Consider the following 57,671-nt stretch of genomic DNA (forward strand, 5'->3'; position numbering starts at 1 on the left):
GGCACATCCATCTCACGAGAGACCTCGATCTGTTTCTTTCCTTCTTCTACCACTAACTTAATCAGATGACGCTTTAAATTATCATCAATTCGTTTTCTCATGTGGACACACTCCATTCAGTTTGTTTGTTCTTTTAATCCAAACACGCTCATTAGATTATGTCCACTTTTTATACTATCTTCAATTCATATCTTTTCAAACACCAACAATCAAGGTGAAGCCCATACAAACAGGAAAAAGCCCGGGTGTTTGGAAGGGGTATTTGGAGAAGTATGGAGAAGGAATTCACCATATTTCTTTGGAGCTGGACAATTTGGAAGAAAGGTTACCTGGCTTTCGAGAAAAAGGCTATGACATCATCCAACAACGCAAGTATTAGAATGGGCAATATGCATATTTGGACACCAAAGAAGAGTTTAAAGTAGTGTTAAAATTATTTGCAGGTCAATCTCATTAAATTCAAAGTCAGAGGGTTTTGGAACCATAATTTATCTCCATGAAGTCAAATTTAAAAAGACGACATTTCGATTAGGAACGAAATGCCGTCTTTTTCTTATTATTGATTATCCCTATCCATGCACTTTAAGTTGGGAAGGACTATAGGGTTTATTACAAAAATTGCAATATATACTTTCTATAAGCTGAAATAATATTTTATTCTCAATATCAACTCGCTGTCAGATATACAATGCGTTAATTATAGTGGAAGGCATAGGGGGAAGTCAGTAAGATGAACCTACGATCAAGATTCTTTTTTATTTAAATGACTGCATAAACCGATCTGCTAATAGACGATTCTTCACATAAAAAGTTATAAGAAAACTATATTACCATTTTATTTTTTCTTATTGACATTAAATTCAGAAAAGTGTAAAATTCAATTACAGGTAATACAAAAACATGTTTTGTATATAAAACATATAAAAAATCCTGTTTTGTCATTGTTGATTCAGATTTAATGAAAGCGATTACAATGGGGACGGAGTTTTATAGGAGAAATACAACAGAAAATTGGAGGAATGAAAATGAAGAGAATGATTGCGGGTTTTGTCTTTGTATTGATGATCGGACTATTGGCTGCATGTGGTTCCGCTGATCAACAAATTGGTAAAGCTTCGGCTGAAGGAGAAAAGGGGAATGGACCGGTTGAAATTAAATTAGGCGTCGGCTATGCAACAGAAGAAAACTTATGGCTAATTAAAGTGGCATCGGATCTGGCACCGAATTATGGAGAGAAATATACATTAGACCTTCAGCAATTTAGGGCGAATACGGATCGATTGAATGCTTATCGAGCTGGGCAAATTCAAGGGGGATCAGTTGGACAAGGGGCAGCGATTATGTCGGCAGCTCAAGGTATCAATTTGAAAATTGTTGCAAACATAGCTAAAGAAACACCTGGGGAAGGATTCAACTCGGCATTCATGGGGCTGAAAGATGCTGGTCTTGAATCAGCGGCCGACTTAAAAGGTAAAACAATTGGTATCCCTGATTTCAAATCACCTACTGATATGTGGGCACGTTCGGCTGTGAAAGCAGCAGGGTTAGATCCTGATAAAGATGTAAAGTATGCGGTGCTTCCAACTCCGGCAGTGGAAGAAGCGGTGAAAAGTGGGAAGATAGATGTCGGTTTATTTCCACAACCTTTCTATGAAATGGCACAAGAAGCCGGTGAATTAAAAACAGTGTTCACTTCCAAAGATGGTGTTCCGATAGACGAAGATTTCCTGAATCTCTTTTTACATCCCGACTTTATTGCAGAGCATGAAGAGGCGGTTCGTGCACTCGTGGAAGACTTACAATATATGACAAGGTACTATGTGGAGAACAAAAAAGAGGCTCGTCAAAAGTTGCTGGATGCTGAATTTGTTCTTTCTGAACCGGAAATTTATCTCAATCTAGTCGATTATAACCGTTCGATCGATAGTTCACTTACGAAAGAAAGCTGGGAGCTTGTCCAAGAAATTTTGCTGGAAGACGAATGGATTGAACAGAAAGTTGACTTAGATGAATTGATTGATGACTCATTCTTAGCCAAATAACTTGGCCAATCAGGGGTGGGGTGAATGACAAAAGTATTTAAATTTAGAGGGAGTCCGAAATAGACTCTCTACAAATTTGGTAAAGGGAAGCTACAATGCTGGCCGGTAGCCATTGTCACAAAGATGCGACAGTTTTAGGTTAACTATGTCACTTACTTAAGACACAAGTAGACCGAAGTGTAATTGTTTAGGATGGTCTGTATTTGAAAAAGTTCAATGTTGGATTTCTATCGGAGGTGGCGAAAATGAGTTTTGGATCCGTAATGACAAGAGTTGTTCCCGTAAATAAGGTAGAGCCAAAAGAGAGTGCGATTAAAATATCTAACTTGCGTAAGGTCTTTGAACGTAAAGGTGAAGAGATTGAAGCAATCAAAGGGATTGATTTAGATATAAAAGAAGGCGAGTTCGTAAGTGTTGTCGGCCCGAGTGGTTGTGGGAAGAGTACATTCCTTCATATTGTTGGCGGCTTTATTGAACGGACATCAGGGGTGGTAAGTGTCCGAGGAGAAGAAGTTGGCAAACCTGCTCCGGACAGGGGAATGATGTTCCAAGAGTCGACCCTATTCCCTTGGCGCAAAGTTTACGACAATGTGGCATGGGGGTTGGAAGCACAAAAGTTTCCCAAAGCTGATATCAAAGAGCGGGTGGAATACTTCTTAAAACTTGTCGGACTTTGGGAATTCAAAGACAATCTGCCTTCCGAGTTATCGGGAGGCATGAGGCAGAGAGTATCTCTTGCTAGAGTGCTTGCTTTTGACCCTAAAGTGCTGCTTATGGATGAACCATTCGGTGCACTTGATTCCCAAACTAGAGAGACGATGCAAGTGGAACTTCAAAGGATCTGGTCGGAATCGAAAAAAAGCGTGATATTCGTTACACATGATATTGAAGAAGCGGTTTATTTAAGTGATTACGTCGTTGTTTTGACGAAACGTCCCTCGGTAGTTAGGGAAATCTTGAAAATTGAATTACCAAGACCCCGTGATGTATCGATTCGAAAGTCTTATGATTTTATTGATTACCGGAATCATATTTGGGATCTTTTGCATGAGGAGGAAAATGTGAAAAGTATAGGAGGTCAATCCAATGCTGAGTAGCTTTAAGAAAAGTCGCTTTATAGTTATTTCTTTAGTGGAGCTTCTTCTTTTCTTATCGTTATGGCAACTACTGTCAATGACGGATTGGTTTCCTACCTATGTCTCCAGCCCGGCAGTTGTTCTTGGGATTATTAGTGAATTTTTTATGACAGGTGAAGTATTTCCACACATAGGAATCAGTTTATATCGATCGATTGTCGGGTTTTTGCTGGTTGTTTTATTCGGAACAGGGTTGGGGATCTTAGCAGGATTTTTCCAACCGATTGGAAGGTTTTTTGATCCGGTCGTATCTTTTTTCAATCCGATTCCTAAAATTGCTTTACTTCCTGTGTTTTTAGTTTGGTTCGGTGTGACAGATACGACAAGGATTCTGATTATTTTCACGAGTGCTTTTTTCCCTTGTTTTATTGCAACATTGGATGGTGTTCGAGGAATTAATAAACTTTATCTATGGTCAGCGGAAAATATGGGAGCTTCTAAGTTCAAAATGTTGTACCGTGTTGTACTTCCAGCGGCCCTCCCTAAAATATTTGACGGTTGGCGTGTTGCTCTTGCGTTAACTTTTGTCATGATGTTTTCATCGGAAATGATTGGTTCATCAACTGGTAAAGGCTTAGGATTTATGATTCTGAATGCTGATGCATATGGCCGTACGGATATTGTTCTTGCTGCAGTCATAGTTATCGCAGCGTTAGGTTTTCTTTTCGATCGATTGTTAATCGGTCTGAGGGGGAGGGTCTTATGGTGGCAAAATCGATAGTAGATCGATTGTTGTCACGAAATCTTGTAGCGCTATAGACACCAGGACATAGAGGGAGGACGCATATGAAAGCGATAAAAAAATTTATTGTGAAATATTTAGCGTTAATACTAATAGCCCTATTGTGGCAAGGGTTCGTGTTGGCAGAACTTTTTCCAAGACAGTTATTCCCTGGTCTTGGAGAAATTCTATTGGTATTTGTTGAGCTGCTTGCCACAAGCGATCTATGGACAAATATGGGAGTTACAATTTATCGGATCTTGGTAGGTTTCTTACTTGCAGCAATCGTTGGAATTCCAATTGGGATTCAAATGAGCCGATCATCATTTATTGATGACCTGATGCAACCAATTTTCACGGCAGGTTATCCTATACCAAGAGTGGCTTTATACCCTATATTTGTACTCCTATTCGGGTTAGGTTCTGGTTCTAAAATATTTACCATTTTTCTCGAGTGCATTTTCCCTATAGTAGTGAGTACATACTACGGTGCGAAAAGTGTAAATCATTTGTACGTTTGGTCTGGTCAGAATATGGGGGCGACCGATCGAAAGCTGTTTTGGAAAGTGTTTTTGCCAGGAACGATGCCATCAATTTTCACAGGTTTCCGAATTGCGCTCCCAATAGGGGTGGTTATTGCTGTACTGACAGAAATGATCAGTTCAAATAATGGAATTGGATATTTTCTCGTTTATTTATCGGCCACCTTATCCCAAAGCAAAGTGTTGGCAGTCGTAATTTTTATATCACTCTTTGGTTATGGGTTAGATCGCTTACTACTATATGTAAGAAATCGATATGTTTACTGGTAAGAGATAGGTATTTTAGATAATTAACTAAAATTAAATTCAATAAAGTGAACCGTATACAAGTTTAGGGTCTCCAATTGTGAAATTCCTTAATAAGATAGTATGGGAGGAACGAAAATGAATATCAAAAACAACAAACGATGGTTATATATAGCGACGCCTATTTTCTTTCTATGGTTTTTCGGACAAATTGACAAGTTAGGAATTTCCATTGTCCAGACTGATCCACAGTTTCTAAGTGATCTTGGAATGACAGGAGCCAATGCGAATGCGAAGATTGGCTTCTTAACCTTTATCTTCATGGTAGCGTATGCAATCTCCAACTTTTTCTGGGGATTCTTCATTGATAAGTTCGGAGCCCGCAAAACAGCAATCATTGGAGTTTCGATTTGGACAGTGACAATGCTGCTAGGCGGATTTGCCACCACTTATGAAATGTTCATGGTGACACGGATTGTCTTAGGAATCGGGGAAGGGATGATGATCCCGGTCTGTGGGAAATTCATCGCTACTTGGTTCAACAAAAACGAATTGGGCCGCGCGCAGTCTTCCTGGATTTCGGGTAACTATGCAGGACCTGCCATCGGTGCAGTTTTCATTTCATTGATCATTGCCACGCTCAGTTGGCATGCGACGTTCTTTATATTGGCTGGGTTGAATTTACTTCTTGTATTGCCGATGTTGATTTTCTTAACTAGAAATGAACCGGAAAGCCATCCGGGCGTCAGCAAAGAAGAATTGTCGTACATAAGACAAGATGATACTCCGGTTACTGAAGAAAAGAAGAAAAGTTACGTTCAAGATTCCCGTTACTGGATTGTTTGGTTCGGTATGGTGATCACTTCTTTCTTATTTTTCGGCATTAGTATTTGGCTGCCAACGTACTTGATGCAAGCCAGGAATTTTGATGTAGATGCTATGACTGGGATCACATCCTTATCTTGGTTGTTTGCACTTGGCTTCGTTCTGATCTGTGGTTATTTAGCAGATAAAACGAAGCGCCCTAGTTTAATAGCAACGATCTTGTTTGCTTCCTGTGCAATCTTGTTGACGGTTTCCACACAAGTCTCGGTCGCCATCATATCCGCTTTGGCATTAGGACTTGCAATGGGAACATTGGGAGGAATCTTTCATTTAAGTAACTTATTTATCGTACAATTTTCAACGCCAGAAACTGCTGGTCGTGCAGCGGGACTCATGGGTTTCACGAACATATTCGGTGGGTTTTCCAGTTATGTGATGGGGTGGATGCGTGATAATAATGGAGGAGACTTTGGTCCGTCGCTCATTATGTTGATTGCTATCACCGCTTTGGGGTTCATCGCTTATTTGTTTACGCTTAAAACAGAAAACAAAGAAGTTCAGGAGGCTAAGAAAAAGATTCAAAATCAATCAGAAATGCAGGTGATTTGACCATTGCTTGGCTATTTTTTATTCTTCTGATTTGGCTTTTATGAAGTGGTTTTGAAATGAGCGGTCAAACTAAGTAGGTAATGGTAGTATGCGAAAATATTAATCGCTACAACTATTCTTATAGAAATAATATACTTCCTTAACTTAAAAAATTACAATAAATCACCATTCTTAAGAGTGGTGATTTATTTACAAGATTTTAATTCATAGTAAAACTAATTTTTTGAAACTTCACGGGAAACCCTAATTATAGGTTGAAGACGATGTTTGTATGGTGTGCTTTTCCCTAATGTGAACCTTCTGGAAATAGTAAAATTTAATTAATAAATGGTTTTGCTAAGAATTTAAACATCTTTATGTATTGAGGACTTTATTAAGTCTGATCTGTGTAGTGACTCTAATTTCTACTTACACAATTTCTTATAATTAGACTAATCTGAATTAATTATTGACAAAGAATAAAACAATGTTAATATTTAGTTATAAAACAAAACTTAGTTTTGTAGATGAAACTAAGTTGGAGGAGGTTTCAACTATGGTGGATAAAAAGTTTTCAATTGAAGAATTCAAAAAAAAGTATGTAGCTAAATTGGAAGACAGGACTTTGGATTGGAATGTATTAAAATTTCAAGAGGAGATTAACCCGAAATACAGGAGAGCACAAATGAGGTATATAGGTCGTGGTGCAACAGCAAATAATGATTCCAATATTATTACTGGAGAGAATTTCACTCTCAGTACAATGGTATTACCCGCTGGTTGCATTGGTCCATTACATTTACATGATGATGTAGAAGAAGTATTCTTTGTCTTAAAGGGTAATGTCACTGCATTAATTCAAGAAGATAGTGAAGGTGAAGTACATGAAATTAAATTAAATGCTCGGGATTGTATTAGTAGTCCTCCTGGTATATATAGGGGCATTAGAAACGATGGGGAGGATGAGGCTCTTATGTTAGTAATGCTAGGTGCAATAAAGCCTAATTTACCCACCTATCCTATTGGAAGTGAGCTAGAAGAGCTTAGAAAGTCTAGAGCTAAAGAACGAGAAGCAATTATTAAATAAAAGTAATATAGTTTTATATGAGTTTCGCGTATTCCTTAACATGTGGACATAGTGGTTCTTGGTAGAATCACTATGTCTATTTTTAGTAATTATATTCAAAAGGTAGATGGATAACGTATTTTGATTTAAAATATAAAGTTGCAGTTATTATGGTAGGTACCACAGGTATTAGCATATAAAACAATATAAACATTTTCGATTAAGTTATTCATATCATCTTCTTCTGTGACATAGTACTTCTTCGCAATATTTTTTCTGTTCAGGGTATTTTGGTTTATTTGTAACATATCAACACTTAAAATTATTTCCATTCTCTTTCGAGTTTCATGGACTATATTTTGAATTCGTACATAACAATCGTCACTAATCCCAAGAACAAATTCTACTTGACCAGTTTGTTAACGGCAATTGGTTTAAGATTTAATTGCACAACTGTTCCAACTAAACTCGTCACATCAATGTACAGTTCATTTTTATACTGTTAATACTCTATTCAAATTAGTATGAGGATAGCCTACACGAAGTACAAACTGTATTTGCTGACGAAAACCACGCAACGACAAGAGCCGGTTGAATTGGACCGACAAGTTATATCGATTTTCAAGCTACTTCCAAGGATCGGAACTCTACCTATCTTTACAAAGCATGGCAGTACATGATGCGGTTCATATGTCACTGACATATAAACGTTTATAATTTACATGAAGAGCAATGGAGATAAAAAATTATTGTCGAGAAGAGTACGGTACACTAAAAAACATTGAAAATGCAAGCATGTATTATTTCGAATGGTACAAGTCCTGGAATGACTGACTATTATTTTGGTTGGGAGAGAAGGGAAGACTATTTAATGGGATATCGAGTAGAAAGAAATTATTTAGGTTAAAAAACATTCCCTAGAATGTATATTACCGTATACTAACAGCGCGTGCTATGGAGAACTTTACAATTACCGGGAAAAAGTCACATCCCCAATTAATTTATCCATTAGCAACTTTGAAAAAAATAGCCACGAAAGCAAATGCTGAAATTAGTTTATTAAATTAAAAAGATTGCTTATGCGAGTATTAAAGCCGCTAAAAAAATGGAACCAGGGATGTTAACAGACCAAAGCTTAGTTGATGCGAGTCAAGGAGGGGCAGGAACTTCTTTAAATATGAATATTAATGAGTTACTGGCAAACAGATTGAGTTGCATAAAGGATATTTTCGCTTAAATGAGAGGATATATATTTAAGGTCGATTGAATCCTTCGGAATGCAATCGGCTTTTTCTGTTTTAAAAATAATAGGAAAAGGAGTGGTTCAAATGGTTGGTAAATAATTAGAGCGTCTGGTTTCTAATGGAGAAAAGGGGGTACTAACAAGTCGTTCACCTGCCATTTGGATGAAGAGAGAGGAAGGAGGTTTCATGTCTTTAAATTTTGCGATGCTTATCTGTTAAATGGTAATGGAGAAGTTGAAGCGCTTGAAGCGTTAACCGATATCAAAGGCATATTCTTATCCATTGAAAACAGTGACGTGAAGGTCATTGGTAGTAGAAGTATTGGAATCTATAGGAGGCGTTTTAAATGGTACTGGCAGGGGCAGAGGACATACAATACTTGGGGTCAGGGAATTAAGTTAGGAAAGGAAATTGAACGTGTTAAATCGGCTCTAAAGCAATGAAAGTTGAATTAAAGTCCTTCGTTGATGTTAATGGATCTGTTTATACAGATGATGTTATTTGAGATTACGCTATCCCTGCTCCGTGGCAATTTGACGAAAAGAGGATGAAAGAGTTAGCGCTATACATGGTACTAGAAGGTGTAAATCCATGGGGAATATTGAATCACAAATGAGTTGTGGAAAACGAACTATCAGAACAGTAATTATCTAACGATGGAGTTGCCTAGCGCGGCTCTTTTCATTGTACTGACGTAAGGATCACGTACACTTTACATACAAGGCAGAACCTTCGATAGATGTTCTCTTCATCAGTAGGGATCTTAATCTTCCTAAACAGACACAAAAATAAAAGGAATAGGTCGTGATACGATGAAAAGTAAAATGATGGCTATGTTGCTGCTAATCACCGCTTTATTAGTCGGCTGCAGTAAGGAAAATGCCAATAACGAAGAACAAGCACCACAAGAATCAGTAGACATTAAAGAATTAGTGAACGACTACACAGTTAGAAATGCTGTAGCTGCGTCCGCTTCTATTACATCGTCTGAACTGATTGTCACGGATGATGATAAAAAAGTTACAACATACGATCTTCCAGAAGACGAATTTTTTGTATCGATCGCTCCTTTTGTAAACACCACACATCCTTGTGATATTCATAGTCTAACAGGTTGTCAAGGTGAACTCGTCGAGGAAGATTTCGATGTACATATAGAAGATTCTGAAGGTCATGTGATTCTCGATGAAGTTAAGAAAACTGAAGCCAATGGATTTATTGACCTATGGCTTCCGCGTAATGACACATTCACTGTCACGATCAAACAGGATACGAAAAAAACCGTATCTGAAATCACTACATTCGATGGGGATAACACGTGCATCACGACTATGCGTTTGGAGTGATTTCGAAAGTGTTCTATCCCGAACTTCACAGTAAAAAACACATGTAACGCAAACATTTTCGTTTTGTGGCGCATGTGTTTTTATATTCAAGTAAATTGAGGTGAGATTTACAAAACAGAAAGAGGATGGGAAACCAGTCCCTTTTAGTTTACTAAACAGTCATATTCCTACATGAATTAATTGCCCGTTTATTCAATGTGGAAAGCTTATATAGCTAAATCTGGAATTCTTACTGATGGCGCAAAACCTTGGGGACTATTACTGACATGTAAATATGGGTTATAGTCTAAACTGCTTTATTAATTCAACATACTATAAAGGGATTAGTTGAAAAGGGGGGATAAATTTGAGAAACGCAGGAGAATTCCACGGGGGGCATGAGCAACATCGGCATGACCATCGCCATGAGCACCATCATCACCATTATCATTACGGTTCCCAAGGTCATCATGTAGGCCAACAAACAGGGTACCATATGGGACGCCATCACATGGTTCAACCGGTAAATTATTACCCTGTAGGTCATCACATGGGACACCAAGGTCACATGGGAAACCATCAATATGGAGGTTTCAACCGTTTTTAAAATTAGATTCGCTTTCAATACGTATGTAAGACATTAAAATTCAGCTATCAAAACAAATGGAATTGTATGGTCATTCCGTATCTACACAGTCTGGCTTTTGCAGACATTGTTCTTTTGCCATTGAATGTTAACGAAAGTTCAGTAGTTATTAATATGTAGAAACAACACGCACCGGCGGGAATTTCTGTCGGTGTTTTTATATTTAAGTAAATTGAGGTGAGATTTACAAAACAAACAGAAGAAAGGAGATTCTATTAATTTACTCTTTTTCACGCTTAAATCTTTATACAACGTGTCCTGTTGGAACCTGGATGAAATAGTATCGTGAAAATGAAATTTATCATTTTGATCAACTGATAGGTAATCAATATACCTTTGTTCATGGACCAGAACTTTCGAGTGAAGCGGACAAGAAAGAACGACTGATGTATCATTTGAAAATGGAGAATGAAATATGGCTTCCGCGTAATGACACATTCACTGTAACGATCAAACAGGATATGAAAAAAACCGTATCTGAAATCACTACATTCGATGGGGATAACACGTGCATCACGACTATGCGTTTGGATTGATTTCAAAAGTGTTTTATTTTGAACTTTCTATTAAAAACCCCTGTGCCGCAGGGTTTGCGGCACAGGGGTTTTTATGTGTATTTATACTTGGTTAGCTCGATGTAATTGTGCAAATGTACCGTTTTGACGTAATAGATTTTCATACGTTCCTTGCTCTTCGATACCATCTTCTGTCATCACGATGACTTGATCAGCATTGCGAATCGTTGTGAGGCGATGCGCGATGATCAGTGTGGTGCGATTAACGGCTAGTTCTTCAAGTGATTGTTGAATGATACGTTCCGTTTCTGTATCCAGTGCGGAAGTTGCTTCATCTAGAATAAGAATCGGTGGATTTTTCAAGAACATTCGAGCGATTGCGAGGCGCTGCTTTTGTCCACCTGAGAGTTTTAATCCGCGTTCACCAATTTGCGTGTCATAGCCATTCGGCATACTATCGATCAAGTCGGTTAGATGGGCTTTTTCTGCAGCTTCAAATACTTCTTCGTCTGTTGCATCTAATTTACCGTACGCGATATTATCTCGAATCGTTCCTGTAAATAAGAAGACATCTTGTTGGACGATCCCAATTTGACTGCGTAATGATTTCTGCGTCATTTCCCGAATATCTACTCCATCAATTGAAATGGAACCTTCATTGACTTCATAGAAGCGAGGGATGAGTGAACAAATAGTCGTCTTCCCAGCACCTGACGGACCGACGAACGCAACGGTTTGTCCAGCGTGAATCGTTAAATCGATATTGCGTAACACAGGTCGCTCTACGTCGTAACCAAATGTCACATCGCGAAGTGTAATATCTCCACGTAACTGATCAACTACTATTGCGTTTTTTCTATCTTTAATTTCTGGATCTTGGTTAATTAACGCACGAAAACGACTAAAACCTGCCATCCCTTTTGGATATAGCTCAAGCAACGCGCTAATTTTATCGATAGGTTTAATCAAAATATTACTAAATAAAATAAAGCTGACGAGTTCACCATACGTTAATTTATCATTCACTGTGAACCAAGCACCGACAATTAAAATAACGAGTGTGACGAGGCGAGTGAGCATATACATCGAAGACGTAGCCCAAGCCATGACTTTATACGCTTTAAGTTTAGCCAAGCGGAACTGATCATTGTCTTGCTGGAAACGACGTAATTCAAAATCTTCATTCGTAAATGACTTCACTACGCGTGAGCCAGACACTGAATCCTCAACCCGTCCATTGACCTCCGCGATATTTTGATACATTTTATGCCATGCTGCATTCATCTTCTTGTTAGAGTAAGAGACAACTACTGCGAGGAGCGGAACCATCACGATGGCGATCAAAGCGAGCTCAGGGTTGATTGTATACATAATTCCAAATGCGCCTAGAATAGTCATGACCGCGATGAACGCATCTTCTGGTCCATGGTGAGCCAATTCACCAATATCGAATAAATCAGTCGTGATGCGCGTCATGATGTGGCCTGTTTTGGTATTGTCAAAAAACCGGAAAGATTGTTTCTGCACATGTTCGAACAATTCACGGCGCATATCGGTTTCGATATTAATCCCAAGCTTATGCCCTAAATAGCTAACAATATAATGAAGGAACGTACTCACCAAATAGACGAGCAATAGTAAAAAGCTAACCGTGATAATTCGGTTCCAGTCTCCTGACGGCAGGAGTCCGTCGATAAACCACTGAACAGCAAGGGGGAAAGCCAGTTCAAGAAGTGCTACAAAAATGGCGCTGAAAAAATCGATCATGAACAAGCGCTGATGTGGCTTGTAGTAGGAGAAAAATTGTGTAATCATGTAGTAATTCCTTTCCGTTGATGTACTAGTAGTATAAGAGAATGCTGAGAAAAAATCATCTAGTAATAAATTAAAAGCCAATGAAAGTAAAGGCGGAAGAAGAGCCACACCTGGTATCGTCCAACTAGTAGTATATTGGTAGGGTTTCTGTGAAAATGATAACCGTCAGATAAAGTTTGGTAAAGTATGCTTTTCATCTGCCAAAAGGGGTATCTTATATTCGGCATGGAGTAGAAGTGAAAAGGAAAGAGTTTCAATATATGTATAACTTCGTCTGTACTATTTTCTTGCTTGTACCATCCCTTGCATAGTTATGGATACTTTGTTAAAATGCACCGCACACCTACGAGATATGCATCGAGCTGCAACGCCAATCAATGTGTGTAATACTGTTCCAAATAGAGGCGCATGTAATGTATAAGTACAAGATTATTAGCAGAAAATTTGATAATAGGGCAACGAACAAGCTTTGGAAACATGTACGATGACCTGAATCAATATGTCACTAAAGTGAATGAAAATAGGTGGGGCGATATGGAAGACAGAAAAAAAGTGAATCAATCGATGCAAGTGATGAAGGAAGGAAAGTTTTTTGCTTTTCTTTTAGAATCTCTTAAAGGGATATCCCAAATCATTTATCTTGAAAATGTCATTACAGGATTTCTAATTTTATTAGCCATTACGGTTTCTTCATTTTCATTGGGAATCATTGCGCTATTATCCGCCATGATCGGTACACTGGTTGCGAAAGTAGGCGGTGCAGATAAAACATTGGTCAGTAAAGGTTTGATGAGCTACAATTCTGTGCTTTCTGGATTAGTACTACAAACATTTTTGACCGGACCAAACGTCTGGATTGTCGCATTGTTAGGAGCGGCGATCACTGCGATATTCACAGCGACGTTAATGTATTTCTTAGGCAACGTCGGCATCCCGATTCTGACGTTACCATTTATCCTACTCACTTGGTTTGTACTACTTTCAACTTATAAACTCGATAGTATCAAGTTAAATGAATCACTGTCTCCTCAAAGTGTAGCTAATTGGGAACTGCATGTAGAAGGCGAAATTAATCTATTCCAAGCAATTTTCAATGGAATCGGTCAAATCTTTTTTCTAACTGAAACCATACCTGGTCTTTTATTATTCCTAGCGGTATTTTGGGCTAGCAGGAAAATGGGCATATATGCGGTCATCGGAAACGTGGTCGCTTGTGTTACAGCTCTTGCTTTAGGCGGGGAACATACGTTGATCATGTTGGGATTATACAGTTATAACGCTATTTTAACCATTTTAGCTGTATCAGTTGTCTACAACAAAAAGGAAAATCGCTATGCACCTATTACAGGCGTGGTGGCGGCATGTATGACAGTTCCTTTAATGGCGAGTGTCAGCATTTGGTTATTACCGTTTGGACTTCCTGCATTAACGATGCCGTTTGTATTGAGCACTTGGTTAATATTAGGGGCTAGAAAAGTTCTACCGAATTTATAATGGCTCTAAAGTGAAAAATATAAACCGTCATACAGGACAAATATATACGGACATGAAATAATGATAAAATGTGGAAAATCTATAAACTTAAAAAGGAGATCCTAATGATTACAATGAATAAGAAAATGCTTGTACTTTTTATGGTACTTGTAGTGATGGTGGCAGGTTGTAATAAAAAAGAGAATGTAGAAAAATCAACTCCATCTAAAGAGAATCGCCTCATTTATGCTTCCGAAGAGGAGTTCGAAGGGCTAAACCCGATTCTCGAAGAAACGAACCTAGATGCATTGTTGTTTCGTGGAGTCATGCGATTTGATGAAAATAATAAAGTAGTTACGGATATTGCAGACTCGTTCGATGTATCAGAAGATAAACTTACGTATACGTTTACGTTAAAAGAAGGTATTACATTTCATGACGGGAAAGAACTTACGGCAGAAGATGTCGTGTTCACGATAGAAAGTATTATGGACGATCAAAACGCTTCATTTTTGAAGTCTGATTTCGAAGAAGTGGAATCTACCAAAACGCTGGATGATTATACCGTAGAAATTACATTAAAGCAGCCATTTACACCGTTACTCGACAAGTTAACTGTACCGATCCTTCCGAAACATGCGTTTGAAGGAGTCGATATGAGAACGGCTGACTTTAACAGCCATCCGATTGGTGCAGGGCCGTATATGTTTGATAATTGGGATCGCGGCAATTCGCTGACATTACAGGCGTACAGCGACTTTTTTGGAACGAAACCTTCGATTGAAAAAGTGATTTTTAAATTTATTCCTGATAGTAATGTTCGGGCACTGCAGTTAAAATCGGGCGAGGTAGATGTTGCACTTTTGGATCCTGTACAAGTAGAAAACTTGAAAAGAGAAGAGAATGTAACGATTTACGATATAGAATCGGCGGATTACCGCGGTATTTTATTCAATATGAATTTGGATCTTTGGAAAGATGTCAATGTACGTCGTGCATTTAGTTATGCTACCGATCGAGAGCAAATAGTAAAAGGGATTCTAAAAGGACATGGCTCTGTTGCCTACTCACCATTGCAAAATCATGAATTCCATAATGATCAAATTGAAAAGTACACCTATGACGTGGAAAAAGCGAATGCGCTGTTAGATGAGGCAGGTTGGAAAGAAAATGAGGATGGTATCCGTACTAAAGACGGAGAAAAATTAGCATTTACGATAACTGCTCCCGCAAGTGATACCGTTCGTGTCAATATGGCGAATTACGTTGCCGAAGGTTTTAAAGACATTGGGGCTGATGTAAAAGTAGCTGCACTCGACTGGAGCGCGATTACGATCGAAGACGCAGATGCGTTCATGGTGGGGTGGGGCAGTCCCTATGACGCGGATCATCAAACGCACATATTGTTCCATACGAATGAATTGAGTATCAATAGCTCCGGTTACAACTATGGTAGTTATTCGAATGAAAAAGTGGATGAACTCCTTGCAAAAGGACGCACCACGACGGATCCGGAAGAACGTAAAGCGATTTATATGCAGTTCCAAGAAGAACTTGCGAAGGATCCCGCATTTGACTTTATTGCCTACGTGAATGCGGTGTATGGTATTAATAAAAATGTGAGCGGTGTGAAAGAACGAACGCTAGGTCATCATGGATCTGGTTTCCTCTGGAACGTTGAGGAGTGGAAGTGGAATGATCGGTAAATGGATTGGGAAGCGAATGGTGATGGGGCTCATAGTCCTCCTCATCGTTAGCTTCCTCTCTTTTTTCATTATGCAAGCAGCACCTGGAGATCCTGCAATAGCCTTCTATGGAGGAAATGCGCAGACGTTAACTGCAGCCGAAAAAGAGCGCATTACCCGTGCGTATGCATTAGACCGTCCTGTTGCAGAACAATATGTTGCGTGGCTAGGAGAAACTGTTAAAGGGAATTTAGGAATTTCCTATAAAGAAGGCAGACCCGTGTTTGATATCATTAGGGAACGACTACCGAATACGTTGCTATTATTTGGCGTGACGATGTTTTGTATTGTCATGGGTTCCTTTTGGCTCGGTACAGTGGCCGGTATGAGAGCGAATTCTATTTGGGATAAAGGACTGTCCACATTTAGTATCGCGACGTCTTCCGTTCCTCCCTTTTGGCTAGGTATTTTGTTCATCTATATCTTTGCTGTGAGTCTAGGGATTCTTCCTTCTTCTGGTTCGGGCGATGTAGGTGGTAATGGCGGCATGGTAGATAAAATCCGTCATCTCATGATGCCCGCTAGCGTGATAATTGTAACGCATGTAGGGATTTATGCACGTTTTCTACAGGAAAGTATTAAGAGAGAAAATGGCCAGTACTATGTGAAGGTGGCACGCGCAAATGGTGTAATGGAGAGATCCATTCGAAAGGGAATCGTGCGTAACGCTTCTATTCCGTACTTGAATTACATCGCTATGACTATTCCGTCGTTCTTTGGCGGTTCTATTATTGTGGAATCATTGTTTGCGTGGTCCGGAATAGGGCAATTGACGGTCAAAGCAGTCGTGACAAAGGATTTCCCTTTATTAATGGGCAGCATTATGGTGACGGGCATCCTGGTCGTCATTACGCTATTTATTGTCGATCTCATTATGTACGCTATCGATCCGAAGCTACGTAAAGGAGGTATTCGGTAAATGAAGGTACGGAAAGCACTTTTGTTTTGGTATAGCCTTCTTGGATTGATTGTATTTTTGACAGTGTTTTCAACTATATTCTCCCCCTACAGTCCGAATGAAATGAACATGGATGAAATATATAGTGCCCCGAGTAGTGATCATTGGTTAGGAACAGACCATTTAGGCCGAGACGTTTTTTCACGTTTACTTGAAGGTGGAAAAGTGACTCTCGTTGTAGCAAGTGGTTCGGTTATTTTGTCGCTATTCATTGGAATTGTGTATGGTGGGATTAGTGGCTATTTTGGCGGCGTAATCGATACCGTCATGATGCGGCTATTGGAAGCACTGATTACCATTCCCGCACTTATTATTATTTTAGTGTTTCAGGTAATCGTTCAAGGCGGAATGTGGAGCATGGCACTGCTCATTGGATTGACGGGATGGCTTGTTACCGCAAGAATTGTGCGTTCAGAATTCATTCGTCTAAAAGAAGAAGAGTTTGTTAAAATGGCCAACATGTTAGGGACGCCTGTTTGGAACATACTATGGGGTCATTTGCTACGCAACAGCATACCCGCTATTTTTGTCGTAACGCTATTTAATTTTGCTGGCGCGATCTTTATGGAAGTGTCACTTAGTTTTCTCGGCATAGGTATCCCACCGACGATTCCTTCTTGGGGGAATATGTTATACTACGCGCAAAACGATATTTTAATTGGTGCTTGGTGGATTGGATTATTCCCAGGTATTATGATTTTCTTGACCATTCTCGCCATTAATTTTATCGGAGAGGCGTGGAAAAATCCGGAGCGGAGGCGGGTCAATGATTGAAGTACGAGACCTATCTATTCATATAAAAGGTAAGCACATTACGCATCATATTGATTTCACAATACCGCGTGGAAACATCACGTCGCTGATTGGAGAAAGTGGCAGTGGAAAGAGCATGACGGTATCCGCATTGCTTGGTATGTTGCCAGACGACGCGAAAGTTAGCGGATCTATCATGTACGAAGGTCGAAACTTATTGGATGCGTCTGATCAAGAGATGGAAAGCGTGAGGAAGCAGGCTATTTTCACGATATTCCAAGACGCATCAAACAGTTTTAATCCGTCTGTGAAAATAGGGCGTCAACTCTATGCATTTTCAGGGGAACGAGTAGGAGACTCATTACCTGTATTTAATGAAAAAATGCATGTGATTTTAGACAAATTGGGACTATCTTGGGAAGTGGTCGAGCAATATCCTTTTCAATTATCAGGCGGGATGTTGCAAAGGTGTATGATTGCGTGCGCATTCTATGTGGAACCCGCCTTACTCATCGCAGACGAGCCCACATCGGCACTCGATATGGTGCTTCAAAAAGAATTCATCCAATTGCTAATTCGTCTCAATGAAGAAAGAGGGACGACGATTTTTCTCATTACCCATGACCTGGATATCGTAGCTGAAGCTGCTCATGAAATGGTCGTTATGCAGCAAGGAAGCATTGTGGAAACGGGAAAGGCGGAAACGATTTTCTCGCACCCCGGTCATGCCTATACGAAGCGATTGTTGGAGAGTAGATTTTAGGAGTGGGTGGCAAATGTTAACAGTGTCAAATATTTCAAAAAGTTACTACAATGGAAGCCAGACGAAAAAAGCGTTGAACGGGATTGATCTGACTGTAGGCAAAGGGGAAGTTGTAGGTTTAGTAGGCGAGAGTGGTTGCGGAAAAAGTACACTCGCACGTGTCGTAATGCAACTGGAATCAGCTGACAGTGGTCTCATTACATTCAACGGTAAACCAGTCACACGAAAAAGCCGAAAATCATTTTATCAAGCGACCCAATTAATTTTTCAAAATGCGTCAGCTGCGCTTAATCCTTCCTGGACGGTGCGTAAAATATTACTCGAGCCTCTTCGCATGATGAAAGGAGATCGTGATGCACATATTCGGCACATGCTTGAAAGAGTAAAACTATCGGAAATACACTTACATAAATATCCTTCAGAATTGAGTGGCGGGGAACGGCAACGTGTCAACTTGCTTCGCTCGCTTTTAGTTGAACCCGATTTGCTTATTTGTGATGAAATCATTTCCAATTTGGATCGATTAATTCAAAGGGAAATCATTGATTTGCTTCTAGAACTGAATCGGGAAATGGGTATGTCGATTTTATTCATTGCGCATGATCTGCAGGCCGTCATGTATGCATGTGACCGAATATATGTAATGAAGGATGGACGAGTGGTGGACGAAAGTGTGAAAACAGATGGAGTATTTCATTTTTCACAGTCGTATGCAAGACAACTATTTGACTCTGTACTAGGGAATCGAATGAGGGAGTAGCGTATTGTCTACGTATTCCCATTCTGGTTTACAAGTATCTAGACTTTACATGATAACAAACCTCCTTACCTTTGCGTAAGGAGGTTTCGTCTTACAATTTGGAAGTGGAGTTATATACTGAAAATGATGAACCTATATATAGACCAAACTTTTGTATTAACTGATCAAGTTCTTGATTTAGACAGCTGTTTAGAGCTAGCTGTGCATTATAAAATATAGAAAGGGTGTATAGAATGAATGATTATTTAGTAAAAGCAGTGGCTTATCAAAATCAAATACGTGCGTACGCAGTGAATTCAACTGCAACAGTAGCGGAAGCACAGCGACGGCATGCGGCTAGGCCGACAGCTGCTGACGCCCTCGGACGTTCAATGACTGCCGGTGTAATTCTGGGCGCTATGTTAAAGGGCGAGGAAAAAGTATCGGTTAAAATTAATGGTGGCGGACCACTCGGTACCATTATTGTGGATTCCAACGCGAGAGGTGAAGTGCGAGGATATGTCTCGAATCCTCAAACGGAAATAAACGAGGTAGGAAAAGCGGTCGGAATGAATGGCTTGTTAACTGTCTCAAAAGATGTCGGGCTGATGCATCCTTTCGTAGGACAAATCCCTCTCATTTCCGGGGAAATTGGAGAAGACTATACATCGTATCTTTCTAAATCGGAACAAACAGCATCTGCTGTCCGAGTAGACGTGTTAGTAAATTCTGATTCTACTGTAAAAGCTGCGGGTGGTTTTATTATTCAACTCATGCCGGGCGCGGATGAAGACGTAATGAGTATGATTAAAGACCGAATGAAGATAATTGCACCGCTGTCGTCCATGATCTCAGAAGGAAGTACACCCGAACAAATACTTGAGCACGTTTTAGGATCGGAAAATGTCACAGTGTTGGAAAGTATGCCCGTTCAATTTCAGTGTCAATGTTCTGTGGACCGGATCTCCAATGCAATTATCAGCTTAGGAAGCAAAGAAATTCAAGACATGATTGAAACGGATGGACACGCCGAAGCGAATTGTCATTTCTGTAATGAATCCTATTACTTCGATACCGATCATCTTGAAGCACTGAAAAAGATAGCTTTATAAATTGATGAATATTGAGTACCTGTGTAAGAAAGGGATATGTTTGTGTAGTCATTCATGAACCTTCTTCTACGGGTGCTTTTTAGATTGAATGGAGTACCAGGTCCCGAAACAATTAGATGATCGCATAAGGTCACGGTATCTAATTCGAAAGTATACGTTTAAATTGTATTCCGGAAGTCCATCCTTAAATCAAAGCAGTTCATGGGGTGAGTAGAGTGTTTAAAAGAAAATCCAAACGAGTTTTCTTCAAAAATCAGGAACCTTTTGAGAGTAAAACGGAGGATAAGGGAGTTAAAGACGGAACGGTCTCCTCTTTAGCGGCTGACTTTATTCAAGAGATCAATGATTCTGTTCATCATACATCTGATTTAATTGTGAAATCGACTCCCCCGAACCTTACGCTGATCTATATAGACAACTTAGTGGATGCGGCGATGTTAACTAATCAAATCCTCGAGAATTTGATGAAAAGCCCTAACGAATCGCCTGAAAGTATTGCGTCCGCCCTTGCCATTCCACAAGTGGAAGTAGTGAATAAAACAGAAGAAGCAGTATTGGCGATGATGGAAGGTGCCGTCTTGATTCACGTAGTGGGGTATGCACAAGTGGTGTTGGTAATGATACCAACCAGTGAGGCGCGGCAACTATCTCCACCAGAAAATGAATCTATAGTAATTGGTGCTCACGTCGCGTTCAATGAAAGCCTGTCTACAAACATTTCTTTGATCCGCAAGTATATAAAAAATCCCGACCTTTGCAGCGAAAAGCTGAAAGCGGGCCAACGATCGAATACATCTATTGCAATACTATACGTGAAAGGTATCGCTTCCGAAGAAATGGTCAATACATTGCGGCAACGCATTACCGGATTTGAGACAGATTCTGTATTGGATAGCTCAATTCTTTCACAGTTGATAGATGATAATTCATTGTCGATTTTTCCACAAATATTGCAGACAGAAAGACCCGATAAAATTAGTTCAGAACTATTGGAAGGAAAAGTAGGAATTCTCGTGGATGGAAGCCCACTTGCACTCGTTTGTCCTTATTCGTTTTTCGAATTCTTTCAAAGTCAGGAAGATCGGAATTTGCGATGGCAGATTACTTCTTTTCTCAGATTATTACGAATCAGTGCTGTCGTGCTATCCGTATTTTTAACTCCGCTATACGTCGCGGCATTAACGTTTCACTACGAAGTCATCCCACAAGCGCTTTTGGTTCCGCTAAGTGAATCCAGGTCCAGAGTTCCGTTTCCACCTTTGATGGAGGCGCTGCTCATTGAACTAATTATCGAATTACTAAGGGAGGCAGGGATTAGATTACCCGCTAAGGTAGGTCAGACAATCGGCATCGTTGGTGGAATCGTCATTGGGACGGCAGCTGTAGATGCGGGATTTACGAGTAATATTTTAATTATTATCGTTGCATTGGCAGCATTGTCTTCTTTCACTACGCCAAGTTATATTATGGGGAACGTAATCCGAGTCATTCGCTTTCCACTTATTCTCCTAGCTGGGAATTGGGGCTTTTACGGCATCATGCTAGGATTTTGTTTTCTCTTGGTCCATCTTATACGTCAATCTAGCCTGGGTTCTCCATACATGGCACCTTTTTATCCGCCGCGTCCTATTGACTGGCGAAATAGCTTGGTCAGTTTGCCATTGCCGTTTACGTTTAAAAGGTCTTCGAATGCCAGACCGGAAGATGAAGATAAATATCAGCCTGAGCCCATCAATCCAGAGAAAAATGAACAGCGGGTGAAGTAAATGAAAAACTCCCTTAAAATTGATCGAAGCGATACGATCAGTGCATCTTTACTTTTTTTCGTCATTACTACTACGCAAATCGGAATTGGGATACACGGTTTTCAACGGATCGTCTATGAAGATGCAAAACAAGATGCGTGGATTTCCGTCCTCCTTGCAGGTCTCGCTACGCATATAATTGTCTTCTTCATGCTTAAAACATTGCAACTTTATACTTCAAACGATGTGTACGGTATTCATCAAGACGTATATGGTAAATGGATAGGTAATTTCTTCAACGTTATTTACATTTCATACTGTTTTTTTGCATTTTTTGTGGTATTAAGGAATTATATTGAAGTCGTTCAAACATGGGTTTTTCCCGGTATGGGTACTTGGTTTTTAGTCGCTTCTATGCTATTAGTTGTCATGTATGCGTATACGGGCGGCTTACGGGTAATTGTGGGTGTTGCATTTTTTAGTTTTTTCCTATCGCTTGTACTACTTCCGATGTTAGCTTTCTCAATTACGTATGCAGAACCGCGTAATCTGCTGCCTATTTTTGAAGCGAACATAGGCGAAATCTTAAAAGGCGCAAAATCCATGACATTTTCCATAATTGGATTTGAAATCCTCTATGTAATTTATCCCTTTGTAGGGGATAAAGAGAATGCAAAAAAAAACATCCATCTTGGCTTGCTCGTAACGACCTTTGTGTATCTCATTACCATGTTGATTGCACTGACCTATTTCAGTGGCGAGCAATTGATTAAAACTGTCTGGGCTACTTTGTCTTTATTCAGTGTCGTCAAATTTCCGTTTGTCGAGAGAATGGAATACATTGCAATTAGTTTTTGGATGTTACTAATACTACCTAACCTTTGTCTGTTTTTATGGTCTGCTTACCGCGGTACTTCGCGCTTGGTGAAAATCAGCATGAAAAAATTTCTCTGGATTTTCTCATTCCTCATCTTCATCGCAAGTATTTCGTTTCAAACGCGAAATCAAATCAATACATTTAATAACTATTATAGTGAAGTATCCTTTTATTTCATTTTTGTTTATCCGATTTTCTTATATCTAGCAGCGGTAGCGAGAAAAAGATTGAGATCGCGAAAGGAACCAATCGAATGAAAAAAATATGTCTTGTAGTTCTAGTTTTTTTTAGTGTTAGTTTGAGTGGATGCGCGGAGACAAAACTCCTTGAAAGAGTAGGGTTAACGACGTTGATTGGATTTGATCTGGGCAAAGAAGAACGTGTGGAAACTACAGCAATTGTCCGCCAAGTCGGAACGGAATCTCAAAGCAATGTAGCCATTATCACTGCCGAAAATAAATCTATTAATGGGACGATTTTAAAAATCGATAATCGAGCAGCAGAAAAAACAATGCCTGGACAAATGAGAGTAGTCTTATTTGGTGAAGAGCTCGCTCAAGATGGAATCGAGCATTACATTAATGTATTATTGGAGAATCCAACCATAAGTGATGGAATATTTTTAGCAGTAGTTAAAGGCGATGCAAAATCCCTACTTGAATTTAAATATCCCGATACCGATGAAATTGGAGAGCATATTTATAAATTACTAAAGCAAAACATCGAAAGTGAGGATATGATTTCATCCACGCTCAATGAAGTGGCGAATAGTCATTATTCGGTAGGCAAGGATATCGCAGTGCCGATCATAAGTAGAGAGAAGGAGTTAGTAGAGATTTCAGGGATCGCGTTGTTTAATAAAGGGAAAATGGTCGGCAAACTTCCCGTTGGCGATAGTGTGTACTTACAGATGATCCAAGATAGGCAACACAGGGGAAAACATGAATTAACAATTGAAGGCGATGATGTACCTTCCTCTTTAATGGAAAACCCATCTGCTGGAATCAGCATAGTATTCGATCCGATTCAAACCCGTAGAACATTAAAAATTGTCAATTCAGAAAAACCTGAATTTAGTATGGATTTCACATTGCAAGCAAGAATTTTAGAAGTAAAACCATACGTGAATATAGGGGATGCTGAAAAAGTCAAAGAACTTGCAAAAGCTATCAATAAAAGCGTGGAAAAGAAAATTTTAAAAGTGATTGCCCATTGCCAAGAAGCCGAGTCAGACGTTTTTGGATTTGGTGAATTCTACAGAAGTACTGTACGGCATTCAAATCTGACGGAAGAAAAGTGGCATGAAATGTATGATGAACTAAAGGTCAATGTTAGCGTTGATTTTCAATTGAACCGAAACGGAGTTTTTGAATAGGGTGCCAGGTCCCCAAACAAATTTGAAGCAATTCTGAATGGGTTGCGATTTGTTTGGGAACCTGGTATTTTATTCAAAACATATATTGACAATTCTGAAAGTTGGATATAATGTATAATAAAAGCTCTTGTATGGTACATGCAAGTGAAGTGAAAGTTGTTAAAGTTCTTCATTGTATAGTTTTGCATACTTCATATAAAGTGAGATGACTATAATGAAAGAAAAAATACAAAATACACATTCATAGGTACTTGTCGTCATTGGACTGGCATGGGGTTAGTAACGAAATTAGTGCAAAGTAAGGGGGAAGTAATTGATTTTGCGCGGAAACGAAGTCCTATGTTTTATAACTATAAAAATTCCGGTACAATCCCGGTGGAGCTTTAATCAGCTAAATAAGGTTAAATGGAAAAGAGTTGCAACAATGGATAGTTAATTGTCAAGCAGCTCTTTTTTGATTTTCAGATATTGTTTATGGGGGGATACAGAGATGTTTCGTTTGAACTTAAGAAAAAAAATCATGTTAATTTCATTTCTGTTTTTATGTATACCCGCACTTCTTGTCGGGATCGTCAGCTATCAATTGTCTATAAACAGTCTAAACGAATCTGGAAAATTGATGCTGAAAAACAGTGTTAAGCAAACAATGGAAGTAATAAAAGTGATAGATAAAGAGGTGCAAAAAGGAAATATTAGCCTTGAAGATGCACAAGAATATGTGAAAGTATCTGTTTTAGGGGAAAAGTCAGCAGACGGAACTCGTCCAATTAATAAAAATATAGACTTGGGAGAAAACGGCTACTTTTATATTATTGACGAACAAGGGAACCAAGTGGCAGATCCGTATTTGGAAGGAACAAACACGTGGGACTATCAAGACCACAATGGGGAATACTTCTTTCAAAAAATGATTAACAATGTGCAAGCTAAAGGATCAATTTATATGGACACGATGTGGGAGCTTCCTGACGAACCCGGAAAAATGGCACTAAACGTTAGTTACGCTGAGCTTGAACCAACCTGGGGATGGATTTTGAGTACAAATAGTTTTTATCAGGATTTTAATAAAAGAGCAGACGCAATTTTACACTCCCTTGCCATTACACTCACCTTATCACTAGTTCTTGGCGTAATCATTATTTATTTTTTCTCGCGAAGCATTTCCAATCCATTGATGGCACTTGCAAGCCAAGCCAAAGAAGTAGCGGACGGAAATCTTGCGGTGGATGTGCTGAAAGTTAGAAATAAGGATGAAATTGGTGCCCTCGTACAAGACTTTCAACAAATGTTTCATAATGTCCGCCAGTTGATTACACAAATTACTGTTACATCGAACGAAGTAGCATCGTCTGCGGAACAACTAACGGCAAATACAGAACAAAATACAAAAGCGACTGAACATATTGTGACCGCAATCCAGGAAGTTGACTTCGGCTCGGAAAAACAGACAGAAAGTGCGGATGAAGTTGTACAGATGATGACTAAGATGGATGTAGGACTACAAGGAATTGCGACCGATTGCTTGAGTGTTTCGGAAGCGGCTCAAAACTCGTCACTCGAGGCGGAGGAAGGTAATACTTTATTGCAACACCTAATAGGTCAAATGAATGTGATTCGCAAGACAGTCAAGGAGTCTAATTCATCGATTGAAAAATTAAAAGTTCACTCCGAGAAAATTGGATCGATCGTGGAAGTAATGGGGAAAATCGCTAAGCAAACAAACCTGTTAGCTTTGAACGCTGCGATTGAAGCGGCGAGAGCTGGTGACCATGGGAAAGGGTTTGCCGTTGTCGCCAATGAGGTACGGATACTTGCGGACCAATCGACTCATTCAGCACAGCATATTACTAACTTAGTTTCGGAAATCCAAAATGAAACAGTTAATTCTGTCGTAGGTATGAATGGAGCAAATGATGAAGTAGATAGGGGAATTCTGATTGTCAATGACACGGAACAAAAGTTTCAAGCCATTTACCATTCTTTGAACCAAGTTGCCAACCAAATTCAAGGAGTAGCAACCACAACACAACAAATGTCAGCGAGTAGTCAGGTAGTCACGGTTTCAGTTAAAGAGATGAGTCAAATCGCTAAGGATTCTTCTCACCATTCTCGTAGCGTGGCAGCGTCTAGTGAAGAACAGCTTGCTTCTATGGAGGAGATCGCTTCTTCAGCCTATTCTTTGTCCCACGTAGCAGAAGAACTAAAAAAATTAGTTTCGGAGTTTAACGTGAAATGAATATAGTGTGATGGAACACCTTGCTAGAATGATTTTTCAGCAGTGATCTGATGCTCTATGAATGGTGAATAGATGGAACGGAGGGAAAAACAACGCGAACCTTTAGTGGATTCGCGTTGTTTTTGTATCTAGAATGTGTCACATAATGAAGCGTCCAAAAGCCTAAACAATAAGTTTATGAAACTATCGCATTCAATTAATAAAAATGAGGCAAACGCCTATATTTTTTCGTTGAACAAAAGAAAATTTTGACAGATCAAAAAAATATAAATATATATTGACAATTCCGAATTTAAAATATAATCTATATTACAAGCTCTTGTATGGTACATGCAACACGAAGTACATCCTATCTTCCATAAAGAAAGCGCTACCAAATTTTATTGAAAGGAAGTTTAGTTGTGACACAGGGATGAAGTGTTAGTAGAAATATTGTGAAATAGGAGGAGGATTATGACGAAAAGTTATTGGAAATTTATTCGCGAAAAGGTTGATTGGCCTGTTTTCTTATTTAGTGGAGGCGTTCTGGTAGTATTCGTGTTATTTTCACTCTTTAAAGTGGACACGGTCAGTAGCTTTGTGAATAAAGGTTTTGATCTTTCCATTCGTTACTTCGGTGCGTATTGGCAATTTCTAATGATGGCTACCTTTGTTGTGGGGGCTGTGTTAGCAGTATCAAAGTACGGAAAAGTTCGTCTTGGTGATGCAAAGAAACCTGAAATGACGTATTTCAAATGGGTAGCCGTGATCTTGACGACAGGTCTTGGAGCCGGCGGAGTCTTTTGGGCAGCGGCAGAGCCTATGTACTATTTTCTAGATGTGCCTCCAATGCATAAAGGGATTGCAGCTAGCACGGAGGATGCGATAGGTCCAGCCTTAGCTCAAAGTTATATGTCATGGGGTTTTACCGCATGGTCCGTCTATGGCGCAATTAGTGCGATTATTTTAATTTACGCACATAAACATAAAGGCATGCCGTTGAAACCCAGAACTCTTCTATATCCGATATTGAAGGAAAGAGTGTTAACGAGTAAGTGGGGAACAGCTACTGATGTATTTTGTATTATAGGCGCTGCGGCGGGTACGATTGGTCCGATTGGTTTTCTTGGATTACAAGTCAGCTATGGCGTCAGTGCAATCTTCGGGATACCGGATACGTTTTTAACGCAACTCTCTATTATTGTACTATTGACAGGCGTGGTGCTCGTATCGACGCTTACAGGTATCGAAAAAGGAATTCAATTTTTAAGTAAGTTGAACGTAAATTTGGTCGTAGTGATTGCCGCCTTTTTGTTATTGCTAGGTCCTGGTTTATTTATAATTAATTCATTCATGTCCTCCTACGGGACGTATATTAGTGAATTTATAAATATCAGTACATTCCGCAGTGATGAAGCATGGCTTGGTGGTTGGTTACTCTTTTTCTTTGGCTGGTTTATAGGTTTTGGCCCACTGGTAGCATTATTCGTGGCGAGGATATCCAACGGCAGAAAAATCCGTGAGATATTTGTTGTGGTTGCTGTAATCGCACCTATCACTACGAATTTTTGGTTTACGGTTCTAGGTGGAACGGGCATTTTCTATGAGCTGAAAAATGTAGGATCTGTTAGTGGCCCGTTGACGGAAGGTGGATTGCCTAGTGCGATCATCGCTATCGCAGGACAAATGCCGTTAGGAAGCATCATGCCTTCAGTTTTCTTAATTTTAACTACATTATTCGTGGTGACGACCGTAGATTCAATGTCTTATTCCATCTCAATGGCCGTGACGGGAGACGGGAATCCACCAAAAGTCGTTCGTGTATTTTGGGCTGTGATTATGTCCACTATTGCAACGATTCTCATTAAAATCGGTGGTGGAGGAATTGGCGCATTGCAATCATTTGTTGTAATAGCAGCAGTTCCAGTATCCATTCTGTTACTTCCTGTCGTGTGGTATGCACCGAAAGTAGCTAGGGAACTTGCGATTGAACAAGGAATTATCGAAGAGGAGCAAGATATGATTCCGGTGAAAGAAGTCGCAGCAGATAGAGAAATATAATTAAAAACAGACTAGTAAATTAAATTATCAAAATACTCGTTGACATTTGAATAATTAGATAATATACTCATCTCATAGCTTGTATGGTACATGGTAGATTGATATTCCGAAATAAGATGAACTACCAACGTACATGAATCATAGAGAGGTGATTACGATAATACAGAAAATACAAACTGTCAGTATTACCGCACAAGTAACGAATGCCATACGGGAGGCAGTCATTTCTGGGGAATATGAACCGGGAAAACAATTGTCGGAGGCTGCTTTATCACAAGACTACGAGGTTAGTAGAACGCCTATAAGAGAAGCACTGAAACAACTGGAAAGAGAAGGGCTTGTGGAGATCATTCCACGTGTAGGTACTTGTGTAAGAAAACCAACGGAACAAGAACTTGATGAGCTTTTCACTGTAAAGGAAGCGTTAGAAGGTTTTGCAGCGGGACTTTTAGCAGAGACTCAGAACCCGGTAGCGATCAAACAACTTGAAGTAGCCGTTGCATTAATGGAAGTAGCCGCTCAGAATAACGATACAAAATTATACGCGGAAGCAAATGAACAGTTCCATGCAGCGATATTATCAGGTGCGGACAATTCTAAATTAAGCTATTTATTGAACTTAATGCTGAATCAAATACCCTACCAACGCTATGTCCAAATAAGTATCAATAATCCTGAACGTTTAAAAAAATCGCTGAAGGAACACCAAGGTATATTAGATGCAATTTTGACAGGAAGACGTGAAAAAGCTGAAAATACAATGAGACGTCACGTCGAAGCAAGTGCTAAAGGATTGAAAACGGGAATTGCCAAAAAAATGAGTGCGAGCTCAATTAACTAGGAGGAGAAACATTATGAAATTTGGAATATTTGCAAACCTATCAGGCCCAGGACGTCACGATGAGTATTACAAAGTATTGGACGAAGCGCGTGAGCAAGCGATTTATTGTGATGAAAACGGTTACGATTCTATTTGGTACACGGAACACCATTTTGGCCATGAGGGAAATGAGTTAATCTCTAACCCGCTTATGATGGGTGCAGATATTGCAGCTCGTACAAAAAATATTCGAATCGGCCAAGCCGCAAACGTTGCAACGTTTTGGCATCCACTACGTTTAGCAGAAGATATTGCGATGCTTGATCAGTTGAGTAAAGGTCGAGTAGAAGTAGGGTTGGCTCGTGGCTTGTACGGTCGAGAAGCAGCTAACTTAAACCCTCTAGCAGATCCGAAAAATAACGATCAAAACCGAGCATTATTTGAAGAGACACTGGAAGTTATGAAAAAAGCATGGTCTAATCGTTTCTTCTCTCACAAAGGTGAATTCTTTAAGTTCCCAGCAGACGGCTTGAAGTGGAAGCATCCGATGAGCCCAGCTACTCCAGAATTCATGGATATGGAAAAAGGCGAAATCAGCAAAATATCGCTAATGCCGAATACGTATGAAAACCGTATGCCAAATATTTGGCAAACAATTGATTCACCTCGTTCAATTGAAATTGCAGCTGAAACAGGAATTAACGGAATCTTCTGGATGCCGACTGTGAAAGAGTTAAAGCAACGGTTCGAGTTATACCGTGGAAAAGCTTCTGAAGCGAGAGGCATCGATGTGCCACTTGGTGAAGGAATCGCTCTTGTCCGTGATGTCTATGTGGCGGAGACGATGGAAGAAGCACGCGCGGATTTCGAAGAGGCTGTACTGAACACGTACCGCTGGATCTGTCACTGGAGAGGTCTCAGTAATTTACTTGATCCAGGTGAAGAGTTGAAAGAAGGTCAAGAACTAGACTTTGATTTCCTGTTTTCTAGAAACATGTTAGTTGGAACGCCAGAATATGTTGCAGAAAAGATTCAGGAACTCCAAGAAGAACTAAATCTAGAAAACTTGCTATTATGGACAAATCACAGCACATTGCCACATGAAAAAGTGATGAAAAGTTTGAAGTTATTTACGGAAGAAGTTATGCCGAAATTCGCAAAAACAAAATTGGAGGTAGTTTAATATGTTAGAAGTTCGCAAAGTATATACTGCAATAGAGGAAACACGCATGGAAGGTGGCAAACAATTAGATGCACCGATCAAAATGATCACCACGATGTTGGTTATGAAAAATCCCTGGGTTGAAAGAGGATTTGTAGAAGATCTCATGCCGGAAATTAATGAATATGCTCCTGAAATTGGAGAAATTTTAGTAGATGAATTATTTAAGCATATTGATTCCGCAGACGATGTGGAAGCATTCGGTAAGGCAGCGGTAGTGGGTGTTGACGGTGAAATGGAACATGCATCAGCATTCATCCATACATTGAAATTCGGTAACAAATTCCGCGATGCAGTAGGAGGCAAAAGTATCTTGCCATTTACGAACAAACGCGGAGGTGCAGGAACTCCCGTACTGATTCCAATGGTACACAAAAATGAAGACTCCAAGCGTTCTCATTTCTTGACATTCGAAGCGATGATTCCAGATGCTCCGCGTGCAAATGAAATCGTAGTGGCAATCAGTGTGTCGACAGCTGGCCGTCCATTCCCAAGAACAGGTGACCGTCATCAAGATATGGTTGAGATGGGTCTTGCCTAATGTCAAACATTACGTATGATCAAGAAACCACTTTATATGAAGAAACAGGAGTGGGAGAACCGCTAATTTTCATTCACGGTGTCGGACTGGATCATGCAATGTGGCAACAACAAGTGAATCGTTTGTCTGCTAATTATCGCGTAATTACATATGACATGCTAGGACACGGGGGATCTTCGCATCCACCCGGTCCCTATTCACTATCACAGTTTGTCGTGCAATTAGCCACACTTGTGAACGAGTTAAAACTGACAAACGTACATTTAGTTGGTTTCTCCATGGGAGCAATGGTTGCGCAGTCATTTGCCGCTAAGTTTCCGGATGAAATTAGAACCTTGACCATTATGAATTCGGTCGCCAACAGAACACCCGAGCAGAGAAAAGCGATTGCTGCGAGAGTTGAAAAAGTGAAAGAATTAGGACCACAAACTACTATCGAACCTGCAATTCAGCGTTGGTTCAATCAAGAGTTTCAGGAAAAGAATCCAAAGATTATCAATGAAGTGAGACACCGCCTCGAAACAAATAATGCTGACGGGTACATGGCGGCCTATACGTTATTTGCAACGGCGGATGAAGAAGTTTGGCAACAGCTGGAGGATATTACAGTTCCCTCGCTCGTCATTACAGGCGAATATGATGTGGGTTCAACACCAAAAATGTCGTGCCAAATACATGAAAAACTATTGAATTCTGAGTTGTTGATTGTTCCGGATACGAGACATATGTTACCCGTCGAAAAACCGGAGATCGTAAATCAGGCGATTCATTCATTTATCCAAAAGCATGTCAATTGAATGAAAGGAGTGTGCCAAGATGTCATTAAAAAGATATAAAATGTATGTCAACGGTGAGTGGATTGAATCGGAAAGCGGTAAATATTTCCCTAGCTATAATCCCGCAACGGGTGAGGCTTGGTGTGAAGTAGCGGAAGGCACCGAAGAAGATGTGAATCGGGCAGTGCAAGCAGCACACGAAGCTTTTCACCATTCAGAATGGGCTGAGATGACCTACACAGAACGTGGTAAACTCGTTCATAAACTGGGTGAGTTGATTTCGCAAAATATTGAAGAACTGGCAGAATTCGAAACGAAGGATAATGGGAAGTTACTTCGGGAAATGCGTGGACAACTCACTTATTTACCCGAGTTTTTCTATTACTATGCGGGGTTGGCAGATAAGATCCACGGCCAAACCATGCCGATAGACAAAAAGGATATATTTGCCTTCACGACGAGGGAGCCTTTAGGCGTAGTGGCCGCGATCACACCGTGGAATTCACCATTATACTTAACGACGATCAAATTGGCTCCAGCTTTGGTGGCAGGGAATACCATTGTGATCAAGCCGTCTGAAATGACATCCGCGTCTCTTCTAGAGCTGATGAAATATGTGGAAGAAGCAGGAATTCCAAAAGGCGTAGTCAATGTTGTCACCGGTTTTGGAATGCCAGTCGGCAATACGTTGACAGCTCATCCGCTCGTAAGAAGAGTAGCCTTTACAGGGGGCAGCGAATCAGCACGTCATGTCGTCAGGAATACAGCAGAAAACTTTGCGCAAGTATCCCTTGAACTTGGTGGAAAATCGCCGAACATCGTATTTGAAGATGCCGATCCTGAAAGCGCTGCAATGGGTATCATTGCTGGAATTTTCGGAGCATCCGGTCAAAGTTGTGTAGCAGGTTCTCGCGCATTACTCCACGTAGACATTTACGATCAAGTGCTTGACAAACTGGTGGAGCGCGTCAAACGAATTAAAATAGGAGATCCGCTCCTTGACGAGACTGAAATGGGTCCACTTGCTACGGAGGCACAACTTGAACGAGTGAAGGAATATGTGGGTATTGGTAAAGCGGAAGGCGGCAACGTTGTCATCGGTGGGAAGACTCCAGAAAATACGGAAACAGGTTGGTATTTTGAACCGACAATTATAGAACTGACTGATCATAATGCCCGAATTGTTCAAGAAGAAATTTTCGGTCCCGTGTTGAGCATCATCCCATTTAAAGATGAGGAAGAAGCGATTGCTTTGGCCAATGATACGGAATATGCCCTGGCCACAGGAATTTGGACTCGAGATGTCGCAAGAGCCCACCGTGTAGCAAAAGCCGTTCACGCTGGTATCATATGGGTGAATACATACAGAAGTATTTCTCCACTTATGCCAATCGGAGGTTCCGGACTAAGCGGTCACGGAAGAGAAAGTGGTTTCGATGCGATTTATGAATATACACAAAGCAAAGCGGTTTGGATCAACACATCCAGCGAACCTATGCCCGATCCATTCATCATGCGATAAGTCGAAGCGGGCCAGTAATATATAGAGAGAGGAGCAACCATTATGCATGTTGAAACAGCGATTCATTTGACGGATATAGCATTCGTGCGTCTCTGCAGTGATCGATTTGGGGTGAATAAAGGTGTCTACAACACAATTGATACGTTTTTCTATGATCGAGGATTTGAAGATATAGTGGAAAGACGTAAAAATGTGTTGGTCTTTCTTGAATATATTAAGCGAACTGGCAATGGCGAGGAGCAGCGTGTTAAATTCGGAAGTGGCGGGTTAAGCCTTAAAATCGAAGAATATTTAAAAGAAGAACACAAAATCATTCAAATCATGAAGTATCAATCCAATATAGCCACCACTAGCAGAAAGCAGGTAAACTAGATGATGATGAATAAATCGCTAGCATGCTTAAAAACGCAACACTTACTAATTAATGGTGAATGGGTGGAAACGAAAGAGTACACGGATTTGCATTCCCCGTATTCAGGTGAAGTGATTGCCCATATTGCTAAAGCGACAAAAAATGAAACAGATCAAGCAATCGAAACAGCTCTACAGATGCGTAGAGTGATGGCGAAAATGCCTGCTTATCAACGAGCGGAGATTTTGGAAAATTTAGTTTCTTTATTACATGAGCGTTCTGAAGAAGCAGCTGAAATCATTGCCATGGAAGCTGCAAAACCCATTGCAACAGCAAGAGATGAAGTACTTCGTACAATCGAGACGTATAAATTTGCAGCGGAAGAAGCCAAGCGTATTTACGGAGAGACTCTCCCGCTCGATGCGGCGCGGGGCGGAGTGAATCGTCTGGCCTACACTGTACGAGAACCACTCGGTGTAATTGGCGCTATCACACCATTCAATTTTCCGATGAACTTAGTAGCGCATAAAATCGGTCCTGCAATTGCCACCGGAAATACAATTGTTTTGAAACCAGCTGCGCAAACGCCATTATCTTCTTATTTTATTGCGGAATTATTATTAGAAGCAGGATTACCGGCAGGCGCGCTTAACGTTATCACAGGCGATGGCCAAGAAATTGGAGATCAAATTGTTACGGATGATCGAGTGAAAATGATTACATTTACAGGCAGTCCAGCAGTCGGTATTGGTATCAAAAATAAAGCGGGATTAAAGAGGGTAACTCTTGAGCTAGGTTCGAATGCAGCTGTGATTATTGACCAAGGTGTGGATCTAGATCAAGTCGTTTCTCGCTGCGTGTCAGGTGCATTCTCATTCCAGGGGCAGGTCTGTATTTCACTCCAACGCGTTTATATCCACGAAGAGCTATACGATGAATTCGTTTCGAAAATCGTAGAAGAAACAGAAAAGCTCGTAATGGGTGATCCGTTGCACGAAGAAACTGAAGTATCGGCTTTGATTTCTTCAAAAGACGTAGAGCGTACATTGAGTTGGATCGACGAAGCCAAAAGCCAAGGTGCAAACGTAGTTACAGGTGGAAAAGTACAAGGGAATATACTCTACCCTACTATTTTGACGGAAGCTGGTCCTCATCTGAAAGTTTCTTGCAATGAAGTATTCGCACCCATCTTAGTCATAGATAAAGTGAAGTCAGTAGAGGATGCGATCGAGCAAGTGAACGATTCGCGTTTTGGTCTTCAAGCAGGAATCTATACAAATGACATCCACACGGCACTATATGCAGCGGATGAGTTGTATGTAGGAGGCGTCATGATCAACGATATTCCAACTTTCCGAGTGGATAACATGCCGTATGGCGGCGTCAAGGAAAGCGGAAATGGAAGAGAAGGATTGAAATATGCGATCGAAGAAATGACAGAAATGAAACTAGTCGTTTGGAATCGCAACTAGGAGGCAAGGTTATGGCTTACTACACGGCATTTTTACACATGATTCAGCCTGAAAAAAATGCAGAAGTCTTACCGCGACATATCGAGTACTTGGATAGGCTCGATGAACAGGGGAAAATCTTTGCCCGAGGTCCTTTTGCCGATCAATCAGGGGGATTAATTATTTATCGAGCGGATTCATTTGAAGAAGCACTACAATTGGCGGAGGCTGATCCCCATGTAATAGAAAAAGTTCGTCGACTTGAGCTTAAAAAGTGGAATCCCATTATTAGTGAATTATAAAAGTGGGCTGGCTTTGCAATAGAAATAAAAGAAGTGAGATTTTTCCAATTAGCTTGTATGGTACATGGTAAACGACGAACGAAAGGAGTGCATCAATTGAATAGTCAGAATCAAGCATTACTCTTAATAGACCTACAAAATGAAGGTGGTACGTCCGCTGTTGAAGGAATGGATGAAATCATTAAAAAAACAGCCAATGTAATCAAAGTATGCAGACAAAAAAACATACCCATCATTTATACGCGTCATATCAATAGAGGCGATGGAATTGGACTTGCAAACTTAGAACCTGTTGATCAGAATGGGAAGCCGCTTTACTACAATACGAATACCGATTCGATTGATATCATCGAAGAGTTAAAAAATCAACCTGGCGATATCATTGTGGATAAGTACCGATACAGTGGTTTTCATGAATCCAGTTTAGACTTGATGTTGAAAAGCTTAAATATAAAGAACTTAATTGTAGGTGGAGTTCTAACAGATGTTTGTGTCCTTTCAACTGTAATGGATGCTTACTATCGTGATTATCAAGTCAATCTAGTGAAGGATATTTGTGGTACCACGACGGTTGGAGCGCATATGGCGGCAGTCTGTATGATGGGTAATTGGGTTTACGATATAAGTATTTTTGATGCGGATCAAATTTGCAATAAATTATTGGGGGAACCTTATCACGCTTGGGAATCTAGTATGCCGGATGAATTACAATTTACCCCGGACAATTTAAGAGAAGTGTATAACAAGTTAACAGCTAACTGTACTGTATGAACAAATTAGGCCTCACGTTATGGTGCCCGAATTTCATAGAGCCGTTTAAGCTCAGCCGGAAGTGTAGAACTTTTACCATTCAGGTAAATCGTTAAAAAAGGGGGAAGATTATGAAGTCTATCGAAACAGTAAAGGCCGAGGTAGGCGTAACGGTAGAGGCAGATGCTCTAACACAGCGAAACAACCAGCTAGATGCTACTACGGTAGAACATTACGCGACTGAAGAAGTTCCTATGAGTCAAAGAAATATTGGATTTTTTGACATGGTGGCGATTTGGGTTGGGGCCAACTCAAATAATGCCTCTTGGTATGTAGGAGGAACAGTAGCTGGAATGGCGTTTGCAGGGGCGATTGGCGTCACGTTAATTTCCAATCCTATCGCCTATCTTATATTAGCACTCGTTGGATATATGGGTTTTAAGGTAGGGACATCTACCATGGCTTTGACCAGACCCGCTTTCGGAGTGAGAGGAAGTCTTCTCCCGACGGTACTAAACACCATTGTATTTCTTGGATGGGCAGTAGTTAACACATTTATCGCTGTGATCTCCATGAGTTTTATTTTAAAAGACTTATTTGGTTGGTCAGCGTACGGTGAGCCGGGAAGTGTAGGACCGATGATAGCGGGTATCGTTTTCATGAGTTTGTTGAACTTTGTGGCGGTATCGCTAGGGAGAAATTCCATTAAAATTGTTGAGAGAATCGGTATGGCATTAGTTCTTGTGTTAGGTATTTGGATTACTGTTGTCGTATTGAAAACGCATCCACTGTCAGCCATCATGAATTGGAGTGCGCCAGCAGATTCGGTTATACCAGTTGGAAAGGCTGTAGATATTATGGCTGCGTTCAGTTTGGCATGGGTGTTAGGAATTGCTGAATTTACAAGATATACACGCTCAGCAAAAACAGCGACTGTCGCTCCGCTCGTAGGCGCGTATCTTTCCCTATTATGGTTTGCGTTTATCGGAATCATTGCCACAATCGGTGCAGCGCTAAGCACGGGAATTTATGATCCGGAAAATTCGGACCCTAGTTCTATTGTAACTAATCTAGGTCTCGGATCATTTGCATTAATTCTCATCGTAGTAGCATGTGTGACAACCAATGTTGTAAACTTGATGGCAGCAGGGATTTCCATCACGAATGTGACGAAAAAGATCAAGCCTTTGCACTCTATTTGGATGGTAACCGTCTTAGCAGGATTTTTAATGCTAATACCACTATTCCTAGCTAGTTTCTTGGATACATTTATGGGCTTCTTGGAATATATCGGAATGGTTTTGAGTGCATTGCTAGGAATATTGGTAGCTGACTATTTCATTGTGAGGAAGCGCTCATATGATGTACGGGAATTCGAGAAAACAGGAGGAGAATACTGGTATTACAAAGGCGTGAATCTAAAAGCCGTGGCTGTTTGGGCCTTTGGTGTAGTTTTCTTCTTAGTAGTCAGTAACTCACATTTCCTCAATAATTCAGTAGGCGCTGTGTATCCAACCATTCTTGTTACGGCAGTGCTTTATAGTCTCGTATCTTTGATAGGTAAGAAACCTCGTTTAACATAAGAAGAACTAGTAAATAATCTATATTGAAAAAGGAGAGATAGATAATGGGAAATATTGAAAAACAAGATCTTTTTAAGCAAATCATGGGGAATTATCCGACGGGAGTTACCATCCTGACTACGACGAATGAAGATGGAACGCCTGTAGGGTTAACAGTTAACTCATTCGCTTCTGTCTCATTAGATCCACTCATGGTGTTATGGTCAATCGATCATAAAGTATCATCATTGGAAGCGTTCACAAAAGGTGGGAAATTTGCTGTTCACGTATTGGCTGGCGAGCAACAAGAGCTATGCAAAACATTTGCAAGCAAAGTGGAAGACCGTTTCGCTGATTGCCAATGGGCGCTTTCTGAAAATGGGCTACCAATTATTGAAGGAGCTTTTGGAGTATTTGAATGTAAGACATTCCAAACTATTGAAGCGGGTGATCATACCATTTTAATTGGTGAAGTACTGGACTTGCAGGCCGACACAACGAAAGAACCGATGCTGTATCACCGCAGATGCTTCGGCTCAGTTCCTCCTGTATTTTATGAGCCAGTTCACTCACCTTCTTAATAGTGATGTAAATAAAAAACCAAGACTTTTTCCGAAAAGTTTCTTGGTTTTTTATTATGGTAGCAGATTTTTTAGGTTCTACCGGAGCTTCGAAAACAGTAATTATAGAGTCAAAAAAGTACCTGCGCTACAAATCCACCATGAATAGAAAACGATTCATGAAAGTTTCGTACGCAGGTACTTTTGTTATTGAGCGATTTGCGTGTTCTTTTTCTGTGAAAACCCGCCGAGGAATAATTTTCCGTGCGGCATACATTTTTGTATGATGATTGAAACGAAGATGGGAATAAACAAACCGAAGGCCGTGAAGCCGACAATCCCATACGTAAAGTAATCATTTAATAAAATATCCGTGAAGATATGTAAATACATGATCGTTAAGGAATGCTTTTCGATTTTCTGTAGCCAATTTAACGATAACTTGGCTACTATGAGTTGGAACGCACCGACTAACACCAGTGTGAAAGAAAGCGGGATGATCAAGTCTAAAAAGAAATGGTCATAGCGTAAAAACTTCATGCTCAAGTGATAGTCAATGACGTGATAGTTGTCTAAAGATATAGCTGTGAGACTAATAAGCAACCCCGTAACTAACCATTTTTTCGGAATGTTCATCCAAAAATTCTTCAAATAATAGCCGAGTGAAAAATAGACGACTGCCATAAGTGCAACATCGATGTTCCAAATCATTGGGATCGTTTGCGCTGCAGTAGATGGAGCACCGCCAATGACACGCATCGCGAACAAGCTTTCAAGGTGGGCAACACTATAAAAAACAGCTAAAATAATGAGTTGTTTTGAACGGCTAAAGTATTTTGTCATCCATAAGAAAAACAAGTATGTAAAGAATAGAGTCGTAACAAACCAGAAAACACCATAGGCACCACGTACAAAACGTCCTCCAACAATAAGGGTCCATATATCATGAACGTACCATGACCAATCGAAATTCCCTGAACCAATCTCGATCCCATAACGAATCAGTGTAATACTTACTAGGAAAAACAAATAGGGGACAATCAACTGCATAAATCGTTTTTGAATCGATTGTTTCATGAAGCCTTTCTCGATGACAGGCTTAAAAAACAAACCGCTTAAAATGAAGAAGGCTGGCATGTGAAACCAGTAGATATATTTAACGAGTGGGAAATCCAACTGCCCAGGATAATGTCCAATCACGACGAGAATCATCAAAAAACCTTTGGTGACATCTACCCAAGATAAACGTTTTTTATTCATAATTCGGCTCCTTCAGAAAACTATCGTATTTCCATTGTACAGCTTTTCGACATCGTAGAAGAGAATGTAACAAAAATGACTTGAGAATGTAAGCTAAATGGAAATACATAGGTGTATTTTAATGATTTATTACGGTTGACTGAATAGTATGTATACATTGACGTACTGCTGAAGAAAGGGCCTGCGCTAGAAACCACGTGAAGTATACTTCTGACGTGCATTTCAAACGCAGATGCTCTTTCATCTCTCTTGTTCTCGCGCAAATTCCATAAACATCCGTAATTTCGTTGCTGCTTTTCCATAGACGGTTTCTCTATCGTAATCTCCTTGTTCATTCGGATGTCCTGCGGGTATACCCGTTAAAATTTCTATTCCTTCTTCAATCGTTCGTACTTTATAAATATGGAACTGTCCATCGCGAACGGATTCAATGACTTCATCATTCAACATCAAGTTTTTCACATTTTGATGGGGGATGAGTACGCCTTGTTTGCCTGTTAGTCCTTTGTTTTTACATACATTATAAAAGCCTTCAATTTTCTCATTTACGCCACCAATTGGCTGGATTTCCCCGTTTTGATTGACCGAGCCAGTGACAGCTAATCCTTGATGGATGGGAATTTCCGCCAGGCTTGAGAGAATAGCATACAATTCTGTGCTGGATGCGCTATCACCATCCACACCACCATAGGATTGTTCAAAAGCGATATGCGCAGTCAATACCAACGGATACTTTTGGGCGAACTTTTGCCCTAAATATCCTCCCAATATATACACGCCTTTGTTATGTGTATTTCCGCTCATCTGGCTTTCTCTTTCAATATTGACAAAACCTTTCTTACCCATAAACGTGGTAGCCGTAATGCGTGATGGTTTGCCGAAATGATATTGCCCTAAATCATAGACGGCCAGGCCATTAACTTGTCCGATTTTCTCTCCTGTCGTATCAATCAGTATACTTCCTTCATCAATACTCGCTTGAATTTTCTCTTCATATAAATTCGATCGATATCTCTTTTCCTGAATGGCTTTTTCGATATGTTTGGCCGTAACTAGGTCGTCTCCCATGATGCCTGCCCATGCATCCGCTTCATAAAGTAATTCTACTTGTAAATTAAAACGTGTGGATAATTTGTATTGATCGCCAGCGACACGCGAACTGTATTCAATAATTTTTGCGACAGCTGAAGAGTCAAAATGTCGAAGTCCATATTTTTTGCCATGTGTATGAATGAAACTAACCAACCCTGCAATATTCTCTTGGTTGTATTTCATTTCCACATCAAAGTCTACGCGAATTTTAAACAGTTTACGGAAATCTTCATCGTGATGATAAAGTGCTTGATAAATGTCCATGTTCCCAATAATAATCACTTTTACGTCAAGTTGAATCGGATCTGGATTTACTGAAGCGGTAGCAATGACGCTGGCATGTTCACCTATATTCTCAATTTGTAATTTATGAATTAATAATGCCCTTTTTAAACCTTCCCACGCTTGGCTTTTCGAAAAAATATCTTTCGCTTGGATCAGAAGATACCCTCCGTTTGCATTATGCAAATAGCCGGGTTTTATTTTAGTAAAATCCGTGCTCATGACACCCATTCGATTTTCATATTCCACCTTGCCCATTAGGTTATAAAAAGTCGGGTTATCTGCAGAAATAACGGGCATGCCTGTAGTTTCACTGTGATCGACGAGTACATTTATCGTATATTTTTTTAATGCTTGATTTTCGTCATTGAACAGTCTGCCTAGTTGTTTGTCTTCTTTTGTAGTTGGAGTGGATAAAAAAATTTGGAAATTATTCTTGAGATCTTTTCGAACCGCTTTTATATAATGAATCACTTCAGGACAGTCTTTGTAGATCTTTTTTACTTCATCAATATGAAAATCGATTGTCGTAATGGCTGTTTGATGATCAAAGCCTGCCAATGATTTCTTCAAATCTTGTTCAAAACGGAGGATAGATTCTGTCGCTTCCAATATAATTTCTTGTAATTTGACAGAGTTACTTTCAATAGCTGCCCGTTGTTCTTCAGTTAATTTCTTATATGCTTCCTCGCTTATAGGATTTCCGTCTTCACCCATCGGTATTGTCGCGACCGTGGAATCAGACTGTTTTAGTAGAAAGCCGTTCTCAGCAGCTATTTCATTCGTACGTTTATACACTTGATCAACTTGGTCTTTATATTTTCGAATGATCGATGAACGGTTCTTGAGTCGGTTTTCTTCGTTAAAAGCTGTGGGAATATCAACTTGTAAATCTTTCAACAAGTCTTCCATGGACTTTTGAAGTTGTTTTCCCAATCCTACGGGGAGTCTTAGTACTTTTGGTTTGTACTCGTCCTCAAAGTTATTTACATAACACCAGTCAAATAGGGTAGCTTCTTTCTCCGAAAAGTCATGAACGACCGTATTGACAAAAGATGTTTTCCCGACTCCCTCTATTCCCGCGACATATAGATTATATCCGGGTTTATTTACGTGTAGGCCAAAGTTCATCACGGAGCGTGCACGTTTTTGTCCGACGATATTTGTGAGCTTTTCTACATGTTCAGTTGAATCAAATGGAAGTGAAGAGTAGTCTACGATCTTTTTTAATTGTTCAGGTCGTAACTCTGCTTTCGTTTTACTAAATGAATCATGGTAATTTGCCAATTAAACTCACCTCACTCAATATTTTTCCCTATTCAATACATACCCTTAATGAAGGCAGTACACGCAGGAATCAAATAAAAACTTTTGCATAGAGAATAATAGGTGGAAAATGCGATTGAAAATCGCCTAGCCTGACAAAAATGTACGTTCATTGCGCTATGTCTGATCAAGCTAAGTAGGGAAGTCAGACGGAACCGATCTTTCTAGAGACGTGTCTATAACGAAAAGCACCTTTACCTCGTAATGGGAGGAAGGTGCTTTCATTTTTAGAACGCTTATTCATCAATCAATATACTGCAACCCAGCCCTCAGGTGTAACGAAAATCCGAAGAGCTACTACTTGGCGATCCGCTGCCAATGTGAAATAATGACGAATGTTTTCTGGTACAGAAATTAAATCACCTGGATCTAGATGCACTTCAAAAAAGCGCTGATCTTTTCCTTGAATAACGAATACACCATGACCACTGACGATAAAACGAACTTCGTCATCGGTATGATGATGCTCCCGCTCGAAGTTCTTCAACATTTCCTCGATATTCGGTGTGTCTTTAGATAACGAGATGACATCTGCCGCTTTGTAGCCACGTCGTTCAGAAATTGCATCAATATTTGATTTGAAAGCGTGGAGAATCTCTTCTTTTTCAGAATCCGTCAGATTGAACTTTTCCCGGAGATGTGCAGGTAATTGGTCAATCGGCCAGTGTTCATAAATAACTTCTTGTTGGGTGAGGAATTGGGCAACTTCCTGTTGTCCTTCAATCACTTCGTTCGACCCTTGAATCGTAATCGTTGCCATAGTAGTAGTCGCTCCTATCTATTTGAAATTATAATTGTGCTTTCACGATGTCGATACAGTCCGTAAATACTTCAAAGCGCGAATACGGAATGTCCAGTTTCTCGCAAGTTTCTGCTAGGAAGTCCCTCGCAATGACTACATCAGCCAATTTTGCGGCTTCAAAGTCTGTTACCGAATCACCGATGACAATGCGTGTCTGTTGCTGATCTGATAGCTTACGCATGATAGACGGTTTACAGCAACCACAATCTTGCTTCGTGCAGTGCGCATCACAAGCATGCGGATAATGAATCCTAATTCGTTCTTCGTCAAATGTCGCTTCATTACAATAAATTTGATCAAAAGGTCCAAAAGGCTCCAGCATAGGATGAACGAAGAAATCGATTCCGCCACTGACAATATAGAGTGGAATATTCTGTTCCCTCGTAAACTGTACAAACTCGCTGAATCCTTCTCTAATTTCCGCATCCCGTAAGACGAAAGAAATGATATCCTTTTGTAGCGAACTTGGAATGAACGAAAACAGTTGCCTGACCCCATCTTGGATCGAGATGTTTTGTTGTAATATATCATCTGTTATCTCTTTCCAGCCAGGCACTGCAAATTCTTTCATAATGCTGATAATATTATCTTTTTTCGTAATCGTCCCATCAAAATCACAGAAAATTACTACGTTACTCATCGTTCACCCTCCACTTTACTTAACGTCAATCGTGCCCCATTGATCCAATGCGAGCCGCAAGGGGCTGGAAGTTTTTGCAGCTTCTTGTAACGGAATTTGATGAACACTTGCATCGATTGCTGCGCGGAAAGCTTGTGCACCAGGTGTTGGACCATCGGGGTGCCCAAAAATCCCGCCTCCCGCATTGATGACCAGGTTGTCACCGAAGTCTTCAAGCAACTGTGGGACCATTCCTGGATGAATTCCGGCAGAAGGCACCGCAAACGTTCGCTCAAATCCATTATCTTTTATTAACTCCTCATTAATCCCCAGTGCATCTACGCGTGAAATCGCCACATTGCCATATGGACTCGGGAAGAGCGAGAGGTCACCACCAACGAGACGCGTCAACTTTCCAACAAGCAAAGGATAGGAAAATCCACTGCCAGCTTGACCTGCGAGCACACCGGATAATGCGGAGTGGGCGAGAATCGGTAATCCGATATTATCGTTTTCCCGTAGTGATTGTAGCGTATCCAGACCATAGCTATGCACATTGAATAATAAAGCGCTTGCGCCTAGTTCAGTTGCGCGTTCTGCTTTATCATGCAATTCATGGGATCTCCCTGATAAATTGACGGCATATAAAGCGTGTGCGCCTGTTTTCTCGTAATGATGCGTGAGAATGTCTTTAGCAGTAGTTACGCGTTGATAAAAAGGTGTTAATTCATTTTCGAAAAGAATTTCATCGTCCTTGATCAAATCGATACCACCAGCTAATAATTCTTGGAGTTGAGTGGAGAAAAAGGATAAATCCCGTCCCATCACTCCTTTGAAGATCGCTTTCAATAGCGGTCGATCGTAGACACCGAGCTTTTCTCGAATACCCTTAACACCAAAGCGTGGGCCAGGGAATTGTGCGAGTAATGAATGATCAAACTGCAAATCAATCAGTTCATACCCTTCGAAAAAGGATAATTTTCCGTAGACCGTAGTAAAGATTGCGGGTAGGTCTGCTGAAAAGTTAGCCGACGGATAAAAAATCGTCACAGTGTCTTTCTGCTCGCCTTTGACAACAGATACCAATTCGCCTTTATGATGTTTCAATTGTTGCTGCTCAATATGGGGGATATCGGTCCATGAACCAATCGTTAACCCAAGCGCATGTTGTTCTGCAATTTTTTCCTGATTCGGATGAGTGGGGAATAAATAGGTTGCTGTAACGCCCATCGAATTGCCTCCTCTACTATTTATCTAGTTGCTTGAAACCAATGACTCAATTGTTCTAGAGAATGAATATGTTTTCGCTCCATAATCATATATTTACCTAGTGCTAAGACCTCTTTTCTAGCCGCCATGCGCAAGTCTTCATCTTGTTCTGTATTCATGTCTGGAATTTGTGCAATACTGATCGCCCGTCGTACTAGTTCGCATCCTGCATAGCCAATGATATCAGTAAAGAGTTCTTCCATAATAATCGTGTAAAATCCATCGACTTTCGTATAGCGTTCATGTGTACTGGTCTGCCATAGGTTTGAAAATGTTTCCGCAAATGCATACCAAGTTTCTTTTGCTTGCTCAAAACGCTTTTCTTTATAGTTGGGGAAGGCAATCCCGTTCAAAAATAGGTTCGCGATGAATTGTCCAAGGTCAAAACCAAAAGGACCGAAAAGTGCAAACTCCGTATCGAAAATCACTGTTCGGTTATCTCCTGTGAAAATTGCACCGCTATGCAAATCACCATGAATAAGGCCATCCGCTTTTGTCATGAATTTATGTTTCAGTTGAGCTACTTCGAGTAATAAGCGCTGGTCTTGACTAAGGAATTTTACTTCGTTGCGCATACCATTCTCACACTCATTGGTCTCGTGGTCACTATAGGGCCAATCAAACACCAATTGCTCAGTCAACTGTCGCATTCCAGGGTTTGCTAATCGTGCTTGTAGCTCTTTTTTAATGGGCGAGGGCATATAGAAATCAGACGTTTTAAACAGCACCTCAGCAGTCATCTTGCCGATGTCTGTCGCAAAGCGAGCGGACTCACTTCCATTGATTAATGCAGTTCGACCTACTTCAAGCGGAAGCATATCTTCCATCACAACGATCGCCAACACTTCATCCAAATGTAAGACAGAAGGCACGCTTTTCGGAAGGATTTCATCGTATACCTTCATCACTTCCGCTTCAATACGTACGCGGTCAAGTGGTAGAGGCATCGATTCGCCAACAACTCGTGCGTATGGAACTGCTTGCTTAAAAATGATGGACTTATATTCATTTTGTAGTCTATATACGTGATTGATCTTGCCATCACTTACTTCGATAACGTTTATGTCTCCAGGTTCAGGAAAAAGACCTAGATTTCTCACATACTGTTTGATCTCCTCGATTTCTAAAAAACGATATGTAGTATAGTTCTGTTCATTGACAAATACGTCCATCCATACGACCTCCTGTAATATAAAAAAAGACCAATCCATTAACGGAAAGATCTGTAACAAACAAATGACTCTCTCATTATTTGGTAAATGTAGCCTGTATGCCGAGTTCTCTAGTTGTGTTATTGACTGTAAATCCTACTAAACATGTAGAAATTATCACACGAATCAAATAGTTTGTCAATTAACTTTAAAAATATTCGAATTAGTTGTAGTATTATGCTATTGAAGATGTGAAGATAGGAGCTTGTTTACATATGATAAAACGACAGCCTCGCTTTCGACGAGAGGATATATTGGAAAATATACGAACAGAAGAATTCGATGTACTTGTAATAGGAGGCGGCGTGACGGGAGCAGGTATAGCGCTTGATGCAGCGAGTCGAGGACTAAATACGGTGTTAGTAGAAATGCAGGACTTTGCGGCTGGAACGTCTAGTCGCTCTACGAAAATGATTCATGGGGGATTGCGTTATTTAAAGAACCTCGAGTTTAAAATCGTTTCACAAACTGGACAAGAACGTGCAGTAGTGTATGAAAACGGACCACATGTGACGACTCCTACATGGCTGTTGTTGCCCATTTATAAAGGAGGGACGTTTGGTAAATTTAGCAGTTCAATTGGTTTGCGTGTCTATGATACATTAGCCAAAGTAAAGAAATCAGAACGTAAAAGCATGTTATCAAGAAAGCAGACACTTCGTGATGAACCAAAGTTGAATCCAACAGGTCTCCTCGGTGCAGGGAAATTCGTAGAGTATCGATCAGACGATGCACGTTTAACGATTGAAGTAATAAAAGAAGCTGTTCAGTACGGAGCATCGGTTTTAAATTATACAAAAGTGACGAAATTCGTTTATCATGACGGCAAAGTGGCGGGTGTTGAAACGGTTGATCAGCTAACAGGAAAATCCCGAATGATTTTCGCTAAAAAAGTGATCAATGCAGCTGGTCCATGGGTTAATGAAGTGCGTCACAAAGATGCAGAGCCTGATCAAAAACAACTTCATTTAACTAAAGGCGTTCATTTGGTCTTTGATCAACGGGTCTTTCCTTTAGAACAAACGATTTATTTTGACACACCGGACGGGCGCATGGTGTTGGCGATTCCGCGCAACGGCAAAACATACATAGGAACAACCGATACAGATTATCGAGGAAGTTTGACGGAGCCGCAGATTACACAGGCAGATAAAGACTATTTGCTTAACGCCATTCATTTTGCTTTTCCAAAACTGGAGATTAGCGAAGAACAAATTGAATCGGGTTGGGCGGGTCTTAGACCACTTATACAAGAAGAAGGAAAGAGCGTTTCGGAGATATCCCGAAAAGATGAAATGTGGGTCTCAGATTCAGGTTTATTAACGATTGCTGGCGGAAAGTTAACAGGGTATCGCAAAATGGCGGAAATGATTGTCAATCGTATCGCTGCAGATCTTAAAACTTCATATGGCAAAAAAGTTCCGTCTTGCCGTACAAAAAAGCTACCTATTTCAGGTGGTCATGTAGGTGGTTCCAAAGGATTTGAAGCCTTTGTTAAGAGAAAAGTGAAAGAAGGAATGAGCCTAGGATTATCCGAGCAAACAGCTTATGCACTCGTCACCCATTATGGATCAAACGTCGATGAGTTATTCGGCGTCATCCAAAACGGAAAGGCTGATGCACGAAGAGCCAACTTACCGATTGAAATTTACGCACAAGCGTGGTATTCCCTTTCAAAAGAATTCGTTTGTACACCTGTAGACTTTTTCTGGAGACGAACGGGCGCATTGCTCTTTGACATCGACTGGGTCGATCAATGGCAAGAGCCTGTCATTGATTTCCTAGCTGTTCAACTTGGCTGGTCAAGTGCCGTGAAGAAAAAAATGACCGAAGAGTTAGAGCGTACTAAACAATTGTGTAAGGGAACACTAATCGAAGAAAAAATACAATCATAAGTCTGCAACCTCTGCCAAAGTGGAACGGTAGAGGTTGTTTATTTTTTTGTTCGATTGCCTATAATACGAAGGAAATAAAAAATCATCATTTTTAAAAATTTACAGTATGTTTTTTAAAAATCTGCTCATTCTATTGTCAGAAGGAGGTGGACAACATGCCAAACAACAGTAATTCAAACCAACTATTAGTGCCAGGTGTACAACAGGCGATCAACCAAATGAAGGAAGAGATCGCAAACGAATTCGGTGTAAACCTTGGACCAGACTCCACATCGCGTGCCAACGGATCCGTCGGCGGAGAAATTACAAAGCGATTAGTGCGTCAGGCTCAATCTCAAATGAACGGTTATACGAAGTAATCGGTTCTATCACCCAGATTAGCATGTGAAAAATCAATGTCACTATACGCTTTGATTTCTCAAAAACGAAAAGGCGACGATTCATTCAAATGTGAATGGATTGTCGTCTTTTTTGTGATGATAGAGACATTTTGACATTAAAATAAATAGTCGGAAGAGACACGATTGAACTAAAAAAGAATAGAAAATATGCTACATATCCATGAGGGCGACCATGAAACGTTACATAGTTGAAACTATATAAAATGATGAATAAGGTTGAATAATAATACTGGTATACCGTCTTCTGTAAACAGGTTAACTGTTCAGATACTGGTGTACTAAATATAAAACTATTGGGGGTTGTTCAAATGAAACGCTGGATACGGTTTGTAGTCGTTGTCCCGTTTGTTCTTTCTTCCGATACTACACCGAAGGTCATGAACAGTATTCCAAGCATTGCAAAAAAGCACAAGACTTAATAGCCACTGGTAAAATAAAAATTACAAGTAGATCTTCTCACCAAGGGTGAAATTATTTTCCACTTTTGCATATTTTCTATCCTTCATATAATCTTCAGAAACACCCGCTACCATTCAGGGGACTTTTCCTTCATAATGAATAGTATAGGCAGGTGTATAAATGAAGAAATTACTACTAGTATTACTCATCTGTTTGGGGATCTATGCAGTTGTTACTCAATGGAATGATGTGCAACAGATAGATGACAATTGGAGTGCATCTTCTGAGGCAATGATTCTTTTGAATGCAGATACAGGTGAGGTGTTATATGAGAAAAACAGCAAAAAGTCCTTACCGATTGCTAGCATGACCAAATTAATGACGCAATATATCGTGTTGAACACGATCAAAAATGGCACGATTTCCTGGGAAACTATCTACCAGCCAAGTCCCACCGTTCTAAATATGGCACAGTTTGCGAGTGCTGCGAAACTAGGCATGCAGGCCAATGAAAGCTACACAGTACGTGAATTATTTACTGCGATGACGATCATTTCAGCGAATGATGCGGCCCTTGCTTTGGCTGAAATGGTGGGTGGAACGGAAGAGGAGTTCGTTGCCATGATGAATGAACAAGCGCGCGCGTTTAAACTAAAGAAAACGGTTTTCTTTAATCCACATGGCTTGGATGGCGATTATTTAGGTAGAGGCGAGGGGAAAAACAACTTGGCTTCCGCTAAAGACCTGGCAATTATTGCGGATCGACTCATTCAAACGCATCCCGAAGTATTGGAATTTACTAGTATGACACACTTCATGTCTACACAAGGAGTAAAGATGTGGAATACGAATCTTCTATTGCCTGGTATGCGTATGCAAATGAATGGCGTGGATGGATTAAAGACTGGATATACGGATGCTGCTGGTTCTTGTTTTACAGGAAGCGGGGTATTCAATGGAGAACGCGTAATTTCCGTATTAATTGGAGTAGAGGAAGTAGACGGCGATACAATAGAACCGCGTTTTAATGTGACACGGGAAATGATGGAGCGCTATGCGCAGTGATGGTTCACTACGATCCGTTTATGGATGCAAAGATGCCCATTACTACCGATTGGATAATAGAATGATGAACACCAAATGAAAATTCAAACAAGACTGCACTAGAAACAATGATTGTTTCTAGTGCAGTCTTGTTTTATAAAGCTTGTAGTTATTGCTGGATACTACTCATACCTACTAATTCTTCCGTCGCCGCCTGTATTCCTGCTTTCATCAGTTTCACCATTTCCGTTAACTGTGTAGTTGAAGTAGCGAGAGGTGGCATCAGGACAATGACGTCGCCGAGCGGCCTAGTCAGTAAACCGAGCTCTCTCATTTTAAGCGTAGCGCGGTAAGCGACACGGCTTTCTAGTGGGAAAGATTCTTTAGTGTGCTTGTCTTTGACGATTTCAATTCCGCACATCAAGCCACATTGTCTAACATCTCCCACATGCGGAAGTTGCTGAATATTCACTAGCAATTCTTTAAGTAAGGCAGCTTTTTCCTCTGCTTGCTTCACTAGTTGCTCTTTTTCGAAAATCTCCAAGTTCGCTAATGCCACTGCACATCCCAGCTGGTTCCCCGTGTAGGAGTGTCCGTGGAAGAATGTTTTCATTTCTTCATATTCTCCGTAAAACGCATTGTAAATTTCTTCGGTCGCGAATGTAGCAGCGACTGGCAAATAGCCTCCTGTAAGTCCTTTTGCTACAGTCATTAGATCAGGCTCTATGTCTTCATGCTCGACAGCGAACATTTTCCCAGTACGTCCGAAACCGGTGGCTACTTCGTCGACAATTAGTAATACGTTAAATTCTTTGCATAATTTTTCCACGCCCTTTAAATAACCTGCTGGCATCGTATTCATTCCGCCGGCTCCTTGAATCATCGGCTCAAGCACCATTCCTGCGATTTCTTCATGACGTTCTTCAAATAGCAAACGCAGTTGACGTAGGCTTTCATCTCGCACGGTATTCGCATCACCTGAAGGGTGGCGGTAAACTGACGGGAACGGGATGACGAGCGCATCAAATAATAGGGAAGTATAGACTTTGTGATACAGTTCAATAGACCCGACACTCATCGTACCGACCGTATCGCCATGATATCCATTGCTGACAGTTACAAAACGCGTTTTTTTCTCGAGGCCTTTATTCTGCCAATATTGATACGCCATCTTCACCGCTATTTCAACAGCCGTCGCGCCGCTGTCGGAGTAAAATACACGCGTCAATTTTTCAGGTACTAATTCCACTAATTTCTCCGCCAGCAGAATCGAAGGTATATTTGCAGCACCGAGTAACGTCGAATGCGCAATGGACTGCAGTTGTGTTTGAATCGCGTTGTCTAGCTCTTTTTTTCGGTGACCGTGTACATTTAGCCACAAAGAAGAATAGCCGTCCAAATACGTTTTGCCATGTATATCCGTAACGGTCACACCTTCGCCACTTGCGATGATCAACGGATCTTTTTCGTAATCCGACATCTGCGTAAACGGTAGCCACATATATTGCTTACTTTTCTCGAGCAACTGATTTGCTTCCACTTGGTAACGCCTCCTCTAAAATTGAATAATCCCATTCTTCGTAGCATGTCTTTTTCTTTTCCGAATCACTTAACGTTTCTTGAATGTCTTTCTGATAAGGAATGACCCCAATTACTGGAACACCACTCATCCTATAGATCATTTCCACATTATCTTGGATGATGTTGGGGGAGTCTTGCGCCAAATCATTGAATAAAAGCCCTGCGATGCGAATGCCTCTTGCTTTCATTGCTTCGATTGAAAGGAGTGTATGGTTTATCGTCCCCACTCCTGCTCGTGCCACTACTACAACAGGGGCCTGCAGTTCCTCCATCCAGTCGATCATGCAACAGCCTTCAGAAGTGAGCGGAACATATAGCCCTCCAGCTCCTTCTATTACAATTCCGTCATTACTACTGCAAAGTTTCTTCACGGATTGAGTCAATTTGTCTGTATCAATTTGTACATTTTCCAACCTAGCTGCTAAATGAGGCGAGCAAGGCGTAGTAAATAAATAGTCGGGATGTAGTTGCTCTCTACCAGACGCTAGCCCATACGTCATACTATCTGGCGCCGCAATGCGTTCATTGTGTATAACTGCTCCCGTTTGGACTGGTTTAAATGGTATGAAATGCCGACCGTTTTTAGATAAAAAATCACTGAGTAACACAGTGGCTACGGTTTTTCCTACATCGGTATCTGTTCCGGTAATGAATAATATCGACACATTGTACGCTCCTTTAAAAAATATGCGTTAACTAAGTTCTGAATTATGTTAACATATATTTGTAGAGACGACAATAGAAAGTAGGAGGATCAGAAAATGAAACCAAAGGAAATTGTGTTTTGCGCATTATTTGCAGCATTGATGGGGGTAGGAGCGAACATTGCACCACTGTTGACGATCGGAGGGGTGCCAGTCACACTTCAATTACTATTTGCTATTTTGGCAGGGGGATTACTAGGCAGCCGAATGGGCGCCTGGTCTATGTTTGCTTATTTATTTATTGGGTTGGCAGGCGCGCCGATATTTGCCCAATTTAAGGGAGGCCTCGGCAGTTTCCTCAGCCCGACGTTCGGTTACATTATTTCTTTCATCTTTGTAGCGTATATCGTAGGCAAATTCTTCGAGCGTAAACCGTCGTGGATCAGTTACGCGGGGGCAGGTTTTCTTGCGATAGCGGGTAATTACATAATCGGCACAAATTATATGTATTTTGCCTATGTATACTGGGTAGAAGCGCCTGCAGGCTTCAGTTATGTACTAGCATGGTCTTGGATGGTTGCTTATTTACCACTGGATATCGGGGTGACAATTCTGTCTATCATATTGATTCCAAGACTTCAGAAAGCTATCAAATACCAGCCCCTAGGCAAGCGTTTAGCATAAAAAAATATACCTGTGTAGGAACGATTGAACAGTTCTCACGCAGGTATATTTGTACATTACACCATCAAAAATCCACCGCTCACACTAATGCACTCACCATTCACAAAACTCGAGTCATCTGAAGACAAGAACGCTACAACCGAAGCTACTTCCGCGGGGTCACCCATACGACCAGCAGGCGTTAACATCGTCGCCATTTTCTTCACGTCTTGCGGCAAATCCTTCGTCATATCCGTATTAATCTGACCTGGCGCAACCGCATTGACCGTAATCTGCTTCCTACCGTTTTCTTTAGCTAATGTTCTCGTCAATCCAAGCACACCGGCTTTCGACGCGCTGTAATTTGCCTGACCCATATTGCCCCAACTAGAAGAAGAAGAGACATTGACAATTTTGCCGTATTGTTGCTTTCGCATTTGTGGAATGACTGCTTGGCACGTATAAAACATACTGTTGAGATTGACGTCCATGACCGAATGCCACTGCTCGGGCGTCATTTTGTGGAAGAACGAATCTCTCGTTATACCTGCGTTGTTAATCAATATATCAATCTTGCCGAACTTCCCGTAAATAGTAGAGAACGTTTTCGTCACATCTTCCGGATCGGCCACGTTGCACTTCATTGCGAAAACCTTTTCACCTGAAGCATCTAATGCAGAAGCTGTTGTTTTCAACTGTTCAAAGTTTACGTCTAAAATTATCACCGAAGCACCATCGCGAAGTAAACGCTCCGCTATCTTCTCTCCGATTCCTTGTGCTGCGCCCGTTACGACAGCAATTTTATCCACTAATTTTCCCATCACTCACACTCCTCATCAATTTTATAGAATAGTTAGATAATTTTATCATAAATGAATGATGATTCATATAGGGAAGTAGTAGCTTTGTGATGGAGTGGTAAATAGACGATTCCGTCATCCACCAATTCAATCACGTGAAATAATTCACTCTATCCTTTACTATTAAAAACAGTACGGCATAAAATATGCAACTAAACGAAAGGCGGAGATATACAAATGAACGCTTATGATGAGTACATGCGCGGGATTGTTACACCGATGCGCGAAGAACTAACAACTGTTGGATTTACGGAACTCACAACGGCTGAAGAAGTCGATAATACGCTAAAAGACTTGGAAGGCTCAGCCGTTATTGTAATCAACTCTGTGTGTGGCTGTGCAGCAGGTTTGGCACGCCCCGCAGTACGCGAGGCAATAGAAGAAGTAAAACCGGATCACTTGTTTACAGTATTTGCTGGACAAGATAAGGAAGCGACAGAAACTTTCCGTTCGTACTTCCCGGAAATTCCACCAAGCTCGCCGTCCATTGCGATCTGGAATCAAGGTAAAGTTGTATACTTTATTCCACGTGAACAAATCGAGAATTTCCAAAAAGATCAAATTAAAGATCATCTAGTCGACGTCTTAACTCAAGTAGTCGCTCAGTGAACGTGATTATTACGACAGCAGGACGACCTGATGAACATTCCGCTACACTGGTGCAGCAAGCAGCGGACGCGTTACAGGCGCCTGTCGTCGAACGAAAAAAGCGGTCCATTCCTACACTGCAGAACATCTATCAAGCAGATGTTCTAGTGGCGGGGAAGGACCACTATTCGTTTTACCCAAAAGGGAGCGACGAACCGTTTTTCTTTCATCCGAACTCTGCGACTTATCGCTTGAAACGCATACTAAAAGGCGAAATAGATCCACTTGTGGCGGCAGCTGATCTACAGCCAGGAGACTCATTCCTCGACTGCACACTGGGACTCGGGTCCGACGCGATCATCGCATCCAGCACTGTGGGAGAAAAAGGAATAGTTGAAGGAATCGAAGGGGACCCAATCGTCGCGTTTCTCACAAAGGTTGGTCTACACAACTTTCCCATCGTCTTTCCATTACTACAGGATGCGATGAGTCGGATTCAAGTAATTCACTCAGAAGCTATAGATTTCCTGAAAACCTGCGATACGAACTCACGCGACGTGGTATTCCTTGACCCGATGTTCACGACACCGATCGAAGAGTCTTCAAACTTTGAAGTGCTACGTGCAATCGGTGTAACTGATGCTGTCTCGGAACAATGGGTAGAAGAAGCTTTGCGCGTATGCAGACGCCGAGTCGTTTTGAAAGACCATTATCAGTCTCCGCTGTTTGAACGCTTTGGCTTTATTCAGCAAATTCGCCCGTATACGAAAGTCCATTATGGCGTGCTTGAGAAATGAATTGGGCTTTGGCGCGGTGTTCTGTTGAAATAGCGCGGTTGTCTGTTATTATGGCGCGGTGTTAGGTCGGCATAGCGCGGTTATCTGTTACTTTGGCGCGGTATTTCCGACTTTTAGCGCGGTCCCACGACTGAATAGCGCGATTCTACCTCTTTTTAGCGCGGTCACTTCATTTTCAGACTTGGCAACTTCCATAGAAAAAAGACTGTATGGCTTTATTCAAAGCCATACAGTCTTTTATGTTTTTACATAACGCCAGCCGCATCGTAAAGGTGAAAGTGCGCACCTTTTCGCTACGTCTTCCAGTGCCTGTCGAGGCTAGACGGCGTTCTTCGCTTTTGGATTCATCCAGCTACGAACGCCAGCCTATCGGGTCACTTCAGCCGCATCGTAAAGGTAAAAGTGCACACCTTTTCGATACGTCTTTCAGTGCCTGTCGAGACTAGACAGCGTTCTTCGCTTTTGGATTCATCCAGCTACGAACGCCAGCCTATCGGGTCACTTCAGCCGCATCGTAAAGATAAAAGTGCGCACCTTTTCGATACGTCTTCCAGTGCCTGTCGAGGCTAGATGGCGTTCTTCGCTTTTGGATTAGTGCGTGAAATTTAGGGAGCTCAAGTACAAAGTCAATACAAGCATACCAATACCTAATAGTAAGTTAACATCCATTGTTGCGACCTCCTTTATATGTAGCGCGTTGATTGACATCCGCTTAACTTGCAATCAAAGAACATTTTGTGAAAATGATGATTGAAGTTTGACTTTATTGTACAATGAAATAGTGAAAGATGAAACCTTTTGTGACGCTTTTCGTATGAGTTATGTAGATGTTTGACGGAATGTTGAAGGAGTGATGAAAATGAAGCAATGGTTACAGCGGCTGATGATCGCATCTGTCGCCGTGTTGACACTGGGCGTCATTACACCCAATCATGAAATTTGGACAAATTTTCAAGACAAGCATGAACCGAATGAATCGGGTACCCGCGCAGAAGGTATGGAGTATTCCCTTGAACTGCATAACACAAGAAATGACTTACTGACACTCGATAGTTACACTGAAGAACAGCAATTGGTCGCACACGCACGTCTATTAACGTATGAAAAGTTTGGACAGCGTATCGGCCCCGTTATCCAGAATGAATTCGATAACGAGATTTTCCCACGGATTGAAGCAGTCATCCAAACGACTGTACATAATGCAGCCGATCGTCGTCTTGCCATAACCGAGCAGCCTTCAGGGGATTATGCGGAAAAGATCTTCCATGTTTACGACAAGACGGCGAATCAAGATCTTATTAAATTCCACGTGCGGACAGAAAAGCGACCGGGTGACGGCTACTTCTATAATTTTCATTACCATACAGCGGATGATGGCTTTGTCGCGCACCACATAGTCGGTGATATTTTCTGGTCTAAGAACACACCACCGAAATGGCTAACCTAAAGTTTATTGAACACTCGTCTTGATGACGGGTGTTTTTTTGTTTTTTAAACATTCATAAAACAATGGCTCCTGAATGTAAAAAATATTAAGTAAGGCAATAAACCGTGAAAAAACAAATAAAAAGCATGCTCTACAATTTTCAACTTAAATTAGTCTTTTTTCCATTATAAAAAACAGTCAATTAGACAAATCGGTGAGTTTTTTAGAATTGGATGTTTGTGAGCAGTATACTATTTCGCAACCTATCACGTTATCGAAACTAGCAGGCAGTGTTCCGTCTGGATCTTATACACGATTACTGGACCTTATGGAAGACTACGCCTATACAATTACCAATAGGAAAGATCGCAGCCCTAATAATGGCGGGATTAAAATGAAGGATGGAAACTATGGGTATCTGACCATGCTTGAGTGTTGGAGATTGATGGGTTTTGAAGACAGAGACTTTCAAGCAACGCTACAAGAGCATCCAACAAATGGAGCTATGAACAGGACGCTTTATCACCAAGCAGGCAGCAACATTGTTGTACAAGTTATGGAATCAATATTTGAATTAATACTGAGCGAGAAGTATGCAGTTGAAGATGTAATGGAAAACGAAAGTGGTCAAATGCAATTGATATGTTAAACAAATAAAAAAAGACTAGGATTTCTCCCCATCTTTGCTGACATTATTGTATAACATGGAGGGGTACTGGTGAATATGGAAAATTTGTCGATTAATGGGCAATGTGGTTGAGTATTGATATAATGGCATTACCAATGAACTGTGTTGCGGTTATTTTGGTGGGTGTGACTAAGTTGCGAGAGTTGCCGGAGCGCAGGGAGTATAAGATTGTGACGCATCAAGGAAATGTCAGACGGATGCGGACGGAAAGGGAGAAGAGTTTTGAAGAAAGAAGAGTTATTTGACATATACCAACGCCAGACTGAAACGATTTTATTTACAAAATTCAGTGTGAGAAATTATTCCGGAGATCTAAAGAGAATATACAGACTATTGTTAGTCCAATATTTTGCAGCGGCTTTCACAAGTAATGAAGAAGAATTCAAGTGGTCTCAATACAAATTGTCGTGCATGCATATGGCTTCTAATACCAGTAATT

At 40.7% G+C, this 57,671-nt stretch carries 52 protein-coding genes (1 of these 52 running past the window's edge); 42 read left to right on the forward strand and 10 right to left on the reverse strand.

Annotation, left to right across the window (positions count from 1 at the left end; translation table 11 throughout):
- Positions 1-1,025: 1,025 nt before the first annotated feature.
- From CSV77_RS11230 to CSV77_RS16940, 9 genes are all read left to right on the forward strand, one after another.
- A complete protein-coding gene (locus tag CSV77_RS11230) occupies positions 1,026-2,042 on the forward strand; it encodes an ABC transporter substrate-binding protein (RefSeq protein WP_158232068.1) in 1,017 nt (338 codons plus the stop codon).
- 203 nt (positions 2,043-2,245) lie between these two features.
- Positions 2,246-3,139: an ABC transporter ATP-binding protein gene (locus tag CSV77_RS11235; protein WP_233212227.1), complete on the forward strand. Its 894-nt coding sequence runs from the start codon at positions 2,246-2,248 to the stop codon at positions 3,137-3,139.
- On the forward strand, positions 3,129-3,899 hold the full coding sequence (locus tag CSV77_RS11240; RefSeq protein WP_099673498.1) for an ABC transporter permease: 771 nt from the start codon (positions 3,129-3,131) through the stop codon (positions 3,897-3,899). Before CSV77_RS11235 ends, CSV77_RS11240 begins: the two co-directional genes overlap by 11 nt.
- Before the next feature lie 65 nt (positions 3,900-3,964).
- Positions 3,965-4,711 (forward strand): ABC transporter permease, encoded by a 747-nt coding sequence (locus CSV77_RS11245; RefSeq protein WP_085130849.1) that lies wholly within the window; start codon positions 3,965-3,967, stop codon positions 4,709-4,711.
- A gap of 114 nt (positions 4,712-4,825) precedes the next feature.
- Positions 4,826-6,121 (forward strand): MFS transporter, encoded by a 1,296-nt coding sequence (locus CSV77_RS11250; RefSeq protein WP_099673499.1) that lies wholly within the window; start codon positions 4,826-4,828, stop codon positions 6,119-6,121.
- 535 nt (positions 6,122-6,656) lie between these two features.
- On the forward strand, positions 6,657-7,187 hold the full coding sequence (locus tag CSV77_RS11255; RefSeq protein WP_099673500.1) for a cupin domain-containing protein: 531 nt from the start codon (positions 6,657-6,659) through the stop codon (positions 7,185-7,187).
- 2,035 nt (positions 7,188-9,222) lie between these two features.
- Complete coding sequence (locus CSV77_RS11265; RefSeq protein WP_099673502.1) at positions 9,223-9,756, forward strand: CueP family metal-binding protein; 534 nt, start codon at positions 9,223-9,225, stop codon at positions 9,754-9,756.
- A 346-nt stretch (positions 9,757-10,102) separates the two neighbouring features.
- Positions 10,103-10,342, forward strand: coding sequence for a hypothetical protein (locus CSV77_RS11270; RefSeq protein WP_099673503.1), 240 nt, complete (start codon positions 10,103-10,105; stop codon positions 10,340-10,342).
- A gap of 425 nt (positions 10,343-10,767) precedes the next feature.
- Positions 10,768-10,917: a hypothetical protein gene (locus CSV77_RS16940; RefSeq protein WP_158232069.1), complete on the forward strand. Its 150-nt coding sequence runs from the start codon at positions 10,768-10,770 to the stop codon at positions 10,915-10,917.
- A gap of 81 nt (positions 10,918-10,998) precedes the next feature.
- Here the strand turns inward: CSV77_RS16940 and CSV77_RS11275 are convergent, their stop codons facing one another.
- Complete coding sequence (locus tag CSV77_RS11275) at positions 10,999-12,711, reverse strand: ABC transporter ATP-binding protein (protein ID WP_099673504.1); 1,713 nt, start codon at positions 12,709-12,711, stop codon at positions 10,999-11,001.
- A gap of 534 nt (positions 12,712-13,245) precedes the next feature.
- Here CSV77_RS11275 and CSV77_RS11280 point away from each other — a divergent pair.
- From CSV77_RS11280 to CSV77_RS11390, 23 genes are all read left to right on the forward strand, one after another.
- Complete coding sequence (locus tag CSV77_RS11280; protein WP_099673505.1) at positions 13,246-14,205, forward strand: urea transporter; 960 nt, start codon at positions 13,246-13,248, stop codon at positions 14,203-14,205.
- A gap of 104 nt (positions 14,206-14,309) precedes the next feature.
- Complete coding sequence (locus tag CSV77_RS11285) at positions 14,310-15,890, forward strand: ABC transporter substrate-binding protein (RefSeq protein WP_233212228.1); 1,581 nt, start codon at positions 14,310-14,312, stop codon at positions 15,888-15,890.
- On the forward strand, positions 15,880-16,848 hold the full coding sequence (locus tag CSV77_RS11290) for an ABC transporter permease (RefSeq protein ID WP_099673506.1): 969 nt from the start codon (positions 15,880-15,882) through the stop codon (positions 16,846-16,848). The genes CSV77_RS11285 and CSV77_RS11290 overlap by 11 nt, the downstream gene beginning before the upstream one ends.
- The gene (locus CSV77_RS11295; RefSeq protein WP_099673507.1) at positions 16,849-17,661 is read left to right on the forward strand and encodes an ABC transporter permease; all 813 of its coding nucleotides are present in this window, start codon (positions 16,849-16,851) and stop codon (positions 17,659-17,661) included. It abuts the gene before it with no gap.
- Positions 17,654-18,403 (forward strand): ATP-binding cassette domain-containing protein, encoded by a 750-nt coding sequence (locus CSV77_RS11300; protein ID WP_099673508.1) that lies wholly within the window; start codon positions 17,654-17,656, stop codon positions 18,401-18,403. The genes CSV77_RS11295 and CSV77_RS11300 overlap by 8 nt, the downstream gene beginning before the upstream one ends.
- Positions 18,404-18,416: 13 nt before the next feature.
- Positions 18,417-19,163: an ABC transporter ATP-binding protein gene (locus CSV77_RS11305; protein WP_099673509.1), complete on the forward strand. Its 747-nt coding sequence runs from the start codon at positions 18,417-18,419 to the stop codon at positions 19,161-19,163.
- Positions 19,164-19,396: 233 nt separating this feature from the next.
- Positions 19,397-20,254 (forward strand): Hsp33 family molecular chaperone HslO, encoded by an 858-nt coding sequence (gene hslO, locus CSV77_RS11310; RefSeq protein ID WP_099673510.1) that lies wholly within the window; start codon positions 19,397-19,399, stop codon positions 20,252-20,254.
- A 215-nt stretch (positions 20,255-20,469) separates the two neighbouring features.
- Positions 20,470-22,020, forward strand: a complete 1,551-nt coding sequence (locus tag CSV77_RS11315) for a spore germination protein (protein WP_099673511.1) — start codon at positions 20,470-20,472, stop codon at positions 22,018-22,020.
- Positions 22,021-23,133, forward strand: a complete 1,113-nt coding sequence (locus CSV77_RS11320; RefSeq protein WP_099673512.1) for a GerAB/ArcD/ProY family transporter — start codon at positions 22,021-22,023, stop codon at positions 23,131-23,133.
- Complete coding sequence (locus tag CSV77_RS11325; protein ID WP_099673513.1) at positions 23,130-24,251, forward strand: Ger(x)C family spore germination protein; 1,122 nt, start codon at positions 23,130-23,132, stop codon at positions 24,249-24,251. The genes CSV77_RS11320 and CSV77_RS11325 overlap by 4 nt, the downstream gene beginning before the upstream one ends.
- Positions 24,252-24,741: 490 nt before the next feature.
- On the forward strand, positions 24,742-26,487 hold the full coding sequence (locus CSV77_RS11330) for a methyl-accepting chemotaxis protein (RefSeq protein WP_099673514.1): 1,746 nt from the start codon (positions 24,742-24,744) through the stop codon (positions 26,485-26,487).
- Between the two features lie 453 nt (positions 26,488-26,940).
- Positions 26,941-28,527 (forward strand): BCCT family transporter, encoded by a 1,587-nt coding sequence (locus CSV77_RS11335; protein WP_099673515.1) that lies wholly within the window; start codon positions 26,941-26,943, stop codon positions 28,525-28,527.
- A gap of 133 nt (positions 28,528-28,660) precedes the next feature.
- Complete coding sequence (locus tag CSV77_RS11340) at positions 28,661-29,368, forward strand: GntR family transcriptional regulator (protein ID WP_233212229.1); 708 nt, start codon at positions 28,661-28,663, stop codon at positions 29,366-29,368.
- Positions 29,369-29,381: 13 nt separating this feature from the next.
- A complete protein-coding gene (locus CSV77_RS11345; RefSeq protein ID WP_099673516.1) occupies positions 29,382-30,530 on the forward strand; it encodes an LLM class flavin-dependent oxidoreductase in 1,149 nt (382 codons plus the stop codon).
- Between the two features lies 1 nt (position 30,531).
- Positions 30,532-31,110 carry an amino acid synthesis family protein gene (locus CSV77_RS11350; protein WP_099629955.1) on the forward strand — a complete coding sequence of 193 codons (579 nt, stop codon included), beginning with the start codon at positions 30,532-30,534 and terminating at the stop codon, positions 31,108-31,110.
- Positions 31,110-31,907: an alpha/beta fold hydrolase gene (locus CSV77_RS11355; RefSeq protein ID WP_099673517.1), complete on the forward strand. Its 798-nt coding sequence runs from the start codon at positions 31,110-31,112 to the stop codon at positions 31,905-31,907. The genes CSV77_RS11350 and CSV77_RS11355 overlap by 1 nt, the downstream gene beginning before the upstream one ends.
- 19 nt (positions 31,908-31,926) lie before the next feature.
- A complete protein-coding gene (locus tag CSV77_RS11360; protein ID WP_099673518.1) occupies positions 31,927-33,408 on the forward strand; it encodes an aldehyde dehydrogenase in 1,482 nt (493 codons plus the stop codon).
- A gap of 42 nt (positions 33,409-33,450) precedes the next feature.
- Complete coding sequence (locus CSV77_RS11365; RefSeq protein WP_199203743.1) at positions 33,451-33,780, forward strand: hypothetical protein; 330 nt, start codon at positions 33,451-33,453, stop codon at positions 33,778-33,780.
- Between the two features lie 3 nt (positions 33,781-33,783).
- Positions 33,784-35,232 (forward strand): aldehyde dehydrogenase family protein, encoded by a 1,449-nt coding sequence (locus CSV77_RS11370; protein ID WP_099673559.1) that lies wholly within the window; start codon positions 33,784-33,786, stop codon positions 35,230-35,232.
- A gap of 11 nt (positions 35,233-35,243) precedes the next feature.
- Entirely contained in the window at positions 35,244-35,513 is a 270-nt protein-coding gene (locus CSV77_RS11375; protein ID WP_099673519.1) for a YciI family protein, read from the forward strand.
- Between the two features lie 87 nt (positions 35,514-35,600).
- Positions 35,601-36,284: a cysteine hydrolase family protein gene (locus CSV77_RS11380; protein WP_233212232.1), complete on the forward strand. Its 684-nt coding sequence runs from the start codon at positions 35,601-35,603 to the stop codon at positions 36,282-36,284.
- 110 nt (positions 36,285-36,394) lie between these two features.
- Positions 36,395-37,846, forward strand: coding sequence for a cytosine permease (locus CSV77_RS11385; RefSeq protein WP_099673521.1), 1,452 nt, complete (start codon positions 36,395-36,397; stop codon positions 37,844-37,846).
- 44 nt (positions 37,847-37,890) lie between these two features.
- Positions 37,891-38,406, forward strand: coding sequence for a flavin reductase family protein (locus tag CSV77_RS11390; RefSeq protein WP_199203744.1), 516 nt, complete (start codon positions 37,891-37,893; stop codon positions 38,404-38,406).
- A 186-nt stretch (positions 38,407-38,592) separates the two neighbouring features.
- On the opposite strand, the gene CSV77_RS11395 is transcribed toward CSV77_RS11390, so the two are convergent.
- The 6 genes from CSV77_RS11395 to mtnK form a co-directional block, all read right to left on the reverse strand.
- Positions 38,593-39,645 (reverse strand): acyltransferase family protein, encoded by a 1,053-nt coding sequence (locus CSV77_RS11395; protein WP_099673523.1) that lies wholly within the window; start codon positions 39,643-39,645, stop codon positions 38,593-38,595.
- A gap of 240 nt (positions 39,646-39,885) precedes the next feature.
- Positions 39,886-42,306: a Lon protease family protein gene (locus tag CSV77_RS11400; protein WP_099673524.1), complete on the reverse strand. Its 2,421-nt coding sequence runs from the start codon at positions 42,304-42,306 to the stop codon at positions 39,886-39,888.
- Between the two features lie 286 nt (positions 42,307-42,592).
- A complete protein-coding gene (locus CSV77_RS11405) occupies positions 42,593-43,105 on the reverse strand; it encodes a 1,2-dihydroxy-3-keto-5-methylthiopentene dioxygenase (protein ID WP_099636322.1) in 513 nt (170 codons plus the stop codon).
- A 28-nt stretch (positions 43,106-43,133) separates the two neighbouring features.
- The gene (locus CSV77_RS11410) at positions 43,134-43,787 is read right to left on the reverse strand and encodes a 2-hydroxy-3-keto-5-methylthiopentenyl-1-phosphate phosphatase (protein ID WP_099673525.1); all 654 of its coding nucleotides are present in this window, start codon (positions 43,785-43,787) and stop codon (positions 43,134-43,136) included.
- Positions 43,788-43,802: 15 nt separating this feature from the next.
- Positions 43,803-44,996, reverse strand: coding sequence for a 2,3-diketo-5-methylthiopentyl-1-phosphate enolase (locus CSV77_RS11415; protein WP_099673526.1), 1,194 nt, complete (start codon positions 44,994-44,996; stop codon positions 43,803-43,805).
- Between the two features lie 20 nt (positions 44,997-45,016).
- A complete protein-coding gene (gene mtnK / locus CSV77_RS11420; RefSeq protein ID WP_158232070.1) occupies positions 45,017-46,207 on the reverse strand; it encodes an S-methyl-5-thioribose kinase in 1,191 nt (396 codons plus the stop codon).
- Positions 46,208-46,461: 254 nt separating this feature from the next.
- Between mtnK and CSV77_RS11425 the strand changes: the two genes are divergently transcribed.
- The 3 genes from CSV77_RS11425 to CSV77_RS11435 all read left to right on the forward strand — a co-directional run bounded on the left by CSV77_RS11425 (position 46,462) and on the right by CSV77_RS11435 (position 50,006).
- A complete protein-coding gene (locus tag CSV77_RS11425) occupies positions 46,462-48,141 on the forward strand; it encodes a glycerol-3-phosphate dehydrogenase/oxidase (protein ID WP_099673528.1) in 1,680 nt (559 codons plus the stop codon).
- A 155-nt stretch (positions 48,142-48,296) separates the two neighbouring features.
- Positions 48,297-48,500 carry an alpha/beta-type small acid-soluble spore protein gene (locus CSV77_RS11430; RefSeq protein ID WP_099629969.1) on the forward strand — a complete coding sequence of 68 codons (204 nt, stop codon included), beginning with the start codon at positions 48,297-48,299 and terminating at the stop codon, positions 48,498-48,500.
- Between the two features lie 621 nt (positions 48,501-49,121).
- The gene (locus CSV77_RS11435; protein WP_099673529.1) at positions 49,122-50,006 is read left to right on the forward strand and encodes a D-alanyl-D-alanine carboxypeptidase family protein; all 885 of its coding nucleotides are present in this window, start codon (positions 49,122-49,124) and stop codon (positions 50,004-50,006) included.
- Positions 50,007-50,154: 148 nt separating this feature from the next.
- On the opposite strand, the gene bioA is transcribed toward CSV77_RS11435, so the two are convergent.
- Positions 50,155-51,486 carry an adenosylmethionine--8-amino-7-oxononanoate transaminase gene (gene bioA / locus CSV77_RS11440; RefSeq protein ID WP_233212233.1) on the reverse strand — a complete coding sequence of 444 codons (1,332 nt, stop codon included), beginning with the start codon at positions 51,484-51,486 and terminating at the stop codon, positions 50,155-50,157.
- A 7-nt stretch (positions 51,487-51,493) separates the two neighbouring features.
- Positions 51,494-52,231, reverse strand: coding sequence for a dethiobiotin synthase (bioD, locus tag CSV77_RS11445; protein ID WP_158232071.1), 738 nt, complete (start codon positions 52,229-52,231; stop codon positions 51,494-51,496).
- Positions 52,232-52,327: 96 nt separating this feature from the next.
- On the opposite strand from bioD, the gene CSV77_RS11450 reads away from it, so the two are divergent.
- Positions 52,328-52,894 (forward strand): biotin transporter BioY, encoded by a 567-nt coding sequence (locus CSV77_RS11450; RefSeq protein WP_099673532.1) that lies wholly within the window; start codon positions 52,328-52,330, stop codon positions 52,892-52,894.
- Positions 52,895-52,950: 56 nt separating this feature from the next.
- Here the strand turns inward: CSV77_RS11450 and fabG are convergent, their stop codons facing one another.
- Positions 52,951-53,694: a 3-oxoacyl-ACP reductase FabG gene (gene fabG / locus CSV77_RS11455; protein ID WP_099673533.1), complete on the reverse strand. Its 744-nt coding sequence runs from the start codon at positions 53,692-53,694 to the stop codon at positions 52,951-52,953.
- 216 nt (positions 53,695-53,910) lie between these two features.
- Here fabG and CSV77_RS11460 point away from each other — a divergent pair, with 216 nt between their 5' ends.
- The 6 genes from CSV77_RS11460 to CSV77_RS11485 all read left to right on the forward strand — a co-directional run.
- Positions 53,911-54,342, forward strand: coding sequence for a BrxA/BrxB family bacilliredoxin (locus tag CSV77_RS11460; protein WP_099673534.1), 432 nt, complete (start codon positions 53,911-53,913; stop codon positions 54,340-54,342).
- On the forward strand, positions 54,339-55,118 hold the full coding sequence (locus tag CSV77_RS11465) for a class I SAM-dependent methyltransferase (protein WP_099673535.1): 780 nt from the start codon (positions 54,339-54,341) through the stop codon (positions 55,116-55,118). The genes CSV77_RS11460 and CSV77_RS11465 overlap by 4 nt, the downstream gene beginning before the upstream one ends.
- Positions 55,119-55,977: 859 nt before the next feature.
- Complete coding sequence (locus tag CSV77_RS11470) at positions 55,978-56,565, forward strand: YpjP family protein (protein ID WP_099636312.1); 588 nt, start codon at positions 55,978-55,980, stop codon at positions 56,563-56,565.
- A 208-nt stretch (positions 56,566-56,773) separates the two neighbouring features.
- The gene (locus tag CSV77_RS16775; RefSeq protein ID WP_099636311.1) at positions 56,774-57,193 is read left to right on the forward strand and encodes a DNA cytosine methyltransferase; all 420 of its coding nucleotides are present in this window, start codon (positions 56,774-56,776) and stop codon (positions 57,191-57,193) included.
- 101 nt (positions 57,194-57,294) lie between these two features.
- Positions 57,295-57,477: a hypothetical protein gene (locus CSV77_RS11480; protein ID WP_199175241.1), complete on the forward strand. Its 183-nt coding sequence runs from the start codon at positions 57,295-57,297 to the stop codon at positions 57,475-57,477.
- Positions 57,455-57,671, forward strand: the start of a protein-coding gene (locus CSV77_RS11485; protein ID WP_099673537.1) for a hypothetical protein. It continues 917 nt past the right edge of the window; only the first 217 of its 1,134 coding nucleotides appear in the window; the start codon lies at positions 57,455-57,457; its stop codon lies off the right edge, out of view. Before CSV77_RS11480 ends, CSV77_RS11485 begins: the two co-directional genes overlap by 23 nt.

The organism is Sporosarcina sp. P16b, from assembly GCF_002743065.1.
Taxonomy (GTDB): Bacteria; Bacillota; Bacilli; order Bacillales_A; family Planococcaceae; genus Sporosarcina.

Coding starts and splice junctions, on each gene's coding strand:
- CSV77_RS11230 (WP_158232068.1), top strand. CDS start 1,026: ATGAAGAGAATGATTGCGGGTTTTGTCTTTGTATTGATGATCGGACTA.
- CSV77_RS11240 (WP_099673498.1), top strand. CDS start 3,129: ATGCTGAGTAGCTTTAAGAAAAGTCGCTTTATAGTTATTTCTTTAGTG.
- CSV77_RS11245 (WP_085130849.1), top strand. CDS start 3,965: ATGAAAGCGATAAAAAAATTTATTGTGAAATATTTAGCGTTAATACTA.
- CSV77_RS11250 (WP_099673499.1), top strand. CDS start 4,826: ATGAATATCAAAAACAACAAACGATGGTTATATATAGCGACGCCTATT.
- CSV77_RS11255 (WP_099673500.1), top strand. CDS start 6,657: ATGGTGGATAAAAAGTTTTCAATTGAAGAATTCAAAAAAAAGTATGTA.
- CSV77_RS11265 (WP_099673502.1), top strand. CDS start 9,223: ATGAAAAGTAAAATGATGGCTATGTTGCTGCTAATCACCGCTTTATTA.
- CSV77_RS16940 (WP_158232069.1), top strand. CDS start 10,768: ATGTATCATTTGAAAATGGAGAATGAAATATGGCTTCCGCGTAATGAC.
- CSV77_RS11275 (WP_099673504.1), bottom strand. CDS start 12,711: ATGATTACACAATTTTTCTCCTACTACAAGCCACATCAGCGCTTGTTC.
- CSV77_RS11280 (WP_099673505.1), top strand. CDS start 13,246: ATGGAAGACAGAAAAAAAGTGAATCAATCGATGCAAGTGATGAAGGAA.
- CSV77_RS11285 (WP_233212228.1), top strand. CDS start 14,310: ATGATTACAATGAATAAGAAAATGCTTGTACTTTTTATGGTACTTGTA.
- CSV77_RS11290 (WP_099673506.1), top strand. CDS start 15,880: ATGATCGGTAAATGGATTGGGAAGCGAATGGTGATGGGGCTCATAGTC.
- CSV77_RS11295 (WP_099673507.1), top strand. CDS start 16,849: ATGAAGGTACGGAAAGCACTTTTGTTTTGGTATAGCCTTCTTGGATTG.
- CSV77_RS11300 (WP_099673508.1), top strand. CDS start 17,654: ATGATTGAAGTACGAGACCTATCTATTCATATAAAAGGTAAGCACATT.
- CSV77_RS11305 (WP_099673509.1), top strand. CDS start 18,417: ATGTTAACAGTGTCAAATATTTCAAAAAGTTACTACAATGGAAGCCAG.
- hslO (WP_099673510.1), top strand. CDS start 19,397: ATGAATGATTATTTAGTAAAAGCAGTGGCTTATCAAAATCAAATACGT.
- CSV77_RS11320 (WP_099673512.1), top strand. CDS start 22,021: ATGAAAAACTCCCTTAAAATTGATCGAAGCGATACGATCAGTGCATCT.
- CSV77_RS11325 (WP_099673513.1), top strand. CDS start 23,130: ATGAAAAAAATATGTCTTGTAGTTCTAGTTTTTTTTAGTGTTAGTTTG.
- CSV77_RS11330 (WP_099673514.1), top strand. CDS start 24,742: ATGTTTCGTTTGAACTTAAGAAAAAAAATCATGTTAATTTCATTTCTG.
- CSV77_RS11335 (WP_099673515.1), top strand. CDS start 26,941: ATGACGAAAAGTTATTGGAAATTTATTCGCGAAAAGGTTGATTGGCCT.
- CSV77_RS11340 (WP_233212229.1), top strand. CDS start 28,661: ATGAATCATAGAGAGGTGATTACGATAATACAGAAAATACAAACTGTC.
- CSV77_RS11345 (WP_099673516.1), top strand. CDS start 29,382: ATGAAATTTGGAATATTTGCAAACCTATCAGGCCCAGGACGTCACGAT.
- CSV77_RS11350 (WP_099629955.1), top strand. CDS start 30,532: ATGTTAGAAGTTCGCAAAGTATATACTGCAATAGAGGAAACACGCATG.
- CSV77_RS11355 (WP_099673517.1), top strand. CDS start 31,110: ATGTCAAACATTACGTATGATCAAGAAACCACTTTATATGAAGAAACA.
- CSV77_RS11360 (WP_099673518.1), top strand. CDS start 31,927: ATGTCATTAAAAAGATATAAAATGTATGTCAACGGTGAGTGGATTGAA.
- CSV77_RS11365 (WP_199203743.1), top strand. CDS start 33,451: ATGCATGTTGAAACAGCGATTCATTTGACGGATATAGCATTCGTGCGT.
- CSV77_RS11370 (WP_099673559.1), top strand. CDS start 33,784: ATGATGAATAAATCGCTAGCATGCTTAAAAACGCAACACTTACTAATT.
- CSV77_RS11375 (WP_099673519.1), top strand. CDS start 35,244: ATGGCTTACTACACGGCATTTTTACACATGATTCAGCCTGAAAAAAAT.
- CSV77_RS11385 (WP_099673521.1), top strand. CDS start 36,395: ATGAAGTCTATCGAAACAGTAAAGGCCGAGGTAGGCGTAACGGTAGAG.
- CSV77_RS11390 (WP_199203744.1), top strand. CDS start 37,891: ATGGGAAATATTGAAAAACAAGATCTTTTTAAGCAAATCATGGGGAAT.
- CSV77_RS11395 (WP_099673523.1), bottom strand. CDS start 39,645: ATGAATAAAAAACGTTTATCTTGGGTAGATGTCACCAAAGGTTTTTTG.
- CSV77_RS11405 (WP_099636322.1), bottom strand. CDS start 43,105: ATGGCAACGATTACGATTCAAGGGTCGAACGAAGTGATTGAAGGACAA.
- CSV77_RS11410 (WP_099673525.1), bottom strand. CDS start 43,787: ATGAGTAACGTAGTAATTTTCTGTGATTTTGATGGGACGATTACGAAA.
- CSV77_RS11415 (WP_099673526.1), bottom strand. CDS start 44,996: ATGGGCGTTACAGCAACCTATTTATTCCCCACTCATCCGAATCAGGAA.
- mtnK (WP_158232070.1), bottom strand. CDS start 46,207: ATGGACGTATTTGTCAATGAACAGAACTATACTACATATCGTTTTTTA.
- CSV77_RS11425 (WP_099673528.1), top strand. CDS start 46,462: ATGATAAAACGACAGCCTCGCTTTCGACGAGAGGATATATTGGAAAAT.
- CSV77_RS11430 (WP_099629969.1), top strand. CDS start 48,297: ATGCCAAACAACAGTAATTCAAACCAACTATTAGTGCCAGGTGTACAA.
- CSV77_RS11435 (WP_099673529.1), top strand. CDS start 49,122: ATGAAGAAATTACTACTAGTATTACTCATCTGTTTGGGGATCTATGCA.
- bioA (WP_233212233.1), bottom strand. CDS start 51,486: ATGTGGCTACCGTTTACGCAGATGTCGGATTACGAAAAAGATCCGTTG.
- CSV77_RS11450 (WP_099673532.1), top strand. CDS start 52,328: ATGAAACCAAAGGAAATTGTGTTTTGCGCATTATTTGCAGCATTGATG.
- fabG (WP_099673533.1), bottom strand. CDS start 53,694: ATGGGAAAATTAGTGGATAAAATTGCTGTCGTAACGGGCGCAGCACAA.
- CSV77_RS11460 (WP_099673534.1), top strand. CDS start 53,911: ATGAACGCTTATGATGAGTACATGCGCGGGATTGTTACACCGATGCGC.
- CSV77_RS11470 (WP_099636312.1), top strand. CDS start 55,978: ATGAAGCAATGGTTACAGCGGCTGATGATCGCATCTGTCGCCGTGTTG.
- CSV77_RS11480 (WP_199175241.1), top strand. CDS start 57,295: ATGTGGTTGAGTATTGATATAATGGCATTACCAATGAACTGTGTTGCG.